This window comes from Pseudoalteromonas sp. NCIMB 1079 (assembly GCF_040567695.1).
In the GTDB taxonomy this organism is placed as follows: Bacteria; Pseudomonadota; Gammaproteobacteria; order Enterobacterales; family Alteromonadaceae; genus Pseudoalteromonas; species Pseudoalteromonas distincta.
Genome location: NZ_JBEWZA010000001.1, coordinates 1,903,159 through 1,960,829, shown reverse-complemented (window position 1 = coordinate 1,960,829; position 57,671 = coordinate 1,903,159). Strand labels below are relative to the sequence as shown.

Below are 57,671 nucleotides of genomic sequence, written 5' to 3'. Positions count from 1 at the left end.
ATAGTGGCTTGCAAACCACGAGGCTGATAGCGGCTGTTATACATAACTGATGGATCAAACCCAGTCGGAAATTGCCCAGCAGATTTAATTGGGTTATCGCGTGTTGAGTCATGCTTTACGTCTAAGTCGGCTGCAATAGTTACTTTAACTTTTTTGCCTTCAAGCTCTTCAACTTGCCAGCTAGCTGGAACAGGTGCAGGTAAGTCGCGAGCACGCGTTTCAAACACAATTGCGTTATCGCTTGATGCGCTCAGTGTCATTTTTTGCTGCCACGGTGTGGCATCGGCATCAAAGTGTTCTTTTTCAATTTTACGAATAAGTGTACCGGCAATAATCTGCTCACCAAAGCGTGCTTCTATGTCGCTTTGCTCAACATTATTACCTTGTGTATCTTGTAATTGGCCGTTTACAACACTTACTAGATTCATCAGTGTGGCGAGGCCTAAAAATGTTTCACTGCGATCTTGAGCATTTAAACTATTTAACACGATACGGCGATAACCTTGATGAAAAGAAGTACGGCCAGCAGCGTTAATGCCACCCATGCCTACTATAACGGGTAATGCAGTCATAATTTACCTTTAAAAAGCGTGTTATTAGAAGAACAGGCAGTTTAAATGGATTACGCACTATATATTGTGCTTTAATAGCCAAATATTCAGCACAAAAGGCCAAAACGTACTGGTCGGAGCATTTATATGACTGAAAAAAACACTAATCCACCATTAAACATTGCTATAGCGGTTTATCCGCACTTATTAGTTACCAGTTTAACGCTGCCTATTGAGATGTTAAGAGCCGGCGAAGCCTTTGCTAGAGGCCATATTGATAAGCAAAGTTTTAGACCGCTTGCTATAAATTTAGTGGCTAAAAATGCTGAATCTGTAGCTACTCGCGTAGGCCTTGCGATAATTCCTGATTGCATAACAACTAATGCGCCCTACAGCGATTTAATTATAGTGCCTGGTATTTGGCGAAACCCACGCCCTGTAGTGCGTACAAATCAAGACGTAGTTGATTGGCTAAGCGAGAGCTTTAGCGCAGGCAGCCATATAATTGGTGTAGGCACTGGCAACTGCTTAGTAGCTGAGGCTGGCTTACTTGATGGGCACCCTGCTACAACCCATTGGCACTACGCCAATCAATTTAGCCACGACTACCCGTTAGTGCGTTTAAAACCCGACTTTTTTATAACCCAGTCAGAACGCATGTACACCGTAGCAAGCCTTAATGCCCTTGCAGATGTGATCGTACATATTATTAGTCAGTATTATGGCAAAGCTGCAGCGCAGCATGTTGAGCGCAATTTTTCCCACGAAATACGTAAACCCTACGAAGATCAACGCTATCTCGAGGGTGCAGTTGACCGCCACCCCGATGAGCTAATTGCGCAAATTCAATTTTGGCTAAAAACGAATTTAGCCACCGAGCTAAACTTGCAAGAAGTCGCTGCCCAATTTAGCTTAAGCTATCGTACTTTTACGCGGCGCTTTAAAGCAGCTACCAACCAAAGCCCTATTGAGTATTGGCAACAGTTACGCGTAGAAGGTGCTAAAGAGTTGCTCGCTTCGTCAAATTTATCAATTCAGGAACTAGCGTTAGAAGTAGGCTATAATGATCAAGGTCATTTAACGCGAATATTTAGAAAAATATTGAACCAAACACCCAGTGAGTATCGTAAAGTAGTGAGAAAAAAATTGTTTGGTTAATACTTTAAAAACAAGCCAAGCTACTGTATTAATATAAACCATTAACTAAAACACAAGGAAGTTGGAAATATGCATGTAAATTTTAGTGAAAATTTACTATTAGATATTGAAGCAGAGACTGATCTCAAAATTAGACTAACTCGCTTGCTAGCACTTATTCGTAAACACCTTGATATGGACGTTGCTTTTATTTCTGAGTTTAAAGACTCTAAACGTATATTTAAATTAGTAGATACCAAACGCCCTAACGAGATTGTAAAAGTAGGTAATTTTGATCCCATAAACGAAACCTACTGTAATAGATTAGCCAATAATGAACTAGATAATATAATACCTGACACCAGTAAAAATAGTATAACCCGCGATATGCCGGTTACTAAAAAGCTTAATATTGGCGCTTATATTGGGGTGCCAATTACCTTATCTAACGGCGATATTTATGGCACATTTTGTTGCTACAACGAGCAAAAAGACGACACATTAAACAAGCGTGATCTGGCGTTTTTAAATTTAATTTCAGATCTGGCTTCACAGCTTATTGATACACAAATACAAGACAATGAAGCAAAACAAATTATTAAATCTAACGTACTTAATATTATAAACACAAACAAGATTGAAATTTACTACCAGCCTATATATAGCTTAAACACAAATAAAGTTTCGGGTTACGAATCCTTGTCTCGCTTTTTTGTTGAGCCCTATAGAACACCTAACATTTGGTTTGATGAAGCAGCACAGTTTGGTTTAGGTGAAGCCCTAGAAATGTTGGCAATAAACAATGTTTTAGGCAATATGAGTCATTTCAATAAAGAGGTGTATGTGTCAATTAACACCTCTCCAGAGCATATACTAAGTGGTGCCGTTGCCAATGCATTAGCTGCTATTTCTGATTGCAGCAATATAGTATTGGAGGTAACCGAACACTCTCCTATTGCCAACTACAATGAAATGTTAACGGCACTCGCGCCACTGCGTAAAAAAGGCATACGCCTAGCTATAGACGATGTTGGTGCAGGGTATTCTTCTTTTCAGCATATTTTGGAGCTACAAGCAGATATTATTAAGCTTGATATTAGCCTTACCCGAAACATTAATAGCGACCGTCGAAAATATTTATTAGCTAAAGCATTATGCGGATTTGCTAAAGACATTGGTTGTAATATTATTGCCGAAGGCATAGAAACACTAGAAGAAATAAACACCCTCCGCAAACTAAATGTCGATAAGGTTCAGGGCTATTATTTAGGCCGCCCACAAGCACTTTGCGATGCTTTAGTGCATCAAAAATTAGTATTAAGTTAGTTATAAACTTAATTATAAAAACGCCACTTTATAAGTGGCGCTCTGTTTCATTTTCGCTCTTGCGATAATAGCGCTTTGAATAAATTTTAACTTTAGTGTGCACACCTTTACTTAAGCTTTTAAACTTAGCTTCAAGCACATCAACACCGTATAAAATACCGACCACCAGCACAGAAAGCTTAATAGCTGCGCCCAAGTTTTCGGTGGCTATCATTACGCCAATAGATGCCAGCACCCAAATAGTTGCTGCCGATGTTACTCCTACCACAGCGCCGTCTTTAGCTAGCATTACGCCTGCGCCCAAAAAGCCAATACCAGTAATTATTTGTCCCACTACGCGAGAGTGGTCAATTACATCGCCTTGTAAATTAAACGCAGTGGATAAAAACAAATACGTGCCCAGCGTTATTAGGGCTGATGTACGAATTCCTACAGGTTTGCCACGCAATTGGCGCTCTATTCCAATAATGGCACCGCAAAAAGCCGCAGTACCAATAGCTGCCCATGAATACGGGGCTACATCAATTAAATCTAAAAAAGTCACTGTTAACCTTATATTTTATTAGCTATAGCCACCGCCGTTCTTAAACGTTGGCTACCAAACGCTGACATTTTACTAAAATCACTTCGCGCAATAGGTACATATTGGCAATCGATTGCGAGCTGTTTATCGTTACCTGGCTCACAAAACGGATCGTGAACATACACGCAGTGCTCATCAAGGTGCGTAACACACACCCAGTGTGGCGATTTTTTACCATCAAAACTGTATGTACTAATTAATAACAGCACACTAAAGCCTTTACTTAACCACTGCTCAATATGCTCAAGCTCTACATCTTTATGCTTAAGCGGTATATTTGCTTGCGCTATACCATCTACAAATTGCTGGTGTACGGTAGCTAACACCACTTTTTTGTTCTCGTTACGTACACCATCTAAAAACAAAGGCTCTGTGGTATTAACCATTACCTCGCTTTTAAAACCCCGCTTGTTAGCGGCAATTGCCAAACCAAACGGGTGGCAACCACCGTGACCCGAGGTCATAAAAATGGTGGTACCTTCACGCCAAAGTGCCAGCTCATGTGATTGAGTAAGCTCAGTTGTTGGCTCAAGTGCACCCATTGCCATTAATAGCGCAGCAGGCCCACAAGTAAACTCGGTAGTTTGCTGATACCACGGCGTTAAACGCGCCACTTTTAACTCACTCGTTTGTCGAATGTTTTTTTGCATTCGTAGTGCGTCACTGTGGTCATCGTAATAATCGCTATATTGACCAAACACTCTGTAACCTAAGCTTTTATAAAGCCCTATCGCACCTTCGTTATTTACAGCCACTTCTAAACGAAGGTAAATACGCCCTCGCTCATACGTTTCTTTTTCAAGGCTAGTAAGCAATGCCTTTGCAACGCCCTTACCTTGCATTGTGGGTTTTACAGCAAGCGAATATAAACGCGCTAAACGCGTCCCTTTATGGCACCACACTAATCCATATCCACATACTTGCTCGCCATTTTGGGCAACGAGTAAAATACCGTGTTTTGCACTAAGCCAGCGTTTTAGACTACGCGGACTTAATTTATCGTTATTAAAGCAAGCATTTTCAACGTCAATCAGCGCATTTAAATCACTGCTAAGCGCCTTTCGAATAACAAGGTTGCTCATGTTATTACCCACGGCCTCGTGCTTCTAAGCGTTGTTTAAACTCATCCATAATGATCATGTATAGCTCGTCGCCTAAATAGCCGTCTTCTACTTTGTGATCAATACTTGGGTTGTCGTTTACTTCAAGTACATATGCTTTGCCTTGATGCTCTTTAACATCTACGCCATATAAACCCCTACCTACCGTTTTACACGCTTTTAATGCTGCATCTAACACCGCTTTTGGTAACTCAAAGGTTGGTAATGTTTCAAAGCCACCTGAGAAAAAACGTTTCGCGTCGTGGTTATAAATTTGCCAATGGTTACGCGCCATTAAATAGCGGCATGCATAAATTGCACGGCCATTTAACACACCCACTCGCCAATCGTATTCGGTATACATGTACTCTTGTGCAAGCACTAATGCGCTATATTCAAACAGCTCTGTAAGCTTAGCGGCAAGCTCATCACGGTTTGATACTTTAAACACACCTTTTGAGAACGACCCTTCAGGCATTTTTAAAACAAGCGGATACGTAAACGCTTCTTCTAATTGCTCAAGCGTTTCATTTGCTTGATCAGCCACTACAACCGTTTTTAAACTTGGCACTTTTTGATAATTAAATGCATCGTGTAAATACACTTTATTACAACAACGTAAAATAGACTCAGCATCGTCAATAACCACTAAACCCAGGCTTTGCGCTTTGCTTGCAAGGCGATACGTTGGGTGGTCAATCGCTGTAGTTTGGCGAATAAATAACGCATCAAACTGGGCAAAGTTATCAATTTCGTCAAAGCTTAATGCTTGTGCATAAATACCGTGTTTAGCCGCAGCTTTAATAAAGCGTGCAATGGCGTCTTTATCACTCGGTGGCACCTTTTCATTGTGATCAACAAGTATTGCCATATCCCAGCGAAAACGACGTCGCTCCGCAGTAATACGCCATTGCGTTTGGGTAAAGTTATTCAACTTAGCTACAAAATCGCTGTACTGTTGCTCATCTAATGACGATAACGACCCTTGTTGTAATAAGCCTTGTTCATCAACAAATAAAATAGGCGCTGGGTATTGTTTAAATACCGACTTTGCCGCTTTTGATTGTAAATCGTTTTGGGCAATACCAAAGTAAAGTGTGCCGTCTATTTGGCCCACATTTAACATAGGAGCTTGGCCACTACGAAGTGCATTAATGGTTTTTACACTGGGTAAAACTTGGTGCTTGCGCGCCTCAGCAAGTAACGAGCAATAGTAACCTTTGCTCAAGTATTGGCTTGAGTCGCACAGATTAATAATGCGTGTTTTTGGTTCGTTATGTTTTGGGTAATCACGTAAGTAGGTATTAAACGTAATTACATTTTCGAACGATTGAGCAAGCGTTTGCTCGTTGTTATCAACCACAATTAAGGTTTTAAACACGACTTTTCCTAGTTAAGTCAAAATATAAAAAGCATGCTTAATAAAATACTAAGCATTATAAATAGAAACACCCATCGTACTAAGTGGGCATTGCGCGAATCACTTAATATGATGGGTGCTTTAACAGGTACCTACTGTACGAGTTAGCGCTTAAATTGCTTAAGCGACATGTGCTTTATATGCCCTTTTTTAAAAACGCACAAACGAGATATTTTTAGCGTGAAGATGAAAAATATTGATTAACTAATAATGCAGATTAAAATACGCAAAACAATATCTTATGAGAGTTAAAAATGTCGCTGCCTGCTTGCCCAAAATGCCAATGTGAATATGTTTACGAAGACCAACAACTGCTTATATGCCCTGAATGCGCTTATGAATGGAACCCAAATACTGCACACGATGAAGACGCAATTTTAGTAAAAGATGCCAACGGCACTTTACTTAATGATGGCGATAAAGTGACCGTAGCCAAAGATTTAAAAATTAAAGGCAGCTCGCAAGTAATTAAAATTGGCACAAAAGCGGTAGTTAGACGTGTACTTGATAAAAAAGATCATGAACTTGATTGTAAAGTAGATGGCATTGGCGAAATGATGGTAACAGCGAAGTTTGTGAAAAAAGCTACCTAAAATTGGATATTTAAAATATAGGATGTTAGATGAGATGTTTGGATGGCTTTTTAATAATTGCTTTTTATAATAATTAGTATGGGGGTCATACTAATTTCACTCAGAGATTACCTACTTGTTAGCTGTATATTGCGTTAACAACAAAAATTTTCGTAAGTCTCGCTCTTTTCTCATTACGTGCAAAATATATACTTTATCGTTATCTTTTTTGTAAAATATACGACAAGGATTCACGACCAGTTCAAGATAATTTAGGTTAGCTAACTCAATTGGTTTTTTACCTGATTCAGGAAAGGGTTCGAGACGTTCAACTTTTTCAAATATTTTGGAAACCAATTTTTTCGCTGATTGCAAATTGCTTAATGCGATATATTCAGCGATATCGTTAAGATCATCCAAAGCTGGATTAGTCCAAATTATTTCAGCCATTTATTCATTTTATCTTTAGCTTCAACATTCGACATGGTTTCACCACGACTTATTGCCTGCTCTCCTTTTGCAAGAGACTCAAGAATTTGCATACGCTTTTGCATAAATTCATAATCATCAACATCTACTAAGTATGCAGATGGTTGTCCATGTTCAGTTATCAACACAGGTTCTTTAGAGGAATGAAGTTCAGATAATATCTTCGTTGCTTGACGCTTCAATGTTGTTACTAGTTCTACTCTCATAATAATCCCCAAACAAATGTATCACTATAGTAGCACCGAGTAGCCAACTTGGGAAATACAACTAACGAGGCTGTATAACCACTAAAATCAATTAAAAAGGAAGCACCTAACGTCAACCCTGCTCATTTTTAAACTATTAGGTACTTCTCATTATATGCCTTTGTACAAATTGAAGTACACACCACGTTACGCTATAAAAGCATTGCTGTAGGTTGGATAAATGGTGAAGCCATGCCATCCGACAATCAATTTATGAATATAAATAAGCGTTTATTTCGTTAGTATAGCTCTGCCAGCAAACGCTTCTCTTAAAAACCAAAGCTTTATAAGATCTCTACCACAACATATTCGTGGGCTTTACCTGCAATTGTTAACGTAATTTCATCATCAATCTGTTTATTTAATAACTGCTTACCCATTGGTGCGCCGGGTGTTACAACAGCAATTGCATGTTGTTTAACATTTACGGTTAAACCACCAGCGGCTGGGCCTAAATAAAACCATTTTTGGGCTGCGTTATCATCTTCTAAACATACCAGCGAACCGATAGCTATTTTGTCGGTTGGCTTTTCGTTAAAGGCAGGTTCGAACAATTCTATGCTTTTATAGCAATCGTTTACGCGCTGGGCTTGGCCTTGAGCTAAATAAGCGGCTTCGAGCCCTAGCGTATCGTATTTATTTTCGGCTATGTTTTCTTCATGTGTGGCGGTGTCGTGCGCAGTTTTTGCCGCTACTTTTGCTGTTGTAAGCTGCGCTTCTAGCGCAAAACGAAGGTGTTCGATAACGTGGGTTTTATTCATGGGGATTAATACAATACTGGCAGTAAAAATAAGGCTGTTAGTTTAACATTTTTGCTAGGCTTAAAACCATTGTTTTAAACCCCCGCAAGTTTGGTGGGAATACTAGCGGGGCTTAAATTAGCATTAAACAAGCAAAGAGCTGTTGGTTGGTGCAGCTCTTTGCTTGTGCTTTATTAAAAACCTTATGGCATATCTAATAATGTTTGCGTGTGGGCATCTACTTTAACTTCGTAGTTTTTAGCGCTTAAGCCCAATAGCTCCGGCAAGGTTGCCGCTATACAAATAGACGAGAACGTACCAACTACAATGCCGGTAAATAATGCAATAGCAAAGCCTTGCAGTGGTGCGCCTGCAAGTAACCAAACGCTCGCAACCGTTGCAAGTGTGGTACCCGACGTTATTAAGGTGCGCGTTAGTGTGCTTTTAATCGCATTATTAATAATAGTCGCTGGGCTAAGTACATTGTTTGATTGAACACGTAAAAGCTCGCGTACTCTATCCCCTACTATTATTGAGTCGTTAAGTGAATAACCAATAATAGCCAGTAAGCTGGCCAGCACGGTCAGGTTAAACTCAATTTGTAATAGTGAAAATAACCCAAGAACGAGTATTAAATCGTGCACTAGCGCAACCACAGAGCCGAGTGCTAAGCGCCATTCAAAACGCACTGCAAGGTAAATCATTACCGCAATCATTGCAGCAAACATGGCTAAACAACCCTGATCAAATAACTCATCGCCCACTTGTGAGCCAATATAGGCCGACGATAAAACCTGTGCGTTTATATCATCGTTTTGTGTAACAGCGCTTTGCCAATCCAGGCTATTAACTGTTGTTGATGCACTTGGTGCTTCTCTTAGTTGAAAATGGCTATTACCTTGCGCAGTTAGCTCAAACTCACCGTTGTGATTTTTAGCAATAAACGATTGAAGCTCTTTTAGTTCAACACTTTGGCTGGTTGTAAACTCAGTTAAATAGCCGCCGGTAAAGTCTAAGCCGAAATTTAAACCTTTTTGCGTAAGCGTAAATACTGATAGCAACACTAATATGGCGCTTAAAAGCATGCCAATAAAACGTAAACGTGTACCCTTTTCACCTTTCAAAAAAGTGTTAAGCATGTGCTTTTACTCCTGCTTTTTTACCCATTTTTAAATACAACGTTTGGCTTAATATTTTTGATACATACACACCTGTAAATACAGACGTTAAAAGCCCCAGTGCCAATGTAATGGCAAAACCTTTAACGGGCCCGTAGCCTATGCCATATAAAATAAGTGCGGTGATCATGGTGGTTATATTGGCATCAAATATTGTATTTGCGGCTTGTTTATAACCCTCTTGAATAGCTTGATATGGTGCACGGCCTTGGCGACGTTCTTCTTTAATGCGTTCAAATATTATTACGTTCGTGTCTACCGCCATACCTATGGTTAACACCAGGCCTGCAATACCCGGAAGCGTTAACACAACCCCTGGTAATAATGACATTAAGCCCACAAGCGACGTTAAATTTAATATAAGTGCCACGTTTGCAATAAGGCCTAAACGACGATACCAAAGCGCCATAAATGCAAGCGTAATACCCATGCCTAACATAAGCGCGGCTAAGCCATTACTAATATTTTCGCTGCCGAGGCTTGGCCCTATTGTTTGTTCGTGCACAATTGTAACGGGCGCTGTAAGCGAGCCTGCACGTAGTAACAATGCCAGATCGGCTGCCGCTTGCTGGCTTTTCATATTGGTAATACTAAAACGCGAACTTAAATGCTGAGCAATATTGGCAACATTAATAACTTCGCTTTTTTTAACGACTTCGCCTTTAGCGTTTTGAGAATACTCAGAGTAAACCGTCGCCATTGGCTTACCAATATTGGCTTTTGAAAATGCCGACATTGCATCCCCGCCTTGGCCGTCTAGGCTTAGCTGTACCAGTGGTTTACCCCAATCGTCGCGGCCTATGTTTGCATTATTAATATGATCGCCTGTAAAAATTGGCACAGGATCGAGCTTTATGGTCCCGCCCGATTGCATATTAAATGTTTGCCCGCCAATTTCTTTTAATTGATAAAAACCAAGCGATGCTGTTGCACCAATAATACGTTTTGCTTCGGTTGGATCTTGCACGCCCGGTAGCTCTATACGAATGCGATGTTTGCCTTGTTGCTGTGTTACCGCTTCGGTAATGCCTAACTCTTCAATACGTGAACGAAGGGTTGTGAGTGTTTGCCCCATTACTTCTTTATCAAAGCTGCTTCGGCCTTGCTCTGAATAACTAAATTTGGCAGTTTTAACGCTGCCGTTATTGCTTGTTACAACGGCTAAATTGGCAAATCGGCTTTGTAGCTCTTCAATAACGGGGGTTAACTTGTCTGTTGCATTAGGCAATGCGTTTATTTCAAACCCGTGCTGAGTTTGCTGCGCTTTTACGCCATGTGCTTTTTGTTTAATAATGATTGATTTAGCTTGTTGATACGCACTGACTAACTGCTCATCAACGGCTTTATCTAAATCTACGTCTAGTACAAATAGCACACCGCCATTTAAATCAAGGCCCAGCTTTATTGGTGATAAACCAAAATCTTGTAACCATGTAGGGCTGGTTGCATGCTCAACAATTTTAACTTGCGTGTTTGGGTATTGCGCTTTTATAGCCGCTTGCGCCTGAGCGCTTTTAGTTGGCTCGTTTAAAAGTACATTAATAGTTGATTGCTTATCTAAGCCCTGCTCAACCTCTAACCCTTGGTTATTTAAAAAAGTAACTAAGGTTTTAGTGCTTGGTAAAGATTGTGTTTCGCTGTGCGGCACGGCACTGATATGCAACCACGATTTATTTGGATATAGGTTTGGTAATGCGCTAATAGCTAATAAAACCAATACTATTAGCATGGCTATATAGCTTAATTTGAACTTAGCCGTAGACGGCTTTTTATCTTTTTTAAAACTTAACATGTTGAATCCTTATTGCCAGCAAAGCTAGCAACGTACTTTTTAAAAGCACAATTAATCTGCAGGCTAAAACTTTAAAAGTTAAAACCTAATAAAATTAAATAAGGAAAATTAAGCGTGGTAGGTAGTTACAGCTCTGTAGAGTAAGTTTACGTCTTTCCAGCCACTCAAGCGCGACTTTTTACTATTAGTTACAAGCGTATACCAAGGCTGTATAGGATTAATCGCTCTTGGTCGTAAGAATATATGCCTAACAAGGTTTTGAGCAAAAAATTCAAAAACCACATCGTATTCTGGCTCACTTTGAACAGTGTGCAAAAACAATGATGAATTATTGGCTGTTAACCTTGGTTGGTGCGCGTCAAAATCGGTTTGATGCGTTTTTTTATGCTGCGAAGTATCTACAGACTTACTAATAGGCTGTATTTTAGTTAAATCGGCAATATCAGTAAGCGAAACCTGCGTACTAATATTGATATTTAAATTTTGTGAGGCGCCCATAGCATTGCTCTGCACACTAAAAAGTGCAGCAAGTAGCAAAAAGGCAGTTAAAAACACTCTAAATTTAAACATTCACGTTTTAAAACTAAAATAAGGGATGCGTAGTATATAAGGGCTAGTATTTGAAATACAATAGCCCTTAGCTATTTACTATCTAATTTAATTTTACTGAGACTTTTAATGCGCCCCAGACAAAGCAGTGAAAAACGACCAGACGCCATGAATTTACGCCAAAGTGTAAAAACACTGTGGCCCTACCTTACAAAATTTAAAGGCCGTGTTTTTATTGCACTTATGGCGCTTATAGGCGCAAAAGGTGCCACGCTTTTAATGCCTTGGGCACTTAAAGAAATAATAGACTCTGTAGATAAGTCAATTAACCCACTGTTAGTTATCCCCGCTTTATTGTTATTGATGTACGGTGCACTGCGTTTTGCTAGCGTATTTTTAGGTGAGATAAGAGATGCTGTATTTTCTCGCGTAACCGAGCACGCTATGCGTGATATTGGTTTAAAAGTATTTAAGCATTTGCACTCACTTGAGCTGGCTTTTCATTTAGATAGGCAAACTGGCGGTATTAGCCGCGATATAGAACGCGGTACTAGTGGGTTAAGTTTTTTAATGCGCTTTTTAATGTTTAACATTGTGCCTACTTTGTTTGAAATACTGACCGTTGCGATTATTTTTGGCACGTTGTTTTCTGTTTGGTTTGCGCTGATTACATTATTGGCAGTCGCCATTTATATTACCTTTACTGTGGTGGTTACTCAGTGGCGAAACCGCTTTATTAGAGAAGCAAATGCTGCCGACAATAAAAGTAATACCCGCGCAATAGACAGCCTGCTTAATTATGAAACTGTAAAATATTTCAATAATGAGCAGTTTGAAGCCAAAACGTACGACACCTTTTTAGCAAACTGGGAAAAAGCCCGTTTAAAAAATAGAATGTCGTTGCTCGCCCTCAACTCAGGCCAAGCACTTATTATTGCTTGTGCTATTACCGCGTTAATGTGGTTGGGCTCAACCGAGGTAGTTGCAGGTACGCTTTCTATTGGTGAACTTGTGATGATTAACGCGTATATGATTCAGTTGTTTTTACCGCTTAACTTTTTAGGTTTTGTGTACCGCGAAATAAGACGCGCGCTAACCGACCTTGAAAACATGCTTGGACTACTTAACAAAAAACCACAAATAACCAATGCACTTAATGCTAAAGAGCTCAATATTAGACAAGGTGAAATAACATTTAATAATGTAAGTTTTAGTTACGATGCGCATCGCCCTATTCTTAATAACCTTAGCTTTAGCGTTAAAGCAGGCAGCAAAGTAGCCATTGTTGGTGCCAGTGGTACAGGTAAAAGTTCATTAGCGCGACTGCTTTATCGTTTTTATGATGTAAGCGGTGGTGAAATTAGTATTGATAATCAAGCAATAAACTCAGTAACACTTAATAGTTTACGAAAAGCCATTGCAATAGTCCCGCAAGACACCGTGCTGTTTAACACCACGATTCGTGAAAATATCGCTTACGGCAGACCATCAGCAAGCGATGCTGAAATTGATGAAGCCATTGCTATGGCGCATTTAAAAGACTTTATAGGCACACTTGATAAAGGCGATAAAACACTGGTTGGCGAGCGTGGTTTAAAAGTATCCGGCGGCGAAAAACAGCGTATTGCCATTGCCCGCGCCATTTTGAAAAAGTCCCCTATTTTAATTTTTGATGAAGCAACATCTGCACTCGACTCTCATTCTGAGCAAGCAATTCTCGCAGCAATGCGTGAAGTTGCCAGTAACCATACGAGTATTGTTATTGCTCATCGGTTATCTACTATTACCGATGCAGACACCATTATTGTGCTCAAAGCCGGACAAATTATTGAGCAAGGTAAGCACGATGAGTTACTTACTATCGCCGGAGAATATGCCCGTATGTGGGAGCTTCAGCATAAAAAGTAAATAGAGTGTAACCCCTCTTAGCTCGGATACTTTCAAGTATTCGAGCTAAATAAAGCGTTTATAGAACCTATTAGCCTTTCTCTTATATTAGTTTTAACGAGCACTGTGGTGATTCACCTCAAAAGATTTGTTTGTCTGATTAATATCAATAACAATCGATAAGTTAAATATTCGTAACAATAAAAATAATTCACTGCAGCTTAAATTCAATCAGTGATACTCAGGAGTAAGTAATGAAAAAGAGTTTAATTGCCGCAGCATTAGCTGCCACATTTATTACCGGTTGTTCAGAGCCGCAAACAACAAAAACAGACGAGCAACAACCTAAAATAGTCACTGCAGCAGTGACAAAAAAAGCAGAGTTAGGTAGTTTTGGTGTTGATTTGACAGCCCGTAACGAAGCCGTTAAACCAGGCGATGATTTTTTTATGTATGCCAGTGGCACGTGGTATGACAACTACGTAATGCCTGCAGATAAAACCCGCTACGGTGCATTTTCAGGATTAGCTGAGCGCAGTGAAGACGATGTTAAAGCTATTATTGAAGAAATAGCCGCACGTAAAGATTTAAACGCAGAAGAAAAACTCGTTGCTGATTTTTACAATGCGTATATGGATACCGAAACACTTAATAAACTAGGTGTAGCGCCTATTAAGCCATTGTTAAGTGAAATTAGTGATATAGCGTCAACTGACGATTTAGCTGAAATGTTTGGTAAGTCTTGGTTAACCGGTAATAAAGCCCCTTTTGGCGGCGGCATGTGGTTTAACCGATTAGACCCTAACAAATATGAAATGTCCCTCGGTGCTGGTGGTTTAGGCTTACCCGATCGCTCTTACTACCTTGAAGACGCTGAGCGCTTTGTTAAAACCCGTACAGCTTATGTTGCTCACATTGCTGATATGCTTGAGTTTGCAGGAGTCGAAAATACCGCTGAGCGCGCTCAAGCTATTTTAGACCTTGAAACCAAAATTGCACAAGGTCATTGGCCCCGTGAAAAGCGCCGTAATCGCGATTTAACGCTAAACCAAATTGAACGCGCCGATTTAAGCACTGCTTATCCTGGTTTTAACTGGGATTTATACTTTGCACAAACAGGTTATAAAGTACCTCAGTTAAATGTCTCTCAGCCTGAGCCTATAAAAGCGATGATTGAGCTAATCAATCAAGAAGATATTGCAGTATGGAAAGACTACCTAACGTATCATGCTATTAGCGGTAACGCAGGTTTACTATCAGAAGACGTATTTAATACTAACTTTGCTTTTTTTGGTAAAGAACTAAACGGACAGCAAGAGCCTCGCCCTCGTTGGAAACGTGCAATAAGTGAAATGTCAGGCACGAGTTCGCTTGGTTTTGCTATTGGTAAAATATACGTAGCACGTTACTTCCCTGAATCATCTAAACAACAAATGTCAGAGCTGGTTGAAAACCTACGTACAGCCCTTGGTGAACGTATTGATAACCTAGAGTGGATGGGCGATGCAACTAAAGTAAATGCGCGCGCTAAGCTTGCTGCCTTTGTACCAAAAATTGGTTACCCCGATGTTTGGCAGTCTTATGATGGTTTAAGCATTACTAAAAACGATTTAATCGGTAATGTGAAAAACATGCGTGAATTTTTTCATGCAGAAAGTGTTGAAAAAGAGCTACAAAAAACAGATCGTAACCGCTGGGGCATGACGCCACAACGCGTAAACGCTTACTACAATAGCTCGTTTAATGAAATTGTATTTCCGGCTGCGATATTACAACCGCCGTTTTTCGATCCAAATGCCGATCCGGCTGTAAACTATGGCGGTATTGGCGCTGTAATTGGTCACGAAATGGGTCATGGATTTGACGATCAAGGTTCAAAATCAGACGAAAACGGTGTGCAACGTAATTGGTGGACAGATGCTGACCGCGCTGCATTTGACAAAAAAGCCGATCAACTGGCTGCGCAGTACAGTAAATACGAACCAATCGAAGGTAACTTTGTTAATGGTCGAAATAGCCTTGGCGAAAACATTGGTGATGTAGGTGGTTTGTCGATGGCTTATCACGCTTACAAGCTAAGTTTAAATGGTAAAGAAGCGCCTGTTATTGATGGCGTTACAGGCGATCAGCGCTTCTTCCTCGCGTGGGCACAAGTATGGAAAGAAAAACGTACTGAACAAAGCATGCTTAACCAACTTCGTGGTGGCACACATGCTCCAGGTCGCTTTAGAGCACAAGCGCCACGTAACCACGATGCATGGTACAAAGCGTTTGATGTAAAACCAGGCGATGAGTTATACCTTCCTGAAGATGAACGTGTACGTATTTGGTAAGTAATACTTACTTTTTATTACTTAGTAAGGCAAGCTGTTATACAGGTTGCCTTTTTTATTGAGTTAAATTTACAAGAATAGATATAATTCCAACGTCTAAGTCCCTCGATAATCCCCTCACTAAAATACATTTGAGATAGTTTTTAAACGCGACTGTTTTAATCAGCTTTAATACTTACTAGCCCTTGAATGCATTTACCTTTAGAATACGCACTATAATTTTATTCTATTATTTACATATATTAAGGCGAAACGCAGATGGGAAGAGCTTACCAAAACAAAAAAGATTCAATGGCTAAGACTGCGGGTGCTAAAACTAAAGTTTATTCTAAGTACGGCAAAGAAATTTATATTTGTGCAAAAAACGGCGGTGTAGATCCAGATGGTAACTTATCATTACGTCGTTTAATTGAACGCGCTAAAAAAGACCAAGTACCAGCACACGTTATTGACCGCGCAATAGACAAAGCAAAAGGCGGCGGCGGTGAAGACTACGCAGCAACACGTTACGAAGGTTACGGCCCTGGTAACTGTATGATTATTGTTGACTGTTTAACAGACAACAACAAGCGTACCTTTGCTGATGTCCGTGTTTGTTTTACCAAAGCAAATGCTAAAATTGGCGCTCAAAACTCTGTTTCACATTTATTTGATCACCTTGCTATTTTTGTATTTGACGGTGATGACGACGAAGCAGTACTTGAAGCTCTTATGATGGCTGATGTTGATGTAACTGACGTAGAAGTAGATGACGGTAAAGTTACTGTTTTTGCTCCTCATACAGAGTACAACAATACACGTACAGCGCTTGAAGAAATGGGCATTACTGAATTTGACGAAGACCTAATTAGCTTTGTGCCACAAATTGAAACGCCAATTGAAGGCGAAGACGTTGAAGTTATGGAACGCTTTTTAGCAATGTTAGAAGATTGCGACGACGTACAAAACGTTTACCATAACGCGCAATTCTAAAGAGCGATTTAGTAAGTTAGAACGACTTTAAGCCAACAGCTATGTTGGCTTTTTCATTTTTAGAACATGGTATTAATATGAACTCCCTTAAAGAGCTTAAAAGTGGCAAACTTGTTGGTGCTACTCGCCTGCAATTGGTAGAAGAGCTAACGACATTTCCTGAAGAAATCTTTAGCTTAGCTGACACGCTTGAAGTTCTCGATTTATCAAATAATAACTTATCAACACTACCTGATGAATTTGCCTGTTTAACAAACCTGAAGCGTGTGTTTTTATCGTTTAATCAGTTTAAGCATATTCCTAAAGTGCTCGCTAAATGCCCTGCTTTAATTATGGTCGCGTTTAAAGGTAACCAAATTTCTGAATTTGCATTAAACAGCCTGCCAAAAAATATTGAGTGGCTAATACTCACCGATAATACGTTAAGCGAATTGCCTGAAGATTTTGGTAATTATACCCAGCTTAAAAAGCTTGCGCTTGCAGGCAATCAACTTAAGCAACTGCCAAGTAGCATGGCGCAGTGTAAAAACCTTGAGCTTGTTAGGCTCTCTGCTAATAACTTAACACACGTAGACGACTGGCTGTTTGAATTGCCTAAACTTACTTGGCTTGCGTTTGCCGGTAACGATTTTAATAAAGCTCAGTGCCTTACAAAAAGCTGCTTAGAAAATAAGTCTCTTAACGATTACACACTTAGTCATGTTATTGGCCAAGGTGCATCGGGCGTTATTCATTTAGCACAAGCTATTGAAAGTGCTGTAGCGATTAAATTATTTAAAGGCGCAATTACCAGCGACGGCTACCCGCTTGATGAAGTAAATTGCTGCTTACAAGCAGGCGATCACGCTAATTTAATTAAAGTACTTGCCTACATTGAGCAAAGTGATCAGCTAGGTTTAGTAATGGAGCTAATAGATAAAAGCTTTGCTAATTTAGGCCTGCCTCCAAGCCTCGAAACCTGCACACGTGATATCTTTAATGATGATTGCCATTACTCAACTCACACTATTTTAAAAATTGCACAACAAATGGTAAGTACGCTACATCACTTGCATGTTTGTAAAGTAAGCCATGGCGACGTGTATGCGCATAACACCATGATAAACAAAGATGCTGATGTATTATTTAGTGATTTTGGTGCAGCCACAAACTTAGCCATGCTAAATGATTATCAACAAAAGCAAATCGAGTTAATTGAAGTACGTGCATTAGGGTGTTTAATTGAAGACTTATTAGGCACGGTAACTGGTGATGATAGACAAAGTGAGCCCTTTGTTAAAATGTCCGATATGGCAAAACGTGCGATGCAACCTACATTAAATCAAAGGCCAACATTTACTGAGTTATTAGCTGAGCTAAAATAAGTTTAATATTAGTAATATAAGCGAGCAAAATGTAACACCTTGCTCGCTTTTATTTTATGTTTATTCGGATTTTCCAAACTTATTTAGTGCGCTTAAACGGGTAAACCTGTTGTTTAAGCATACCTACGGGCATGTAATCCCCGACTACGCCATACGCTTGTGGCCACTCTTTTTGGCCTTTAACAGCAGTACCAAACACATAATCTAAAAACGAAAAATGTGCAGCGTAATTTCGGTCAATCGCGGCTTTATCTGACGCATGATGCCAATGATGAAACTGCGGTGTAACCATAAAATACTTTAACCAGCCAAATTTCACACGTACATTTGCATGGTTAAACACAGCCTGTAAACCCACAATTATTACGTACAAACTAATTATTTGCTGTGAAAAACCAAGCACAAATATAGGCGTGAGCACTAAGCTGCGGGTAACGAGTATTTCAAGAATATGCTGGCGAGAGCCCGCTAACCAATCCATTTCTTTAGCACTGTGATGTACGCCATGAAAGCGCCATAATAAAGGGACTTCGTGATAGGCACGATGCACCCAATACTGCATTAAATCGGCCACGAGTATTATTAAAAACAACTGCACTACAAAGGGAGTTTGCTCTATATAACCTTGTACTGTAGATGATACAGCCCAGCCAAAGCCATAATGCACAAAGTGGTTAGTGACGAGTAATACAAAACCAATAATTAAATGGTTTACAAAAAAGTGATTTAAATCGCCTCGCCATTCGCTACGTAATATTTTTTGCTCTTTTCGATGGGGTAGCAGCTTTTCAATAACAATAAATATGAGTGTTGAGCCGAGTAAATCTAAAATAAACCAATCGAGCCCTATGTAAGGTGTGTTGGTGGCAAACTCATTTACCTCAACGTTTGGTCCGCCAAACATAATTGCCAGAATAATAAAAAACCACGCTGTAGCCCCTAAACGCTTATTGGTATTGCGTACAAAGTTAAGTAATCCTAAACTGCCCGAGACCAATAATGATGCAAACATAAGCTGACGTAAAAAGTCGACACTGTAGCTTTTTCTCAGTTCTGGTGTGGTTAAGTATTCAGGAAAGTGAAACGCTAATACGCCTAAGCAACTCAGTATTGCTAAAAAGCAGGCTATGTAGCCACTTATGTTGCCCTCACCTATCTGAAGATGATTTGTGCGAAATACTTTTCGCGATAAAGCTCTGATCATTTTTATTATCCCTTGCTTCGTTGAGTTGATTACATACAACGAAATTCCATTGATTTACACACCCACATATTAACAAAATTTAGTGTGTAAAAAATACAAATAGTACCCTCCTAATTTTGAATTGCAAATATACAGATAAACCAAACGCAAAAAAGCCACGCAATGCGTGGCTTGGTTGGATAAAGCTAAACTTTTACAAGGTCAATTATAAGTACTGACCTAATGCTTTAACTTGGTCTAACATGCGGTTTGAGAAACCCCACTCGTTGTCGTACCAAGCCATTACTTTAACTAGTTTGCCATTGGCTTTAGTTTGCGTTGCATCAAAGATAGACGACGCTGGGTTATGGTTAAAGTCGATAGAAACAAGCGGAAGCTCGTTGTATTGTAAAATATCTTTCATCGAACCCGTTGATGCTTCTTTCATGATTGCATTGATTTCTTCTGCAGTCGTATCACGCTTAGTGATAAACGTAAAATCAACTAAAGAAACATTGATTGTAGGTACACGTACCGACATACCATCTAATTTACCAGCAAGTTCTGGTAATACTAAACCAACAGCTGCCGCAGCACCTGTTTTAGTTGGGATCATAGATTGAGTTGCACTACGCGCACGGTATAAATCTGGGTGGTATACGTCAGATAAGTTTTGATCGTTGGTGTAAGCGTGAATAGTTGTCATGCTACCTTGTTCAATACCTACAGTGTCGTTAATTGCTTTTGCAATTGGCGCTAAACAGTTAGTAGTACAAGAAGCGTTAGAAATGATATTGCTATCAGCATTAATTACGTCGCTGTTTACACCATGTACTACTGTTGCATCTAAACCAGTACCTGGAGCAGATACGATTACTTTTTTAGCGCCTGCAGTAATGTGCTTAGCAGCGTCATCACGTTTAGTGAAAAAACCAGTACATTCTAAAACGATATCTACATTTAGCTCTTTCCACGGTAAGTTTGCAGGGTCACGCTCTTGCGTTAACGTAATTACGTCATCCCCAATTAGCATAGTGTTGTTTTCAAGTGTTACTTTTTTAGAAAATTGACCATGAACTGAGTCATACTGCGTTAAATGTGCATTTACGTTAGCTGGTGCTAAATCGTTAATTGCTACAATTTTAATTTCGCTGTTTTGAGCTGACTCATAAAGTGCACGTAAAACATTTCTACCGATACGGCCGTAACCGTTAATTGCTACATTAATCATTTTAGACTCCTATTTAAGTTCACTTGCTTGGCGAGCAAGCGCTTCAATTGCTTGCCAGTCTTTATTTTCAATTAGTTGTTTATCTAGCATCCACGTACCACCAACACAAATAACGTTGTTAAGCGCTAAATAGTTCGGTGCAGTTGCTAGGCTAATGCCGCCAGTTGGGCAAAAAGTAATATGTGGTAATGGGCCACCGATTGATTTAAGCATGGCTGTTCCGCCTGCAGCTTCTGCAGGGAAGAATTTTAAATACTTAAAACCATGCGACGCAAGTTGCATAACTTCACTTGCAGTTGCAGCGCCTGGTAAAAATGGTATATCTGATGTTTTAGCCAAAGCAATAAGCTCATCGCTAACACCTGGACTCACCATAAAATCTGCACCTGCGGCAACCGAAAGATCAAAGCTTGCTTTATCTACTACCGTACCAGTACCTACATAGGCTTCAGGTACTTCTGCTTTCATCAGCTTTACAGCTTCTGCAGCAATAGGTGTACGTAGTGTTATTTCTAAGGCTTTTAAGCCACCGTTATATAACGCTCTTGCAAGTGGTGCTGCATCTTCTAATTTTTCGATTACAACCACTGGCACTACGGGTGCCGATGCTAAGATTTTTTCAATACTCATTACTTGTTCCTCATTACCCAGTATGGCTAATATTTATTCAAGTCCAAAAGCACTCGCGCCTAAATCGGCACTGCTTACGATATTTCTAAATCCAGTAAATAATTCACGTCCTGTACCAAATGTTGCACTTGGCAGGCTAAGTTCTGCTTCACGCTTAGCAAGTTCTTCGTCGCTAACGTGTACTTTTAATATTCCGTTTGGCGCATCAAGCGTCACTAAATCGCCTTCTCGGATTTTAGCAATAATGCCGCCTTCTACTGCCTCTGGTGCTAAGTGAATAGCAGCAGGTACTTTACCTGATGCACCCGACATACGACCGTCAGTAACAATAGCTACTTTAAAGCCTTCATCTTGAAGCGTTGCCATTACTGGCGTTAACTTGTGTAGCTCTGGCATACCTTTCGCTTTAGGGCCTTGCTCTTTTAGCACGGCAATAAAGTCTTGGTTTAATTCGCCACGCGTGTATGCGTCTTGCAGAGCACTTTGTGAGCTAAATACTTTTGCAGGAGCAGTAACAACTTGATGTTCAATAGCAACAGCTGACACTTTAATAACAGCTTTACCTAGGTTACCCGTTAGGAGTTGCAGACCACCTTGCTTACTAAAAGGGTTACTCACTGGGCGAAGTACTTCTTCATCGTGTGAATTTGCTGGGCAATCTACCCATTTTACTTTAGTTGGGCCGGTTGAGTTGCTCATGATCAGGCTATCGTCTTTATCTAAACGAGGCTCTGTCATGTAAGGTGCTAAACCATCGCCTAGCATTGTTTTAACGTCTGTGTGTAAATAACCAGCGCTTGCTAGCTCTCGCATTAAGAAACCCATACCGCCAGCTGCTTGGAAGTGGTTTACATCAGCTGAGCCGTTAGGGTAAATACGTGTAAGTAGTGGTACAACTTCTGATAAATCAGACATGTCTTTCCACGTAACCTGAATGCCCGCCGCTTTTGCTATCGCAACAATATGAATAGCATGGTTCGTAGAACCACCTGTAGAAAGCAAGCCGACTAAACCGTTTATAATCGTTTTTTCGCTGATCACATCGGCTAAACACGGGCTTTCTTTATCATCTGTAAGCTGCTTGAGCATTGTTTCTACAGCATTACCTGTAAGGCCATCGCGAAGCTCAGTGTAAGGATTAATAAACGAGCTACCTGGAAGGTGTAAGCCCATTATTTCCATTAACATTTGATTTGAGTTTGCAGTACCGTAGAACGTACAAGTACCTGCGCTGTGATAAGACGCGCTTTCAGCCTCTAATAAGTCTTCGCGACTTACTAAACCTTGTGCAAATTTTTGACGAATACGTGCTTTTTCTTTATTAGGAATACCTGATTGCATTGGACCTGCTGGTAAAAAGAACACAGGTAAATGACCAAACGACAATGCACCAATTAATAAACCCGGGACAATTTTATCGCAAACGCCTAAACAAAAAACGCCATCAAACACATCGTGTGAAAGCGATATTGCCGTAGACATAGCAATTACATCACGAGAAAAAAGCGAAAGTTCCATGCCGTCACGCCCTTGCGTAACACCATCACACATTGCAGGAACACCACCAGCAACTTGTGCTGTAGCATCGTATTTAGTAGCAATGTCTTTAATTAAATCTGGGTAATCTTTGTATGGCACATGAGCCGAAAGCATGTCGTTATATGAGTTGATAATAGCAAGATTTGGCTGTTCATCAGATTTTAAGCGCGCTTTGTCATCACTGCTACAAGCAGCCATAACATGGGCTATATTTCCGCAACCTAAACCGGCACGAACTCTTGTTTGTTTTTTTGCGTGCGAAATACGTTCTAAATAATCTTGACGGGTATTTTTACTGCGCTCGATAACGCGCTGGGTAACTTCTTGAATACGAGGATGTAACATAATTTAACTCATCTCTATTAGTTAGAGGATAAAGGCTCAGTAGCAACTACAGACTCCACGTAAATAACTGTACTGAGCATCTTTGATTTACCCGTTCAAAGGTACGCTACCAGGGAGCCTCTCACAACAACCCTGACACCGGTGTCACTGTATTAACGCATAGCAATGACACCGGTGTCAACCCCGGGTAACAAAAATAGTTTAATATTTTAACATGACCAAATAATGACCTAATTGATTTTTAGGCACAAACCATGTTTTAGCAAGTTCAGAGTAAAAAAAAGCCCGAATAAGCGTCACTCATATTCGGGCTACTGTGAAAGTGTTTTAAACTCACTATTTTATTGCTGAGGTAGACTCACGTGTAATCAAGCGCGACTCAAGCGTTACCTGATACGGCTGCTCTTGTGGTTGAGCTATGTGTGAAATAAGTTGTGTTACGGCTTGTTTAGTCATTTCTTCAACGGGCTGTGCAATCGTTGTTAACCCAGGCCAAATATGACGTGCAATGGGTGCATTATCAAACCCAGCTATTGAAATGTCATCAGGCACCTTTAATTGGCGCTGAGTTGCTAATTTAAGTACGGCTGCCGCCATGTAATCGTTTGATGCAAATACAGCGGTTGGCCTAGGGGATAAATCTAATATGCTACGTGCACTATCTACACCTGAGTGATAACTAAAGTTACCCTCCTCTACTAAGCGCTCATCAAATTCTATACCATGGCTTGCAAGTGAACGCCTGTAACCTTTAAAACGTTGTTGCGTGGCACTGTGATCTGGGTGCCCTTTAATAAAGGCTATAGATTTATGACCGAGGTTAATTAAATGCTCGGTAATTTCAAATGCGCCTTGCTCGTCGTTACTACGCACTGAAATTGAATCATCTTGTAGTAAAGCTGATGCAACTCTTGCATAAGGAATTTTTTTAGATTTTAAAAAAGAAGCAAGCTCAGCAAAATCACCAAAAGGAGGTGTTAGCACAATACCATCTAATCGAGAAGTTTGTAGTAATTGCTCAATATTATTTATAAGTGCTTCACCACGAAACTCACAAGGGTGTATCAATAAATTATAGTTGTTTTCTTTACACGCTTCTAAGGCGCCCGTTTGCACTCGGGTAATATAACTTTTACTTGGGTTATCGTATAAACAGCCAATAATAAAGCTACGATTTTGAGCAAGACCTCGTGCAATTGGATTTGGGGTGTAATCAAGCTCTTTAAATACCGCAAGCACCTTTTCTCGGGTGGCGGCACTTACATTAGGCTCATTGTTTAACACGCGTGAGACGGTTTTTTTAGAAACCCCTGCATGGCTTGCTACACTATTTATGGTTACTTTTTTCATCTATCCATTATCCAAATACAACCTGTAAGACCAAAGCCCTATTTGCTATTGTGTAAACACGCAGCAGCGCCAATAAGCGGTATGTTGTCTTGTGTTACGAGTGTTACAGGGATTTGTCCTGCGTACTGCGACATAATACCCTTTTGCGAAAATCGTTCAACAAAACGACTCTCAAGAAGTCTTGCTTGCATACGAGGTAGTATTCCACCGCCAATAAATAATCCACCTAAGGCGCCATAAACAACCGCTAAATCACCAGCAACACTGCCAATCCAATCACAAAACTGGTTTAAGGTTGCATCACACACATCACATTCACCACTATTTGCAAGGCTGCTAATTTGTGCGGCATCTAAATTTTTAGCTGTTACACCCTTAACCGCAGACATTGCTTTGTATAAATGCGTTATGCCAGGACCTGAGAAAACAGTTTCGATAGAAACATGGGGATGATCTTTTCTTAATTCATTCAATAATAAAGTATCGAGTTCATTAACAGGTGCAAGTGATATATGCCCCCCTTCTGAACTCAACACTGCGGTAGATTGGGACGTTCTAACTAAGCACGCGGCACCAAAACCAGTACCTGGACCTATAACACCAATGTTTGCGTTATCATCAGCTTGACCTGATTTAACAATTACATTTTGTGTAGGATCTAAGTAAGGTGCAGCGTAAGCAAAGGCAGCAAAATCATTAATGACTTCAAGTTGTTGTAAATCAAAATGAGTTTTAAATTCACTGACGCTAAAATGCCAACCTAAATTGGTTAAATGCACTTGCCCGGCTTTTATTGGCCCTGCAACGGCTAAACATGCGCGTTTGGGTGCAATATGTGGGACTGTTTGTAAATATTGTTCTAGCGCACTTTCAAGTGAACCAAAATTAGCACTAGGGAATATATTAATGTGCTCTATTATAAATTGGTTAGTCTGTTCATTAAAACCAGTTATTAAAGCAAAGCGGGCATTAGTGCCGCCAACATCAGCAACTAAGATTGGATCAAATTGGGCAGAAGCGTTTGGGCTCATAGTATTATCTCTTTTGTTAAGCGACTCATGCTTATTATTTTACAATGGTGTACCATTGTTATTTATACTTTGAGCTATCACCTCAAAGTAGCTATCACAGTAAAAAATGCTGCCTATAAAGATATAGACAGCGAATACGTTTTGACAACAAAATGATAAAACACTGACATTATGACACCGGTGTCAGGAATTTATCAATAAAAATATACGTTAATTCACAAAAAGCTTGAAATTATTCATCAATAAACGAAAATGACACAATTATTTATCAATTTAATTAAGTTGTAACAATGAAAGGTAAAGCTACCTCATTTGATATTGCCCACTATGCAGGGGTATCTCAATCGACTGTATCTCGCGCTTTACGTAACAGCCACCTTGTTAATGAAGAAACACGCAAGCGTGTTTTCGATATAGCCAAAAAGCTTAATTATAAAGTTGATAAAAATGCGAGTAACCTTCGCACTCAACAAAGTAGTACGCTTGCATTATTGTTGTTTGAAGATCCCACTTCTGACGAGTCCCAAATAAATCCTTTCTTTTTAGCCATGCTTGGCAGCATTACCCGTGCTTGCGCTAAAGAAGGTTACGATTTATTAGTATCATTTCAATCGGCCAGTGCTGATTGGCAAGCAGACTATGAAGACAGCCACAGAGCCGATGGCATTATTTTACTCGGGTATGGCGATTACATTGATTACCAACCAAAATTTAACACCTTACTTGAACAAAATACTAAGTTTGTTTGCTGGGGTGCAACGGTAGATAACCGTCCCGATTTAACTGTTTGTTGTGATAACTACGGTGGCGGTAAGCTCGCCGCTGAGCACTTTATTGCGCATAGCAGAACTGATTGCGCTTTTATTGGTGATGCATCTGATCACAGTCCTGAATTTTTTAGTCGATTTCAGGGCTTTAAAGATGAGCTACTGGCTAACAACGTAAAAATAAACGAACGTAAGATGGCTAATGCTATATCGACTGAAGAATCTGGGTATCACGCCACTCGTTCGCTTATCGCTAATAATATTAAATTTAACGCCTTATTTGCTGCAAGCGACTTAATTGCTATTGGGGCTATACGTGCACTTAAAGAAGCAAATATTAACGTGCCAAAAGATGTTGCGGTAGTCGGCTTTGATAACATAGCCATTGCTAGTTATGTAAACCCACCGCTGACGACGATAGAGCAAAACACTACTGTTGCTGGGCAAATGCTAGTAGAGAATTTATTAAAACTGATACGTGGTGAAGAAGTGCAAAGTACCTTACTTCCACCTGTATTAATTTCTCGAAAAAGTAGCAGTTAAAAATCAAATATCCTAATAAGACTTCAACATAATAAAAAGGCTTCTAAATTTATTTAGAAGCCTTTTTTAATAACTACAGCATGCTTTATATTAGTCTTTAAGAGACTCGGCAACTACAGGATAATAATCCCAAACTTGTTTATCACTGAGTGAGCGTACAAGCTTGATATATTCTGCGTGTGTCCAAGCTAGAGGTGTTGCTGAGTTTGTACCCTCGCCTAACTCATAACCTGCTTTATTTACGCCTACGCCATCCCATACTTGCTCCGGTAGCATCATGCCGCTATTGGCAAACTGCTCTAATCCTTTAACATAGCTGTTTTTGATCTCGCTTTGTTTTTTATCATCAAGCGCATTATTTGCATTTGCAGCTGCTATTTCATAATGCCCGCGCTCACCTGTAAAAAATGGCCATACCCGACCACGTTGGCCTGGCGTGTTACTCCCGCTTTCGGCGTAATTAGTACCTGTGGTTTCATCTTCGCCGTAACCGTCGTTACCATAACGGCGATAGCCTGCAAATGTGCCGCTACCATCGGTAAAGTTAAAGCTGTATTTAACTTGTAAGTTATCTTCAAGCGTTTCGTCGTCATATTCAGGTAAGGTTTTAACTATACTTGAATCGTTGGCACTTCTTACTCCGTAGCGGACTAATTCTAAAAACCCACCGTCTAAAATCTGCTTTTTGTTAAAACCTTCACGGCCATTGTTGGCGTTAATTTTAGTATTAGAGTTAGCGTCGGTGTCTTGACCTATACGAATAAAATACTCGCCATCGGTGCTATCACCTTTTAAATTACCTTGGGTGGTAAACATTTGCGATTCTATATTACTGTTGTACTTTTTAGCCGTTGCTAAATAACGATCAGCATTTTGAGTATCACCACTGAGTGTTGCTATGTCACTGGCTGTTATAAGACCAGCAACAACGGCAGCCGTTGTAGAAGGAGAATAACCACTTTGCTCTTCCCAGCGCTCTTGCTGTGTTGCAGGTGGAGTGATTTGCATGTCGTTCCATAAAATTTTAGCTCTTCCGCCATCAACTAAAAAGTCAGCTGCCGGTTTTAGCATGCGTGCGTACCAATCTTTAAGTTCGTTATCACTTAGTACGTTTGCTTGATGTAACTTCCACGCGAGCATAATTGGCATAGCCGTTTGATCTAGCTGTACCCCTACCCATTCAAGTTCACCGTCAACATGTGTTTTTTGTAAAAACCAGCCTGTATCGCCTTTATTACCTGGTGTTTTTCTGTTTACTTGTACTTTTTCAAGGTATTCGAAGGCCGTTTTTGCAGTGGCTGTATCGCCTAAGGCCATAAACGCCATAGCTACTTGATAAAAGTCACGAACCCATACCGCTTTGTAACCTGTAGAACCCTCTTTGGCTGAAACAGTTTCACCCCAAGGATTAGAAAGCGAGGCAATGAGCGCACCCGCATTGGTTTTGTCCTCTTGCGCTTTTAGCACCATTGCACTGGTATAAAGTAGCTTACCGTCATCGGCTGTTTGATTAACCATGGCGTTTAATGGCTCAAGGCTTTGTAAATAATCTTCCCAGCCTAGCGCTTCACCTTTACCGTTGTAGGCATCAAGCACATTTTGATAACCTTTAGATAAGCTCTGTGCACCTTGTTGATGGCTTTGCTGCTGGGTTTTACCAAAGCTTAGTGCTAAATCAAATGTGGTATTACTATCGATATTACCAAGCTCTGCCAGCAGAGTGACGTTACCTGCCTTATCGCCAGTGTTTGAATATTTTTTGCTTAGTGTGTGTTGTTTTTTAAGTGAGGTGATGCCATCGCTCACACCTGTAAAGCCTACACTTTGCATTTTGAATGGCGTAGATGATTGCAACGTTAAAAAATTATCATCTTCCCATGCTACTAAGCCTTGCTCAGAGGTTTTTGCAAAATCACCTAAGCCGTTGTTGTTTATATAAGGGTTAACAGCAACATACGCTTTCACGCCTTTAAGTGATGTATTAAAAATACTGCGTACAAACAATGTTTGTCCGTCAGGGTCGGTGAATATGTGTTTTTCGAGGGTAAAACGCCCTTTCTTATCTGTACTTGTTACTTTGTAAGCAAGCGATAGTGGTCTGCCTTTATCGTCTTTATGTAAGTAATCAATTGTAACGTCTAAGTCGTCAGCTTCAGTGACTGTAAAATCTTTACCGGTTACTACAAACTGCATATCTTTAATTTGAGCTTGGTGAATGAGTCCAAACATAGTTTCGGTGATCATACCTTTGGCAATTGAAAACCATACTTTTGATACTTCACCTGTCGCAGCGTTGTTATTATATTGGCCGTTTTGGTATTGCTCAAAAGAAGTACCAATTCCGGTTTTACCCGCGTAAGCCCAATATGCTTCAGCACCTGGTGCGCCAGGAGCTGCTGAAACTGCAGCGCCAATATTTTTGTTATTCGTATTTTGTGCACCACAGGCTGTTAAACCCAAAGTTAAAAGAGCGGTGGTAATAAGGTTATATTTTTTCATTGTGTGACCCTTAGTTTGAATTTTTAACGCGCATTACAGCAATTGCAGCAACAACGAATGATGCAGCACCAATTAATAATGCGTAAATAGGCTGATTAGAAAATACGTGGCGTAAAATAAGCCCTAAAATACTAGCGGCAAGCAATTGCGGTATAACAATAAAGAAGTTAAAAATACCCATATACACGCCCATTTTGTTACTCGGTAGTGCATTACTTAACATTGCATAAGGAAGCGATAAAATAGAAGCCCATGCAAAGCCAACGCCTATCATTGGAATAAGGAGCATTTTTGGATCTGTTATAAACATAAAGCTCGCAAGGCCCAATGCGCCTAGTAATAAGTTAAAGCAATGCGCGCCTTTTAAGCCCATCTTTTTAACTAAGAATGGAATACACATAGCGGCAATAGCCGCAAAGCCATTGTAAGCTGCAAATAAAATACCGACCCAATCAGCCCCATCGTTAAAGGCTTTACTTGTTGCATCACTGCTGCCGTAATGAAAGCTTGTTACTGCGGCTGTGGTGTATATCCACATAGCAAACAACGTAAACCAGCTAAAAAACTGCACCCAAGCAAGCTGCTTCATTGCCTCTGGCATGGTAAATACATCTTGTACTACTTGGTAAAAACCGCCTTGTATTTTGTTAGCAGCCTTTAATGCGCTTGCTATCCACTGCACAATACCAAACGCTAGTAAGCCACCAGCAAGTAGGTATAACTCTTTTTCAAGCGATAAACCCATTACTAATGCAAGGGTTGCTAAACCTAGCACCACAAAAATAATGGCACCTTTATTGAAGTTGATATCTACTAATGCGGTGTTAGTCGGCTTGGCAGTGTGGTTTTCAAAAGCAGCTAATTGCTCAGGGCTATATTCTTTGGTTCGCATAACTGTCCAAAGAACTGCGACTAGCAATACGACCCCACCCCAATAAAATGAATATTTAACAGATTCAGGGATTTGCCCTGGCGCAGCGGTATTACTTACGTCAAACCAATTGGTCATCATCCATGGTAGCGCTGAGGCTAATACCGCACCAATACCAATAAAAAAGCTTTGCAAGCCATAGCCCGTAGCACGTTGTTTTTCTGGCAGGTTATCGCCTACAAGTGCTCTAAAAGGTTCCATAGTGACATTGATTGAGGCATCCATAATCCATAACATACCTGCAGCAATCCAAAGAGTTGGTGAATGCGGCATGATAAAGAGTGAGATAGTAGTAAGTACCGCCCCTATGAAAAAGAATGGACGACGACGACCAAAACGCCCCCATGTTTTATCACTCCAATAACCAATTATTGGTTGCACTATTAAGCCCGTTAGCGGTGCTGCAACCCATAAAATTGGAATATCATCAACTTGTGCGCCTAGGGTTTGAAAAATACGGCTCACATTGCCGTTTTGTAGTGCAAAACCAAATTGAATACCTAAAAAGCCAAAGCACATATTCCATATTTGCCAAAAACTTAGATTTGGTTTGTTGCTGTCATAATTATTATTTTGATTATTCATGATTAGCCTTATTAGTTAAAACTGCGCTACTAAATGCATCTAGCGAAAGCATAAGCTTTGTAACTTCTTTGTCAGTGATGATCTTTACCGTATTTTGTTCAAGTAAGTCGTGTAGCGGTTTATTTCGCTCAAAGGTATTTGCTTGCTCTGGTGTTAAATTAATTAATACCGTTTGTGGCTCCTCACTAAAATTACTAAAAACATAAATAGATTGCTGTCCCAGCGAGCGTACAAAACCAACAACGCGTTCGCTATTGCTAAGTGAAAGCTCTGACATGGTTCCACCTACAACAGCGGGCAAACTATTGAGAGCCATTATTGATTTATAATAATCACGAAGTGATGCTTGCTCGCTCGATAAGTTAGCGCCGTCGAATTTGCCGTTGTTCATCCATGCTTGATGCGCTGGTACACCAATGTAATCAAAAATGCTGGTGCGAGTAGATGTGCCAAAACCTGCGTTTTCAGATCCGTCCTCCCCCACATCTTGGGCAAAATATAATAAAGTAGGTGCGCGACTCATTAAGCTAGAAACGACCATTGCTGGTTTCCCCCAGCGTGCATCACCTGCAAAATCAGGACTAGCAATGCGTTGTTCGTCGTGATTTTCTAAAAAGTGCAGCATGTGCGCTTCAATATCAGCCACTTGGCTTTGGGCTGCAAAAATAGTATTAGCCGCTTGCTTACCCTGCATAATGGCTTTTAATGTGTCGTAAAAGCCGACTTTGTCATACAAGTAATCCATTTTTCCTTGCTGAATATACGCTCTGTACATTTGTGGGTTGTAAACTTCAGCCAATAAAAACGCATCGGGCTTTTGCATTTTTATTGATGAATTTAAAAAGCTCCAAAATTCAACCGGCACCATTTCGGCCATATCGTACCTAAAACCATCAACGCCTTTATCAAGCCAGTAAAGAGTGATATCTCTAAATTTATACCAGCTATTAGGCAGTTCCTTATTTTGCCAAAACGCATAATGAGCGCGATAATCTTGGTTTTCTAACTCTTTAGGTAATACAGGAAAGTCATAGCTGCCATCAGGCTTAACGCCATAATTCACTCTTACGGTTTCGTACCAATCGTTAATATCTGGCTTGGGTGCACGCGCGCCATTCCCCGTCCATTTCGCTGGCGTTTCATCAAAAAAACCGTCAGCTAAAGGGTGAGTATTACCCCCTAAAACTGTATAGCTTTGTGATGTTGGAACCTGAAAAGACTGACCTGGTACATAATAAAAGTTATTATTTTTATCGTACTCTTTGCTGGTGTCGTCTTGCTCACCAAAGTCTTTTATTCCTTTGGGTTTTGCTACTGATTTATAATTACGAGCCACATGGTTAGGTACAATATCTATAACCACTTTCATGCCATGCTCATGAGTGCGCTCAATCAGATCACTAAACTCACCCATTCTATTAGTCACATTTATGGCTAAATCTGGGTTTACGTCGTAGTAATCTTTTATTGCATAAGGTGAACCTGCACGGCCTTTAACTACATCAGGGTCGTCTTGCGTAATTCTATACTCGGTATAATCGCCCACTAGCGCATGATGTAAAACACCGGTATACCAAACATGGGTCGTACCCAATTCTTTAATACCTTTAAGTGCAGCATCGTTAAAGTCGGCAAATTTACCTACGCCATTTTGCTCTTTTGTACCCCAGGGCACATTCGCGGTCTGTGTGTTACCAAATAAGCGTGTAAATACTTGGTATACAACAGGCTTTGTTAACTCATTTTGTGCCTGTTTAGGCGCTTGCTGTTGTTCGGTTTCATTATTGTCTGAGCACGCACTTGTTATAAGTGCGCTACACAGTAATGCGGGTACATAAACTGATTTTTTCATTGTGTGTCTTTTTGTCAGTAGTGTTATAGCTTTATACTAAAGATATCTGCAGCAACCATACAGTTGCTGCATACGTATTCACTTAAACATTCACGGCGTATTAATCACTAATACCGTAGCAGTCATTGGCTCTAAGTTAATACTGTTAGTTAGTTTAAAAGTGTGTTGTGTGAATAATGCCTGCACATTGGCATTTTTTGGTATAACTTCTTGCATGTAATCAAGATTATGCTTTTGTGTTACTTTGTTTTTATTCATAAAAACTAATACTGTTTGCGTATCACTAACGCGAGCATAACTATAAACACCATTGTTCGGACTGAAATGAACGAGCTTACCCTTTGCAAGCGCCGGGCTTTGCTTTCTAAAGTTAAGTAGCGTGCTTATAGTTTCGTGCATATCGCGCTGATTTTTACTTAACCCGACTCCAGTAAACGCATTAGCGTTTTGATTTTTGAACCCACCTGGAAAATCAATGCGTATATCACCATGATCTTTACTCGGCGTATTATCCAATAATATTTCGGTTCCATAATATATTTGAGCAATGCCGCGCGTTGTTAAAAACAAAGTCATCGCCATTTTAGTTTTAGCTAAGTCTTGCCCAAATTCCGTATATAAACGGCTCATATCGTGGTTATCAGCAAACACCATAATGTTATTGGTGTCTGGGTATAAAAAATCGTTAGCTAATGACTGATATACTTTAACCCAGCCTGTGCTCCAACTTTCATCTTCATTTAAAGCTCGAATTACCGCCTCTTGCAACGAAAAGTCCATCACACTGGGTAAGCTTGACACATACCCATCTTGATTTACTTTACCGCGCTGCCAATACGACGCTATTGCAGGGTTTGAAGTCCACTCTTCGCCAACAATATTAAAGTGTGGGTATTCATCCATAATGGCCTTGGTCCAATCACTTAAAAATGCTTTATCTGAGTAAGAGTAAGTATCAACGCGAATACCGCTTAAATCGGCGTATTCAATCCACCAAATCGCATTTTGAGTTAAATATTCGCTCAAGAGTGGTTGGCGCTGGTTTAAATCCGGCATGCTGGCTACAAACCAGCCATCGTTAAACTGGCGTTTATCGTAATCGCTTGCGTGTGGGTCTTGAATTGTTTGGCGGGCATGGCTTGTCGCATTTTTACCATTTTCAAATTCGCCATTAAAGTTGATCCAATCTTTGCTCGGTTTATCCTTCATCCATGTATGCTCTGCACCAAAGTGATTAAGCACCATATCCATTACCAAGCCTATACCCTGCTCTTTGGCCTTTACTGAGAGCGATTTATAAAGTGAATTAGAACCCATGCGTGGGTCTACGTTATAAAAATCAGTAATAGCATAACCGTGATAAGAGTAATCGGGCATGTTGTTTTCAAGCACCGGCGTTAACCACAACTGCGTTACACCTAAATCTTTTAAATATGGCAATGCATTAATAACACCTTGTATATCACCACCGTGTCGCCCTCCTTTAAATGTTGGATTTACTTCCTCCAACATACCGCTCACGGTGTCATTTTGTTTATCGCCATTTACAAAACGGTCAGGATTAATTAAATACACAGTATCTTTACTGCTAAAACCTTCTCGCACAGCACTATTTTTTGTTCTCTCAAGTAAAGAGAAAATGAAATTATTCTTACCATTGCTATTAAATTTTAATGTGCCTGCTTGGGCTGTATCGCTAATGGCTATATGTAAAAATACGTAATTAGGGTTTTCGGTGCGCGTAATATTGGCCAGCTCAACTCCTTGATAAGGTAAAAGCTTAAATTGGGTGTTTGCAATGTTTTGTTCATGCAACATTAGCGTAATTGTATTTTTTTTCATGCCCACCCACCAATTAGCTGGTTCAACGCTAAGAGCATAAGACATGCTTGGTATAGTATATAAACAGAGTAAGAGTATTTGCTGTATAAATCGCATTATGACGCCCTTTTAATACTGGCTAAAAATTCTTTGTGGGTAGGAAGTTTTTCAACTGTCGAATTTACTAATGTTTTTAAACTAATAAACAAATCACTTAACTGCTCGTCCGTAAACGAATTAGCAATAGTGCAATAGTCATCAGATATTAAGCCTTGTCCAATCATCACTTGCTGCCATGCTATTTCGGCAAATAACTCATCGTCTTCGCGCATAACCTTACCTGTTTGTTTAAATAGATTAAGTTTATGGATCAGTGAATCCGGTATATCCATTTGCATGCATTGACGCCAAAATGCGGAGTCTTCGCGCACAGTAAGTTTGTAATGCAGAATAATAAAATCACGAATATGCTCTATTTCAGTCACGCTTTGTTTATTAAACTCGCTTGCTAACGCATCGCTGATACCATGGTGTGGAAATAATTTGATCAGCCGTGTAACTGCGCTTTGAATTAGGTGAATGCTTGTAGATTCCAATGGCTCTAAAAAGCCACTTGATAAACCAACCGCGACTACATTTTTATGCCATTGTTTTACACGTCTACCTGTTTTGAATTTAATAAATCTAGGTTCTGTTATTGGATCTGCCGGTAAGTTATTAAGCAACAACGCCTTTGCGTCTTCATCCGATAAATAACGACTACAATAAACCAAGCCATTGCCTATTCGGCTTTGTAACGGAATTTGCCACTGCCAACCGGCACTGTGCGCAATTGATTGCGTATAAGGTTTTAATTCATCGTTTGATTTTGTTTGTACTGCGATGGCACTATCGCATGGTAAATAATGAGACCAATCTACAAATCCGGTATTGAGTGTTTTCTCAATAAGCAACGCACGCAACCCTGTGCAATCTATAAATAAATCACCGTTGATTTGCTTATTATCATCGAGTATGAGTGTTTCTACATTACCCGTTGCTAAACATTGTGTAACTTCACTAATTTTGGCATCAATGTGTTTTACACCGCGCGATATTGCCAGCTTTTTTAAATATTCAGCGTAAAGTGTGGCGTCAAAATGATAAGCGTAACTTAGCCCAGGTAATTGGGTATTGGGTATTGTGTTTAAGGGAGCAAATTTATGCTGTTTAGCGGCTTGGTAATTTAACGAAAAATCCCATAAATCGTCTTCGCAACCCGTGATTCGACCTTTTAACCAAAAGTTATAAAAGTCGCAAAACGGGAAGTCTTTTCCAATCGGGCCAAACGCATGCATATAACTGTGCGTTGGTTTTTTCCAGTTTTCGAATTCAATACCGAGTTTAATTGTTGCGTTAGTTTCGTTTATAAACTCTTTTTCGTTAATGCCCAGCGCGTTATTAAGTTGAATAATAGGCGGTATTGTTGCTTCACCCACTCCTACCGTACCAATAGCTGATGATTCTATTAGTGTGATATTAATTACTTTACCTAACACTTTATTAAGCAGTGCTGCTGTTATCCAGCCTGCGGTACCACCGCCTGCAATTACCACGTGTTTTATTGGTTTCATATTATTATCCACGTTTTATTAAATCAAAGTATGATTAACAAGTTAGGTAAAGTAGCTATAAAAAAGCCCTTGTAAAACAAATTACAAGGGCTCCTACACACAACCTTTATTATAGCTTGTAGCTAAAGCCTAACAAGTAAGTACGACCGTAATCTTGGTAGTCACGAACTTGTAGCGCGTTATCGCCAGAAAGCGATGTAAACGGCTCTTCTGTTAAGTTTTGAACTTGGAACTGAATTGATAACCCTTCAAGGCTTTCAACACCGCCCTCACTAAAGTCGTAACCCGCTTGAACATCCCAAATAGTTTCACCTAAAATATCAACTTGTTCCGTATCAAAGCCTAAACCATATACATCGCCTTTAAAGGCACTGCGTTTGCGCATACTAGTACGTAACTGCATACCATGCATTTCGTAGTAAACCGTTAAGCTTTGAATTTTATCTGAAAGACCAGGTAGTTCGTATTCGTTACCGTTTTGGTCCTCAATATCAGACTCAATACCAGTATGGCTGGCAATTAAACCAAAACCTTCAAGAGACGGATGGAAAATTTTAAATGGTAATGCCAGTGACAGCTCATAACCATATAAATCGCCACCGCCGCCATTTATTTTACCACTGCCAGTACCCGATGATGTTGCTGGTAATTCTCCGGTAGATGGATCTGCGACACCCGACATATCAATTGCGTAAGTACCGTCAAAAATCCACTGAGTTAAATCTTTATAGAAAAACGCTGCAGAGAAGTAACCCTCATCACTAAAGTAATTCTCGTAAGTAAAATCGTAGCCTGTTGCTTCTTTAGGCTCTAGACTAGGATTACCACCCGATACAGACCAATAGTTTCCATTTTCATCTGGTGTTTGATTATATGATGCATTAACTGATGAATTCATTTCATCTAAGCGTGCACGAGAAATTGTTTTAGCAGCACCAAAACGTATCGTTTGTTGCTCATCAATCGCAAGTGATAAGTTTAAGCTTGGTAGTACATGTGAATAATCGTGACTAATATCTGTAGGAGTTACAAATATATTACCATCGTCATCCATATTAAAAGCGTTACTTTGTGAAGACTGATCGGTATTAACGTAACGTACCCCCACATTACCTGTTAATGCTAAGCCATTTATTTCTGCATTAATATTAGCTTGCACAAACGCTGAGGTAATTTCTTCTTTTACTGTCCACGATTTAGTTAAGTGACTTGTATCAGCTAAACTTTGGTCTACTAAAGCATAATAACCATCATTCACTAACCCATTAACATCGTAGGCAATCATGTCACCCATTCCAATAAAGCCTAGGTCAACACTTCCCATCCGGTATTGCTCTGGAACAGTTAGCATGCCTGGGTTAGCAAGCGAAAATCCTGATAATGTCATATAAAAGCCTTGCGAATCTTTTGTTTTTTCGCGCTCTTTATAAGACATACCAAATTCAATTGAGCTGAAGTATTCGTTTTCTAATACTTTAGATGCCGCCAGCTTTAATGTAGATAGTTCATCTTCAATGGTTGGTGCATTAATGAAACCATCTTGTGCCTGATCTTTATAACCAGAAATATCATTTCCATCTGCATCAATTAAGCCATACTTATTATTCAACGCCTTGTTTGAGCCCCAAGAAAGAGGTCCACCTAACTGAATTAAGCTGTAATCACTGTAATCTAAATCGTGAGTAAACGTAGCACCAGTATTACCACCATCAAAAGTATAACCTAGGTTATCTGCATCACCACGCGTATCACCGCGACCTGTGCCCGAATAACTTTCAAGGCTCCAAATTTTACGGTCTACTTGCGAGTAACTTGCATCAAACTCAACTGACCATGAATCGTCAATATCGTATTTAGTATTAAAACCAAATGCGGTTAATTCTGCTTCACGTTCTTCGTAATCGTTACGCACAATTACGCGCTGGCCATTTGTTACCGCACTGGTAACAAAGCCGCTTGCGCCATCTACAACTACGCTTGCAGGGTCAATTGAGCCTTGGCCCCATGCAAATGGAACTTCAATACCACGTAAGATTTTTTCATCTGTAAAATCTACATATAACGCATCAAACGTCATGTTTAATTTATCTGTGGGCGCCGCTTCTAAAACAAGCATTGCTGAGTCACGTTCAAGTGTAGATGAACGTACAAATGGTTTAGCACCACCTAAAATTGAATATGTTTGGCCATCTACTTCTCTTTCTGGGTAACCCCACGAGTTCCAACGTTTTTCTTGGTTTGGTGAACTCATGGTGTTTAGTGCAAATGCAACACCAATGGTATCGTCTGCAAATTGGTCAATGTATGAAATAGTGCCTCGGTAACCGTCGTCGTTGCCGTCAGGGTTTAATTTACCAAAGCTGGTTTGCTCATACTGCCCATTTACTTGCACAACACGTTCGCCTTTACTTAGTGGACGAACTGTTTGCATATTAATAACACCAGCAATACCCTCAGCATCAATACTTGCATTTGGCGTTTTATAAACAGTTACACCGCTCATTATTTCTGATGGGTAAAGGTCAAACTCTACACCACGGTTATCACCAATCGATACTTGTTCACGACCATTAAACGTTGTGCCACTTTCATTCTCGCCAAAACCACGAATAGAGACACGACTTGCTCGGCCGTCTAAGCGCTGAGCTGTTAAACCGGGTAAACGCGCAATCGATTCAGCAATTGAAGAATCTGGCAATTTGCCAATATCTTCAGCCGATATAGATTCTACAACCTGTGTAGAGAAGCGTTTTGTGTTAATTGACTCAACCACACTGCCACGAAAGCCTTTAACTTCGATAACTTCTACATCATCTTTTTTTATTGTATCTTCTTGAGCAGCCTGTGTAGCAAAGCTCGATAAGCCTGCAGCTGTTAATGCCAAAGTTAATATACTTGGTTTGAACATAGACATAATGTTTTCCCGTTACCCATATTGTGATACCCGCGTTCAATGTTTAAGTGATAGTTAAACAAGGCGAGCTAATTTTGTTGTCAGGATGAATATTAACGCCAGATTTATTTTATTAACAACTTTATGCATACGTATTCAACAATTTCAATGTAGCCTAACATTAACACATATTACACACGTTTATTTTTAACCAATTGATTTTATTGGTAATAAAGTAGATAAAAAACACAAGACAAACATCAATAGTCAAATCAATTCTATTGAAACTTAATGGCACTTTTACTTAAATGTAAACAAGGTGAAGTTAATTATCACTGTCAAATAACGTTTAAATTATTCCACATTTACCAAGCGTTAAATTGGTCAGACCATTTAATATAGATCCTGGGATATATTTCCCTTACAGTACAATCTGTTAGATTCAATTTAACTAATAAATCAATGACTGACGTAATTGGTAAACAATAGATACGCAAAATGAACGCTACTAAAGCCACTCTAACCACTTATTTTTAATAAATTTATTGCATTATTTTTAGTGCATACGTATGCAGACTTTTTACAGGATTAAAGGCTTCACGTATGCTTTTTGCAAATAACGTGATTAATCGTAATCACAATAAAGAATAGTCTAAATAATGTGTGGAATGACGGAGAAAAGCATGACCCAAAAGCAGTGGTATAAAGGTGCGGTGATTTATCAAGTTTATCCGCGTAGCTTTCAAGATAGCAACAACGATGGCATTGGTGATTTAAGAGGGATTATTAATCGTATTGATTACATTAAAAGCTTAGGCGTTGATGCAATTTGGATTTCACCTTTTTTCAAATCGCCAATGAAAGACTTTGGCTACGATATTAGTGACTACCGTGACATTGACCCGCTTTTTGGTGATTTAAACGATTTTGATGAACTTATTAGCCAAGCCCATGATCGCAATATTAAAATTATAATTGACCAAGTACTAAGCCATACATCAGATCAACACCAATGGTTTACAGATAGCCGCGAAAATCAAAATAACGATAAAGCGGATTGGTATGTTTGGGCTGAAGCCAAAGATGACGGCACAGCACCTAATAATTGGCTGTCTATTTTTGGTGGTGGTGCTTGGCAGTGGGAGCCTCGTCGCGGGCAATACTACCTACATAATTTTTTAACCGAACAACCGGATCTTAACTTTCATAACCCAGATGTTCGAAAAGCTGTGCTTGATAATGTTGAGTTTTGGCTTAAAAAAGGCGTTGATGGGTTTAGGCTTGATGCAATTAATTTTTGCTATCACGACGCGCAATTACGTGATAATCCGGCTAAACCAAAAGATAAGCGCCAGGGTCGTGGTTTTAGTGAAGATAATCCGTATGCATTTCAGTACCATTACTACAATAATACTCAGCCTGAAAATATTGAGTTTATGCAAGATATTCGCACATTACTTAATAAATACCCAGGTACTGTATCGCTTGGCGAAATCTCATCAGAAGATTCATTAGCTACAATGGCGCAGTACACCCAAGGTGGCGACAAACTGCACATGGGTTATAGCTTTGAGCTATTAACAAATGATTACTCAAGTGAATATATTAGAACTACGGTTCAAACTCTAGAACAACGTATGACTGAAGGCTGGCCATGCTGGGCATTCAGTAATCATGATGTAGAGCGCGTAGCGAGCCGCTGGAGCGAAAATGGCGAAGTAAACCCTCAACAATGTAAAATGCTAACCGCCCTATTAGCTTCTCTTCGTGGCAGCGTGTGTATGTATCAAGGTGAAGAGCTAGGTCTAGGTGAAGCAAGTGTGGCATTTGAAGATTTACAAGACCCTTACGGCATTACGTTTTGGCCTAATTTTAAAGGGCGTGATGGCTGTAGAACACCAATGCCTTGGGATCTAGCTGATTCATCTCATGCAGGTTTTAGTGAAGTAAAACCTTGGCTACCCGTTGATAATGCACATAAGCAGCAATCAGTAGCTATACAAACAGATGATAACAACTCAATTTTAAACGCCTACCGTGAGTTTATGGCATGGCGAAAAGGCCAAACAGTTTTACTTGAAGGTGATATTGAATTTATAGAAACGCCAGAGCCTGTGCTTGCTTTTTATAGAACGCTTGGAAAGCAAAGAATGCTTTGTATGTTCAATCTCAGCGCTAAGCAAACAAGTATTGATATGCCAACATCAATCGTTAAAGAATACACCGAGCTTAGCCACCACAGCGCAAAGTTAGACCGAGGCACCACAATACTTGAGCCTTACGCATGTTTTTACGCTCAGTGTTAATGACTCAAAAGTTACGTTTAGTGTATACGTAAGCGCGTTACATACGAAAAGCCCAAGCTATTCACTTGGGCTTTTTTGTATTTAACGCATTCTAATGACTTTTAGGTTCACCATTTAGACATTCAGTTAAAGCAAATAATACGGCTGATATTACAAACTTAAAATATCCTCATAGCAGAAATAAACAATGACGCTTATCCATTTCATTTTTGAACCTAAGAAATCAATTTTCCCTAAAACGATCTCAAGGTTATTAATATAAAGCGCAGAATCAAGTTTTCTTAGCTACTAAATATATTACTCCAGCTAATAATGCTGTACTTACTAAAGTTAAAAAACTGACAAGTAAATTACTCATCCTCACGATAAAAAAATTTCGTTATCTTTTATTTCAATTTCGATTAAAAATCAACATACCAACAGAGTTGTTCTGGATTGGGCACTACTGATTTATACCTAACTTTAAACTGGATAAATCAGTCATCACACCATTTTTTTAGGAATAAACGAATGAAAAAAGCATTGCTAGCATTAATCGTAGCACCACTATTTGCAGTATCTGCGACTTACGCGGTTGCAGACGATGCGCCAACAGCTTCAGCCGAAATGATAAAAGAATACACAGAAATGTGCGTTAACTGGGCTAAAGATGATGACGTAAGCAATGAAGAGCTAAATGCCTACGTATTAAAATGCGTAAATGATGAGCTTGAATCTGAAGGCTATAAAAAAGTATCTTCTGTTAAGATTTAATTATACCAATTACATTTAATTAGTGATCAATTATAGCGCTAAGAATATAGCTCAATAGCTAAGCGAAAAAGCATGACATATATTTGTTCTCGGCAGCTGCTCCCTGCAATGCCTACTTTCTGCATCTACGCAGTCATATATGAATAGTGTTTAACGCAGTAACTGAGTTATTTAATACGCTAAAATGACCATGTTTTTAATCAAATTGGTAACACGCTTAGGTGAATGTACTGCTAATAAAGCCGTTGCTAAAGCATTCAACTAGGCACAAAAAAACCGGAATAGACACAAGCTGTGCATTCCGGTTTTTTTATGACTTTTTAAATCTACAAAAGCTATGAATAAGCAATAACGAGCTTATTCATCTTCTTTTTTAGCTTTCGCTTTAGGCTTAGCTTTAGCTGGTGCCTTTTTTGCAGCTGCTTTCTTTTTAGGCGCTGCTTTTTTCTTCGCTTCTTCTGTCCATTTACCTGCCTCATAATGAGCAGTCCAGCCGGTAGCTTTACCGTCAACTTCAGTCATAACATACTGAGATTTATTTTTACGGCTATAGCGTACAACAGCAAGATTACCATCAGGATCTTTAGCTGGTGCATCTGCTAAATAATAAAACTTAGGCGAAATGCGGTCTCTAAAGCGTTTTAGTTCTTCAACCTTAGGTGCACGTGTTTCACGTGACTTAGGAAAAGTATTTGCGGCTAAAAATATACCCGCAGCGCCATCACGTAAAACAAAATACGCATCTGACTTTTCACACTCTAATTCAGTAATGTGAACAGGATCTTCTTTTGGTGGAGCAGCCTCGCCATTTTTAAGTAACTTACGTGTGTTCTTACACTCGTCGTTATTACAACCAAAGTACTTACCAAAGCGACCCGATTTAAGCTCCATGTCAGAACCGCACTTATCACATTCGATAATTGGTCCGTCGTAGCCTTTAATTTTAAAGGTACCTTCTTCAACTATATGCCCTTTACATGCTGGGTTATTACCACACACATGTAGTTTACGGGTTTCGTCAATTAGGTATGAGTCCATTGCAGTTTCACAAATAGGACAACGCTTCATCTGCATTAATTTTTCGGTTTCTACGTCTTCGACATCAGCAGCAACCGCTTCATCGCCCGACACTAAGTTCATTGTTGTTGTACAACGCTCTTTTGGCGGAAGGCTGTAACCAGTACACCCTAAGAAAACACCGGTTGAAGCCGTACGTATGCCCATTTTGCGGCTACATGTAGGACATTCTATATCGGTTTCAACCATCTCATTAAGACGCATGCCGCCATTCTCTGGCTCGTCTTTAGCGACAGTTAGTTGCGTTGAAAAATCAGCATAAAACTTATCTAAAACTTGAGTCCATACACGCTTGCCTTCAGCAATGTCATCTAAACGACCTTCCATTTTAGCTGTAAAATCAAAGTTCATTAAATCAGTGAAGTTTTCAACTAAGCGGTCAGTAACAATTTCACCCATTTTTTCAGCAAAGAAACGGCGATTTTCTATACGTACATAACCACGATCTTGAATTGTTGATATAATCGACGCATAAGTAGATGGACGACCAATACCACGCTTTTCAAGCTCTTTTACTAAACTAGCTTCACTAAAGCGAGCTGGCGGCTTAGTAAAATGCTGCTTAGGATCAAGTTCTATTAAAGTAAGTATTTCACCTTCTTTAACAGCTGGCAGTGATTGATCTTCTTCGTTCTTTTTACGCACCGCAGGTTGTACTTTTGTCCAACCATCAAAGCGAAGCACGCGGCCTTTTGCTTTGAGCTGGAAATCGTTAGCTGCAACAGTCAGTGTTGTTAAGTCGTATTCAGCAGGTACCATTTGACACGCTACAAACTGACGCCAAATTAGCTCATACAGCTTTTTAGCATCGGCATCTACACCTTCGATATGACCAGACAACACAGTAACGCTTGAAGGACGAATTGCCTCATGAGCTTCTTGTGCATTGCCTTTAGAGCTATAGTTAATTGGATCTTTTGGTAAATATTTAGCACCAAACTCGTTTGTTACATACTCACGACACATTTCAACGGCATCTTTTGAAAGATTAGTTGAATCAGTACGCATGTACGTAATATAACCGCCTTCATACAAACGCTGAGCAAGCATCATGGTCTTTTTAACGCCATAACCTAAACGTGTGCTTGCCGCTTGCTGCATAGTTGAAGTAATTAATGGCGCACTTGGGCGACTTTTACTTGGTTTTTCTTCAACGCTAATTACTTTGTATTCTGCATTCTCAAGGCTTTTAACAGCTGCGCTAGCCTGAGCTTCATTTACAGGCTTAAATGCCTTTCCTGCTTGTTTGGTTACTTCTAAGCGTAACTCAGACTCAGTATTCTTAACATCAGCGTGAATATCCCAAAACTCTTCAGGGATAAATGCCTTAATTTCACGTTCACGCTCAACTAATAAGCGTACCGCAACAGACTGAACTCGTCCTGCAGATAGACCACGTGCAACTTTTGCCCACAACAAAGGAGAAACCATAAAGCCTACAACACGGTCTAAAAAGCGTCGTGTTTGCTGAGCGTAAACCATGTCAGTATTAAGCTCACCTGGTGTTTCGAAGGCTTGTTGTATTGCGTTTTTGGTAATCTCGTTAAAAACTACGCGCTTATACTTTTCAGGTTCACCGCCAATGATTTCTTGAAGGTGCCAAGCAATTGCTTCCCCTTCTCTATCCAAATCCGTTGCGAGGTATATTTGATCTGCATTTTCAGCCAGCTTTTGTAATTCTTGAACAACTTTCTCTTTACCTGGCAGGATTTCATAATGCGGCTCCCAACCTTGCTCAGGATCAATACCCATACGCGCGACCAGGTTAGTATAATCTCGTTGCTTTTTATACGCTGCTTTCTCTTCAGGCTCCATTTTGCGAACTTCTGCTGGCGTTTTAGTTGCCGGCACTTTAGCTTTGCTCGAACCTGAAGTAGGTAAATCACGTACATGCCCAATACTGGACTTTACGATGAAGTCATTACCTAAATATTTATTAATTGTTTTAGCCTTAGCAGGTGACTCTACAATTACTAGCGATTTGCCCATAGTTGCCTATTTCTAACCAAATATTAAAAATGTGTTTTGCCGACATAAGCGGCGCGAATATTTATAGGTATATCTACAAACACTAGTTGTTACAAGCTTTTAATACAAACTTTTCAGTATTTACTGAATAAACGAACAATTTTTGTCGTTAAATTAAACAAACAGGTGTTTTTAGATTAATTGATGTGGAATATATAGAACAGAAACAAAAATGCCAACCTAAAGGTTGGCATTTTTTATTTTAAACGATTATAAATCATCTTTTACTGTAACTGAAAATGGAGATACTAAACCAGACGGAGCCTTAACTGAAATATTTAAGCTACCCGATGGACTATCATTACCACCTGTCAAAGGTTCCCGTTTAATACCAAAAGAAACACCTACTGGAACAAAGCTCGTAGTATTAGGAAATACATAACTAGTTTCGCCAGTAATTTCACCGTTATCAGTACTAATAGATACCTCAGTCCCTGCAGGCAGAGGATTGTTATATATATCTGCAATATACAAAATCAAACTGACACTACTAGTCCCTGTTGGACTCTGGGTTAAATCTATTTCACTGACTTCACACATCTGCTGACTTGCGAGGTCGCTTTGTGAACGACGTACTAATGGACTATTAGGATCACTATTTACATGCACATCAGATGCTTTTACGCCTACAGCAGTTGCACAGTTATCATCATACGCTACTAACCTAAAGAATGCTGCATCACCTGACATAACAATCTCTTGATTTTGAAATACATTAACCATCTGGCGGCTACATAGTCCTGCGGTTTCATCTTCTTCACGACACAATAAGCCATTGTATAAACTGTTTTGTTCAGTCCAAGAGCCATTACCATCAAAATCTACGAACTCTTCAAACTCATCACCTGTTGAATTGTCACGAGAACATAGATCTTTTCCATCACTACAATCTTTACCGCCAAAAGTGCCATCTTCATTGTTATCAATAAAAGCTTCTGTGATATCAAATAAATCGCCAAAAAAGTCTGTGCTATCAAAGTAGCCATTACCATTAAGATCTGAGAATGTTTCTTCGCCAATAGCATAAGCAAGCACTGTTGCTCGACCACCTAGAGGTAAATCCACAGTTAAATTATTCTTTAAAATACCTAATGGACAAGGTAAACCACCATCACATTTTTGTGCAATTGTATTCTCGTACATTGAATCAGTAAAAGGCCGAGGATTGGTGCTTGTCCATGTGACACTACAAGCGCCATTGGTAGTTGTACAGCTCGGTTCGATAACACCTCCTTCAGTAATAAAAGTGACGGCCGTACCATCTGGAACAGGATTGTTAAAATGATCCGCTAGTCGAGCGTTAACTAACACCTCCGTACCATCAATATTTAAAGCATGTGGATTGAAAATAGAACGCGATAATGAAAAGCTATTTTGATCAGCAATACCTGTACTGACAACAAGAATATCTGAAGGAGCCGTTACAATAACTGAAGGGTTATCTTCATCAACACTAGATGCAATAACACGCACAGGTGTAGGCACAGAGCCCGATAACACAGATGTACTTACTTCGCCGCTCGCACTTGTAATAGCAGAAGAAGTACCTAAAGTAATTCCACCTACGCTAGTTGATAGTTCAAAATTAACCGTTCTTGAGGCTAAATCGTTACCATTTGAATCGACAAGTTTGAATGTTACGTCTGAAATTTCGGTTCTGTCTGCACCGCCAGTACCCTTTAAGGCAATTACAGGCTCTGTAACTTTAATAAACTGTAAAAATCCGATATTTGCAGGTGATACATTAATTGTTGTATTTGCAGAGACCGTATCGCCACCAGTAATAACCGTGGCAGTAATTATATCGCCACCAACACAGCTGAGAGGTCGGTATGTTGAGCGAGCAAAACCACCAATACTAGTCACCGTTTTATCAATTATTGCCTGCCCTGAACTTACACAACCAGATGAGAACTCAACAGTTAATGGATTTGTGTATAATTCACCATCTTTAGAGATTTCAATAGAGACTAAAGCAGTAGCTCCTGCCGCTAATAACTCATCATCGGTAATAGAGCTTGAAATAGAAATTTCAATATCTACAGCAGCAATTTGAAACGCCTTAGTTAAGTTACTCTCAAGTACAGACACTGTGATTTCACCTGCCCCTACGTCTTGTCCAGGAACTATATCGAGTAGTGCTATACCATTAGCATCTGTAATTGCAGTTCCTGTGGTCGGTGAAATTGAACCAATAGTTGTAGTTGCAGTAACTAGTGTTTGAGTAAGTGGTGTTGTAGAGTTTTTATTGGCAACTTTAATATATATTATAGCAGATGAGTCACCAGAAATACTGGTGACTTCATCACATTTAGAAGGGTCTCTTGCTGTTTTAAAAGTTGTTGGGCAATTTTCTAAAATAGAAAAGCTAATATCAGCAGTACTTTGTTCTGGGTTTACAGCATCACCTCTAGTATAAAAGCCTAAAGTTTGCTCCACACCTTCATATTTCGCAGTTATTATACCGGCTCCTTCGACAGTACCTGACGTTAAATTAAGTGAAGCAATACCATTTTCGCCTGTTAAAGCAGTTCCAATGCTTGGGATCAAGTTACCCAGGGTAGAAGAAAAATTAACAACTGCGCCCTTTACTTTAATACCATCACCATCAAGAATAGTTGCTTTAAGCACACCGCTATCCGCTGCACTTATAGTACTGGTTTCGGTCAATGTCGTCGAAGACGTAAGGCTCAGACCTATAGAAAAGTCTAGGGACTCACCTTGAATAGGTGCATCCCCTTCAGTAGTAAAAGTATAACCATCTGAGCTATAAACAGTATTATCATTATCAGTGTAAGTAGCAACTACAGAACCCGCCCCTGCTTCAGTACCTGCTAGAAGGCTTATTGTTGCAATGCCTTTATCATTTGTTAATGCAGTTCCGTTAGTTGGATTGATTGTTCCTAGCCCGGTTAGTTCGAATTCAACTAATTTAAATGCTGCAGGCTCCCCATTAATTATGAGTTCTACTTGAGCTGTGAGAGGGTTTGAGTATTCAACATTTCGAGAAGTATCACCTGAAGTGTTTATTACTGTGATATTTAACTGAGGATCTGTTGACTGAGTACCATCCGATTCAAAAGCAAATGTATCAGTGTAGCTCACACTATCAATAGTAAAAGTTGCTGTAACTACACCTGCTCCTATATTCGAGCCTGCTATCAGTTCAATTGTGGCTACACCATCTGATCCAGTAAGAGCAGTTCCTGATGTAGGATTTAGCTCGCCAATAGTATCTGCTAATGCAAATGTAATTCGCTCTCCTGAAACAGCGTCACCATCCTCATTAACTAAGCTAGCTCTTAATTCTAATGGTGCGTTAGCAGTCACATTATTAGATTCAGTATCACTTGCTTTCAAATAGCCTTTTAGGCTTAAAGTATATGTTGATGTTTCCGTCGTAGAGTCACTATCACCAATAGAACCATCTTTTTCAAGTGACCCACCGCCACCACAGGCTGTGAGTAAAAAACTTAGCAATGAAATGCCGAGCAGTCGCATTAAAGGCATGAACCTCTCCCTAGCGTTGTTATTATAATCAAAATTAATTTACACTTAATATTAACCTATAACTTAGTCTAAAATCACAGTTTTTTATTAATTTTTTGTGCAAAATATTTTTAAATAAATACTAACTTTTTCTGTAGTAAATATTTCCTTGCTGGTAGTCTATGGCAAATTTATAAAAATGTAGATCAGGAAATATGTCAAAAATCCGTTCAATGAGTTTAACCACTCGCATCATGATTGGTATGGCGCTTGGGGTTACAGTAGGTTTTATATTTCAGGCTATATTAGCTGGTGAAGACGATTATCTAATACCACTTGGGTTATTCTCTTTGCCAATTAAAGCCTTTTTTGTTGATGGTATTTTCCATGTTGGTGGTCAAATATTCATTGCCAGCTTGAAAATGTTAGTGGTGCCTCTTGTTTTTGTATCGCTTGTTTGTGGTACCTGTAGCTTAAGTGACCCTAAAAAATTAGGTCGCCTAGGTGGTAAATCTATTGGTTTATACTTATTAACGACGGCTATTGCTATAACAGTCGCAATTACACTTGCCTTATTATTTAGCCCAGGTGAAGGTATAAGCTTGCCATCTAATGCAACTTACGACGCGAAAGAAGCGCCTACCCTAGCGCGTGTAATTATAGATATGTTTCCTACAAATCCATTTGAAGCAATGGCTAAAGGTAATATGCTTCAAGTTATTGTGTTTGCACTTTTATTTGGTGTAGCAATGGCATTAAGTGGTAAAGCAGGAAAGCGTGTTGCTACCGTATTTGAAGATTTAAACACTGTGATTTTAAAACTAGTTACGCTTTTAATGAATATTGCCCCTTATGGCGTGTTCTTTTTAATGGCAAAACTGTTTACAACAATTGAGCTTAACTTAATTGTGAGCTTAGCTAAGTACTTTGGCGTTGTAGTGCTTGCACTGTTATTACATGCTTTTGTAAACTACACATTGCTTTTAAAAATATTAACGGGCTTAAACCCACTTATTTTCTTAGCAAAAATGAAGCACACATGCTTATTTGCATTTAGTACTTCAAGCTCAAGCGCAACTATGCCTATTACACTTGAAACAGCAACTAAAAAGCTAGGCGCTAACAACTCCGTTGCCTCATTCACTATCCCTCTAGGCGCGACCATTAACATGGATGGCACCGCTATCATGCAAGGTGTGGCTACCGTGTTTATTGCACAAGTGTTTAGTGTTGATTTAACAATATCTGATTACCTAATGGTTATATTAACAGCAACACTTGCCTCTGTAGGTACAGCAGGTGTACCTGGTGTTGGTTTAATAATGCTCGCAATGGTACTTAACCAAGTTGGCTTACCTGTAGAAGGGATTGCAATTATTATCGGTGTAGATAGATTACTTGATATGACACGTACAGCAGTTAACGTAACCGGTGATTGTATGGTTACCTGTGTTGTTGCCAAGTCTGAAGGTGAGCTTGATGAAAGCATCTTCAACGACCCTAATGCAGCTAAAGATTTAGAGGATTATCATAAATCTATTGATTCATAAGCTACATTTATACAGCTATAAAAAAACCTTGATGGAATCCATCAAGGTTTTTTTTCGAGTAAAAATAATTAAACTGAATCCTGAAAAGATTCTAATCTAAGGATTTAACGACTTAAACTTAGAAAGTAAGTTTATTCCCACTTTATTTACACCACTACTCAAACCAAGAGCTAGTTTATCGCTCAACCCTTTTTTAACTTTGTATTTAATCTTATAAATTTGGCGCTCATGTTGCTGCTCTAGCAATGCATCATCACTTGTTTTTATCACGTCTACCAAGCCTTTATCAATCGCTTGAGTTGCAAACCAATGCTCACCTGTCGCAACTAAGTTTATATCTAAGCTTGGACGTTGAGTGCTTACAAACGTTTTAAATAAATCATGTGTTTGTTCAATTTCTTCACGAAATTTTTCACGGGCCTTATCTTTGTTTTCACCAAATAAAGTAAGTGTGCGTTTAAATTCACCTGCTGTTATTTGCTCAAATTCAACATCATTTTTCTTTAATATTTTATTAAAGTTAGGTATTTGAGCTATCACACCAATAGATCCAACTATTGCAAAAGGCGCTGCAAGTATCTCATCCGCGACACACGCCATCATGTAACCACCACTTGCTGCCACTTTATCAATTGCAACACTCAGAGGAATACCCGCACTTTTAATACGCTGTAACTGAGATGCAGCAAGTCCGTAGCCATGTACAACACCGCCACCACTTTCTAAACGAATAAGTACTTTGTCTTTACTTGGATCGGCAATAGAGATAATGGCTGTAATTTCTTCTCGCAGGCTTTCTACTTCGTGAGCGTCCATACTACCCACAAAGTCAATTACATATAAACGAGGTTTAGGCTCATCTTTATCTGCTTTTTTACTTTTTGATTTAAGCTGTTTTTGATGCGCTTTAAGCTCTTTTTTACCCAACGTATTTTGTAAAAAACTTTCTTTAAGTTCAACTAGCTGCTCTGATATATCGTCAATTTGTATTTCACCTTTTTTGGCCTTTGGCTTAACTGCAGCGCCAACTATTAGCATTAAAATAACTGCTATAGCGATAACAAAAGTGACTGTCTTAGCAAAAAACAAACCGTACTCGTATAAAAATTCCAACAGGTTTCTCCATTTATAAATTTCAGCTAATTTAGCATGCTTTAAAGCAAAAAAAAGCCACTTTTCAGTGGCTTTTAAAGGTTAATTATTTTACTGGTTATTAATCAGTCACAATCTCAGGATTTGACACTAATAACATCCGTCCGCGAGCAGCTAAGTAAGTTGCTACTTGTAACTGCATTTCTGCATTAGCAGCTGCACTGCCTTCAACAGTCGAAGCCTCTGCAGCATCTTGAGCTGGCGTTAAAATAGAACCATGATGGCCAGTCGTAAATTTAACTAAATAGCTCGAAGGTGTTTCACTCAATGCTTGCGAAGAGCTTACTGTTTCAAGACCCATCAAGTTAGCTAATGGAATTGTGCCAGAAATAGGATTATTAGCTGCCATTGGTGGTATCACTTGGTCAGGCTTGTTATCAACACCATCACCCACAACAACATTAGTATAAACAGGAGTACCTAATGCTTTCACAGTGGCTGCGTAGTTCGTTGGGTCGCCACTATCTAATGCTGTTTGCGCCGCAAAAGCAAACTGTGTAAATACACCTTGAATGTTAGTAAGTTTAGTCGTTTCACCCGCAGTGGTAAGTGATGCAATATATTCGCTGTAACCACACGTTAAATAAGCTTCCATATCCTCCGATGCCAATGAACCACAGTTAGAAAGCGCAGCGCCCTGTAAGTAAACGTTAAGTTCATCAGCTTCTGTTGTACCCGCTTGTGAAAGTACTGAACCTTGAATAAATGGACCAAACGCAGCAGATTCAAGTAAGAAACTTGCTATACCGCCACCACCACTTGCAAGCGCTACCGTGTTTACATTAAATAGCGGATCAAGCGTTTCTGCCATTGGCGTATTAGCTTGAGCAATAAATGCTGGAGCAACAATAGAACCTAGCGAATGCCCAATGTAGGTAACGTCTTTACTATTAATAGTTGTATCGTTGATAAAGTTTAGGCCTAAACGAAGGCCTAATAAATCAGCAGCCGATTGACGTAAGCTATCACGTGCAACAAGCAATGAACTTAAGTTCATGTAACTAAGTACAGAGCCCGTTGTTGCATTAAAGTCGTCTGTTCCATCATCATCAACATCTATTCCACGCTCACCATGTCTTGGATGGTCAATAGCAACCGTTGCAAAGCCTTGAATAGAAAGCTGCGCAGTTAAAGCAAGCATACTTTCTTTTTTTGTTGTAATGCCGTGCTGCATAATCACAACAGGCCAACCACCTTCTGGGATACTTTCAAGCTCAGGTAAACCATAAGCTGAACGATAAACATTTATATCAGCTAAAATTGGCTTTGTAATTTGTACAGGTATAGTCTCATTGCTTTGAGCTAATGGAACTGGGTTATATTTAGTTAAATGCCGAGTAATATCTATTTTTGGATAGTCATGTAGACGGGTATTTATTTGCTGACAAACGTCTTCATAAGGCCCTTCGTCAAACATAGTTGCATCAATATCTTCTTCTTTACCCTCATCTCGTAACTTTTGATCCGCGGCTAACTGATTTAATACTGCAACAGGGCTTGAACACATTGCTTTCCAGTATGTGTCATTCAAAGCGCTTATATCGGTACCTGTAGGTGTGCCTAGATACATTGGTAAAGTAATTTCACCTTTAATGTATTCAACAGCATCAAATGGTGCAAAAGTAGCTATGTCTGGAAAACCTAAAAAATCTTTAACCGTTTCTTCAGACTCTGTGATAGTTATTTTTGGTATGGTTGCAGGGTTTCTCAAACTACCAGCTAATAATTGCTTAATAGTACCAAGTACTGGCCCTGCTGATTGAATAGTCATTGCGCTAGAAAAAATAATATCGTCTTTTGAAATATCGCCTGAACTAACTACTACATTTTCGTAGCTATTTACAGCACCTTGCAAACCAAGTTGGGCTTCTGTAATTAACGGCGCTTCTTCACTCACAGAGGCATAAGTAGATGAAGGCTCAATAGAACGACCTAAAGAATCCTTAAGCGCTGTAGTTAATACATTGATGTATGAGCTACCGGCCGTAAAAGGTTTTAAAGGTATAATAGCAACGCCATCACCTGAAGCTTGAGTAACAAAGTCAACACCAAAAGTAAGCTCACCGACCAATTTACAAGCAGTACCGGCAGCTACAACTGAACATTCTGCATCAGTTAAACTTGCACCCATTACAACTTCAAAAATTCTTACTGTACCAGGGGTCCCAGCAGACGCTTCATCTAAACTCACATTTGGTGGGAATGTTAAATCGATTTTATAAGGAACCTGCGAAGACCAACCATCAAGTGCACCTAGTGCAAGTTGAGGGTTTGCATAAGCTGCGCGCGAAATAGAGACATTGTTGTCATCTAATTCACCAGGAATATTAAGTGTACCGTCTTGAGTTCCACTCATTAATAAATCATTGGGTACCGATAAGATACCTGCTGCTGGATCAAATGTAACTGTTGCTGTTGGGATAACTGCTGCTGTGTCGTTTTTGACATCTGTTAACGTTTCTCCACCGCCACAACCTGCTAAAGCAGCTGTAACCGAGAGTGAAAGTAGCATTTTTTTCATATTGTTGGCTCCGCACGTATTTTATTTTTATAGTGTGTTTAATCAGTGTATTAAGTTAAAACAATGTAATCAGGTTATTAATGAGACATTAGACCAGTTAAACTTAACGTAAAGTTTCTATTTTCGCCACCTAATTTTACAATAAATTCGATTACTTCACGTTTCGCTATGTTAAAATCAAAAAAATTATATGAATTGGTACTTTTATGCACACATATCAAGCAGCTGAAAACGCACTTAAAGATAAAGTTATTTTAATAACAGGCGCCGGTGATGGTATTGGCCGAGTTGCAGCAATTACGTATGCAAAATACGGCGCTACAGTTATCTTATTAGGAAAAACAACTAATAAACTTGAATGTGTTTACGATGAAATTGTTAATGCTGGCTACCCTAAACCTGCAATAGTCCCTATGGATTTAAAAGGCGCAACGAAGCAAAACTACCGTGACCTTGCTGCAACAATCGAATATCAGTTTGGACGCCTTGATGGGTTGCTTAATAATGCAGGTATTTTAGGGTCACTCGGTCCGCTTGAACATTTTTGCTCATCTACGTTCGAAAACATAATGAAAGTAAACGTGACTGCACAAGCAATGATCACTAAAGCACTTTTTCCTGTTCTTCGTAAGTCTAATAATGCATCGATAGTATTTACGTCATCAGGTGTAGGCCGCAAAGGTCGTGAATTTTGGGGGCCTTATGCCATCTCAAAATTTGCAGTAGAAGGTATGATGCAAACATGGGCATGTGAAGTAGGTAAAACGAATATTCGTGTAAACTGTATTAACCCAGGCGCTACTCGCACTTCAATGCGAGCTGCTGCATATCCAGGTGAAGATAGAGACGCACTTGCTACACCAGAGGATTTAATGCCTACATATTTATATCTAATGAGTGACGATTCTAGTGAAGTGAATGGCGAATCGTTAGATGCTCAAGTAAAAAAGTAATTTAGAGTTTAAATAGTTTAAACAACACACATTAAAAAAGCCGCAATTAGCTGTCTCTTGATCACAAGTCTGACTCAAGAGATTTTGCTAAATCGTAGCCTTCCAGGATGGCTTGTAACTTAAGCCATCCTTGCCATAACACTTTCACAGATGCACGCCCTGTGCGCTTGGTATCTTTCCAGCCTCCTAACTTTGCCAGTTCCTGATACGCCCATGACATATTTGGAGCAGTTTCAGGCAATGGTGTTTTTATTCTCTTTAACCATAATAACTTCCATGCTTTGGGAGATAACAGTTGTTCACAACTTGGAGAATCAGGCTGCTCATTGGTGAACTTTAGTTGCAATATTCGCGTCGCAATAAAGCCATTAATCGTCACCAATCTTTCCATGTTATCTTGGCTTTGAAGGCGTAAACTTTCGATATCCGTGCCATCACTTTTCCAGACTTTATGGTATTCCTCTACAAGCCAACGGTGCTCATAGTAGGTGATGATAGCTAAGGCGTCTTCTTTGTTGGTGACTGGTTCACTGGTTAATAGGTGCCAGCTTAAGCCGTTCTCAGCGTTTCCTCGCTCTGCACAGCCGACATAGTAAACTGGGAGGGAGTGTCCTTTCTTATTGTAAGGCGCTTTGAGTGTCACTGGCGCATAGGTGATATCCAGTGTTGCGCTTCGGGCTTTTCTTCCTCCTTTTTGTGCAATGTGGATGTGTTTGGTGCCTGCACTCATCAGCTCGCTTGCAAACGCATAGAGCTTATCCTCACCTTCTTCAATATGACGACTTTGCATCGAGCGTACGACGAATCGTTGCTGCTCGGTCAGTTTATACTGCAAGTATTCGTAGATGTCCGCTTCGCGGTCACACACCGATATCACGTTCGCCATTTGTCCTTGCAGCCGCTCTGCCATCGCTCGTGACGCTGACTCCCACTTGTAACTTTCTTTTTCTTCGTAAGAAGTCGTCGCGTGTTTTTCTCTTTTTCCAATCGTGTTGATATCACGACTCCAGCGAGACTGTTCAATTAATCCCACAACTTGCTTTGTGTCTGGTGCAAACAGTAATACGCTATGAGCTAACAAGCCTCGTTGTTTTGCTCCTCGTCCGACATGACCCAAATCATCTCGAATGGAGGAATGTTTATAAATTAGTGTGGTCGTGTCTTCTAATGCGAGCAATAAGTTATGACTTTTTGCTTGTTCAACCGTGGCTTTAAAGCCTGACTCTGCTATAGCCGTTGCGTCAATATTCTCGTTGCGTATAAAGCGGTAGGCACCTTCCATATCGGCGGGGGATTGAGTGATGTTTACAAGTGGTTTTCCTGGTTCATTTGCAAGCGTTGATGCTAACTTTACCAGACGCGCTGTTCTTCTTGGATCACCTAAGTCCGATTTACCGAATTGTTGTTTTGCCCAATGAGTATGTTCGTTAATCATAATGTGCCCTCAAACAAGATTTGAAGATCTGATCATGACATTGAGATTTAGTTCAAAAAAATCCCCGCTAATTTCTTAGCAGGGATTTGTGTATAAGAGACAGCAATTAGCGGCTTTTTTGTGTTCAATAAATAACTAATTGATTATTTACGTTTAGTCGGCTTAACACGCTGATTGTGTTTTTTAACTGCTTTACGAATTTGGTTGATTTTAGCGCGTTTATCTTTGCGTTTTTCAGGCATAACAGAAAGCTTAGTTTGTGTTTCGCGGCCTAATTTAACGGTTTTACGCAAGTAGTTTACTGTTTCTAAATCATACTCCATCCAACCACCTTGTGGCACGCGCTTATCAAGCTCTAGTTTACCGTAACGAATACGAATAAGACGAGATACTTCTGCATCTTGAGACTGCCATAAACGACGAACTTCACGGTTACGCCCTTCATTTAACGTTACGTTAAACCAACGGTTAACGCCTTCGCCACCCATAGGGGTTACAGTCGTGAATTTGGCTGGACCATCTTCAAGCTCAACACCACGTAGTAAGTTTTTAACCGTCTCGTTGGTTACTTCACCAAATACACGTGCAGAGTATTCACGCTCTACTTCATAGCTTGGGTGCATTAAACGGTTTGCCAGTTCACCATCGTTTGTAAAAAGCATTAAACCCGATGTATTAACGTCTAATCGACCAACCGCAATCCAGCGATCGCCATCAATACGAGGAAGTCGGTCAAATACAGTACGACGCCCTTCAGGATCTTTACGTGTGCTTAACTCACCTTCTGGTTTGTTATACATAATCACACGACAGATTCGGTCTGCTTTTTCTTCGATTTTTACACTGTGTCCGTCAACACGAATCAAATCGGTTTCTTCAACCCGGTCACCTAACTTTGCCACTTTACCGTTTACACTAACGCGGTTTGCGTCAATGTATTTTTCCATTTCACGGCGTGAGCCTACGCCTGCACGGGCTAAGACTTTTTGTAACTTTTCACCTTGTATAATACTCATTCGGATGGTTCTCTCACAGAAGGATCGCTCAATAACTGGTTAATTTTACTTTGCTGCTCTGTTGGCAACGCAGGTAAATTTTCAAGTCCAGTTAACGAAAAATAATCTAAAAATTGCTTAGTAGTTGCATATAAAGCCGGCTTTCCCGGAACCTCTTTATGCCCTACCACTTTAACCCACTCTCTTTCGAGTAAGGTTTTAATAATATTCGAACCCGTAGTAACACCTCTTACTTGCTCAATTTCGCCGCGTGTAATGGGCTGCCTGTATGCAATAAGTGATAATGTTTCCAGTAAAGCACGCGAGTATTTTGGTGCGCGTTCTTGCCACAAGTTATTTA

The 57,671-nt window shown here is 39.7% G+C and carries 41 protein-coding genes (2 of these 41 only partly in view); 12 read left to right on the top strand and 29 right to left on the bottom strand.

The features are described 5' to 3' along the window. Positions 1-572, bottom strand: the beginning of a protein-coding gene (locus tag ABX891_RS09100; protein WP_354629339.1) for a beta-ketoacyl synthase. It extends 1,336 nt beyond the left edge of the window; only the first 572 of its 1,908 coding nucleotides appear in the window; the start codon lies at positions 570-572; its stop codon lies off the left edge, out of view. A gap of 126 nt (positions 573-698) precedes the next feature. Here ABX891_RS09100 and ABX891_RS09095 point away from each other — a divergent pair, with 126 nt between their 5' ends. Both ABX891_RS09095 and ABX891_RS09090 read left to right on the top strand, forming a co-directional pair. Further along, positions 699-1,709: a GlxA family transcriptional regulator gene (locus ABX891_RS09095; RefSeq protein ID WP_354629338.1), complete on the top strand. Its 1,011-nt coding sequence runs from the start codon at positions 699-701 to the stop codon at positions 1,707-1,709. A gap of 69 nt (positions 1,710-1,778) precedes the next feature. Beyond that, positions 1,779-3,014 carry a sensor domain-containing phosphodiesterase gene (locus ABX891_RS09090; RefSeq protein WP_309168734.1) on the top strand — a complete coding sequence of 412 codons (1,236 nt, stop codon included), beginning with the start codon at positions 1,779-1,781 and terminating at the stop codon, positions 3,012-3,014. Between the two features lie 28 nt (positions 3,015-3,042). Here ABX891_RS09090 and ABX891_RS09085 read toward each other — a convergent pair whose 3' ends face one another. The 3 genes from ABX891_RS09085 to ABX891_RS09075 are packed head-to-tail and all read right to left on the bottom strand — an operon-like array spanning position 3,043 to position 6,078. Then, complete coding sequence (locus ABX891_RS09085) at positions 3,043-3,558, bottom strand: MgtC/SapB family protein (RefSeq protein ID WP_024605988.1); 516 nt, start codon at positions 3,556-3,558, stop codon at positions 3,043-3,045. An 8-nt stretch (positions 3,559-3,566) separates the two neighbouring features. Further along, entirely contained in the window at positions 3,567-4,679 is a 1,113-nt protein-coding gene (locus ABX891_RS09080; protein WP_354629337.1) for a peptidase C39 family protein, read from the bottom strand. Positions 4,680-4,683: 4 nt separating this feature from the next. Then, positions 4,684-6,078, bottom strand: a complete 1,395-nt coding sequence (locus tag ABX891_RS09075) for a RimK family ATP-grasp domain-containing protein (protein ID WP_354629336.1) — start codon at positions 6,076-6,078, stop codon at positions 4,684-4,686. A 293-nt stretch (positions 6,079-6,371) separates the two neighbouring features. Here ABX891_RS09075 and ABX891_RS09070 point away from each other — a divergent pair, with 293 nt between their 5' ends. Continuing rightward, the gene (locus ABX891_RS09070; protein WP_309168731.1) at positions 6,372-6,710 is read left to right on the top strand and encodes a zinc ribbon domain-containing protein YjdM; all 339 of its coding nucleotides are present in this window, start codon (positions 6,372-6,374) and stop codon (positions 6,708-6,710) included. Positions 6,711-6,821: 111 nt separating this feature from the next. On the opposite strand, the gene ABX891_RS09065 is transcribed toward ABX891_RS09070, so the two are convergent. The 6 genes from ABX891_RS09065 to ABX891_RS09040 form a co-directional block, all read right to left on the bottom strand. Continuing rightward, on the bottom strand, positions 6,822-7,139 hold the full coding sequence (locus ABX891_RS09065) for a type II toxin-antitoxin system RelE/ParE family toxin (protein WP_354629335.1): 318 nt from the start codon (positions 7,137-7,139) through the stop codon (positions 6,822-6,824). Further along, on the bottom strand, positions 7,127-7,384 hold the full coding sequence (locus tag ABX891_RS09060) for a type II toxin-antitoxin system Phd/YefM family antitoxin (RefSeq protein WP_010555056.1): 258 nt from the start codon (positions 7,382-7,384) through the stop codon (positions 7,127-7,129). The genes ABX891_RS09065 and ABX891_RS09060 overlap by 13 nt, the downstream gene beginning before the upstream one ends. 323 nt (positions 7,385-7,707) lie before the next feature. Further along, the gene (locus tag ABX891_RS09055; RefSeq protein ID WP_007582643.1) at positions 7,708-8,184 is read right to left on the bottom strand and encodes a GreA/GreB family elongation factor; all 477 of its coding nucleotides are present in this window, start codon (positions 8,182-8,184) and stop codon (positions 7,708-7,710) included. Between the two features lie 182 nt (positions 8,185-8,366). After that, complete coding sequence (gene secF / locus ABX891_RS09050) at positions 8,367-9,302, bottom strand: protein translocase subunit SecF (RefSeq protein ID WP_354629334.1); 936 nt, start codon at positions 9,300-9,302, stop codon at positions 8,367-8,369. Continuing rightward, the gene (secD, locus tag ABX891_RS09045) at positions 9,295-11,133 is read right to left on the bottom strand and encodes a protein translocase subunit SecD (RefSeq protein WP_165742960.1); all 1,839 of its coding nucleotides are present in this window, start codon (positions 11,131-11,133) and stop codon (positions 9,295-9,297) included. The genes secF and secD overlap by 8 nt, the downstream gene beginning before the upstream one ends. A gap of 108 nt (positions 11,134-11,241) precedes the next feature. Continuing rightward, on the bottom strand, positions 11,242-11,703 hold the full coding sequence (locus ABX891_RS09040; RefSeq protein WP_165721524.1) for a hypothetical protein: 462 nt from the start codon (positions 11,701-11,703) through the stop codon (positions 11,242-11,244). A gap of 108 nt (positions 11,704-11,811) precedes the next feature. Here ABX891_RS09040 and ABX891_RS09035 point away from each other — a divergent pair, with 108 nt between their 5' ends. The 4 genes from ABX891_RS09035 (at position 11,812) to ABX891_RS09020 (ending at position 18,238) form a co-directional block, all read left to right on the top strand. Next, positions 11,812-13,590, top strand: coding sequence for an ABCB family ABC transporter ATP-binding protein/permease (locus ABX891_RS09035; RefSeq protein ID WP_165742959.1), 1,779 nt, complete (start codon positions 11,812-11,814; stop codon positions 13,588-13,590). Positions 13,591-13,823: 233 nt separating this feature from the next. After that, the gene (locus tag ABX891_RS09030; protein WP_165742958.1) at positions 13,824-15,902 is read left to right on the top strand and encodes a M13 family metallopeptidase; all 2,079 of its coding nucleotides are present in this window, start codon (positions 13,824-13,826) and stop codon (positions 15,900-15,902) included. A gap of 258 nt (positions 15,903-16,160) precedes the next feature. Next, the gene (locus ABX891_RS09025; protein ID WP_165742957.1) at positions 16,161-16,874 is read left to right on the top strand and encodes a YebC/PmpR family DNA-binding transcriptional regulator; all 714 of its coding nucleotides are present in this window, start codon (positions 16,161-16,163) and stop codon (positions 16,872-16,874) included. A 41-nt stretch (positions 16,875-16,915) separates the two neighbouring features. Then, the gene (locus ABX891_RS09020) at positions 16,916-18,238 is read left to right on the top strand and encodes a leucine-rich repeat-containing protein kinase family protein (RefSeq protein WP_354629333.1); all 1,323 of its coding nucleotides are present in this window, start codon (positions 16,916-16,918) and stop codon (positions 18,236-18,238) included. Positions 18,239-18,317: 79 nt separating this feature from the next. Here the strand turns inward: ABX891_RS09020 and ABX891_RS09015 are convergent, their stop codons facing one another. The 6 genes from ABX891_RS09015 to glk all read right to left on the bottom strand — a co-directional run bounded on the left by ABX891_RS09015 (position 18,318) and on the right by glk (position 25,547). Then, positions 18,318-19,442 (bottom strand): sterol desaturase family protein, encoded by a 1,125-nt coding sequence (locus tag ABX891_RS09015; protein ID WP_165724108.1) that lies wholly within the window; start codon positions 19,440-19,442, stop codon positions 18,318-18,320. A gap of 205 nt (positions 19,443-19,647) precedes the next feature. Continuing rightward, positions 19,648-20,652, bottom strand: coding sequence for a type I glyceraldehyde-3-phosphate dehydrogenase (gene gap / locus ABX891_RS09010; RefSeq protein ID WP_165742956.1), 1,005 nt, complete (start codon positions 20,650-20,652; stop codon positions 19,648-19,650). Positions 20,653-20,661: 9 nt separating this feature from the next. Further along, positions 20,662-21,282 carry a bifunctional 4-hydroxy-2-oxoglutarate aldolase/2-dehydro-3-deoxy-phosphogluconate aldolase gene (eda, locus tag ABX891_RS09005; protein ID WP_002959756.1) on the bottom strand — a complete coding sequence of 207 codons (621 nt, stop codon included), beginning with the start codon at positions 21,280-21,282 and terminating at the stop codon, positions 20,662-20,664. A 33-nt stretch (positions 21,283-21,315) separates the two neighbouring features. After that, positions 21,316-23,166 (bottom strand): phosphogluconate dehydratase, encoded by a 1,851-nt coding sequence (edd, locus tag ABX891_RS09000; RefSeq protein ID WP_165742955.1) that lies wholly within the window; start codon positions 23,164-23,166, stop codon positions 21,316-21,318. Between the two features lie 336 nt (positions 23,167-23,502). Continuing rightward, a complete protein-coding gene (locus ABX891_RS08995; protein ID WP_002959752.1) occupies positions 23,503-24,516 on the bottom strand; it encodes a LacI family DNA-binding transcriptional regulator in 1,014 nt (337 codons plus the stop codon). A 38-nt stretch (positions 24,517-24,554) separates the two neighbouring features. Then, positions 24,555-25,547: a glucokinase gene (gene glk / locus ABX891_RS08990; RefSeq protein WP_354629332.1), complete on the bottom strand. Its 993-nt coding sequence runs from the start codon at positions 25,545-25,547 to the stop codon at positions 24,555-24,557. Positions 25,548-25,837: 290 nt separating this feature from the next. On the opposite strand from glk, the gene ABX891_RS08985 reads away from it, so the two are divergent. Then, positions 25,838-26,857 (top strand): LacI family DNA-binding transcriptional regulator, encoded by a 1,020-nt coding sequence (locus ABX891_RS08985; protein WP_165735095.1) that lies wholly within the window; start codon positions 25,838-25,840, stop codon positions 26,855-26,857. Positions 26,858-26,947: 90 nt separating this feature from the next. Here ABX891_RS08985 and ABX891_RS08980 read toward each other — a convergent pair whose 3' ends face one another. The 6 genes from ABX891_RS08980 to ABX891_RS08955 all read right to left on the bottom strand — a co-directional run bounded on the left by ABX891_RS08980 (position 26,948) and on the right by ABX891_RS08955 (position 39,072). Then, positions 26,948-29,356 carry a glucan 1,4-alpha-glucosidase gene (locus ABX891_RS08980; protein WP_354629331.1) on the bottom strand — a complete coding sequence of 803 codons (2,409 nt, stop codon included), beginning with the start codon at positions 29,354-29,356 and terminating at the stop codon, positions 26,948-26,950. A gap of 10 nt (positions 29,357-29,366) precedes the next feature. Then, the gene (locus tag ABX891_RS08975; RefSeq protein ID WP_010555040.1) at positions 29,367-30,872 is read right to left on the bottom strand and encodes an MFS transporter; all 1,506 of its coding nucleotides are present in this window, start codon (positions 30,870-30,872) and stop codon (positions 29,367-29,369) included. Continuing rightward, positions 30,865-32,724: an alpha-amylase family glycosyl hydrolase gene (locus ABX891_RS08970; RefSeq protein ID WP_354629330.1), complete on the bottom strand. Its 1,860-nt coding sequence runs from the start codon at positions 32,722-32,724 to the stop codon at positions 30,865-30,867. The genes ABX891_RS08975 and ABX891_RS08970 overlap by 8 nt, the downstream gene beginning before the upstream one ends. A 90-nt stretch (positions 32,725-32,814) precedes the next feature. Continuing rightward, positions 32,815-34,662, bottom strand: coding sequence for a glycoside hydrolase family 13 protein (locus tag ABX891_RS08965; RefSeq protein ID WP_354629329.1), 1,848 nt, complete (start codon positions 34,660-34,662; stop codon positions 32,815-32,817). Further along, a complete protein-coding gene (locus tag ABX891_RS08960) occupies positions 34,662-36,158 on the bottom strand; it encodes a tryptophan halogenase family protein (RefSeq protein WP_354629328.1) in 1,497 nt (498 codons plus the stop codon). Before ABX891_RS08960 ends, ABX891_RS08965 begins: the two co-directional genes overlap by 1 nt. Before the next feature lie 109 nt (positions 36,159-36,267). Beyond that, positions 36,268-39,072, bottom strand: coding sequence for a TonB-dependent receptor (locus ABX891_RS08955; RefSeq protein ID WP_354629327.1), 2,805 nt, complete (start codon positions 39,070-39,072; stop codon positions 36,268-36,270). A gap of 662 nt (positions 39,073-39,734) precedes the next feature. Here ABX891_RS08955 and ABX891_RS08950 point away from each other — a divergent pair. Together ABX891_RS08950 and ABX891_RS08945 are read left to right on the top strand one after the other, a co-directional pair. After that, on the top strand, positions 39,735-41,357 hold the full coding sequence (locus ABX891_RS08950; RefSeq protein WP_024603975.1) for an alpha-glucosidase family protein: 1,623 nt from the start codon (positions 39,735-39,737) through the stop codon (positions 41,355-41,357). A gap of 510 nt (positions 41,358-41,867) precedes the next feature. Then, positions 41,868-42,110 (top strand): hypothetical protein, encoded by a 243-nt coding sequence (locus ABX891_RS08945; RefSeq protein ID WP_002959734.1) that lies wholly within the window; start codon positions 41,868-41,870, stop codon positions 42,108-42,110. A 357-nt stretch (positions 42,111-42,467) separates the two neighbouring features. On the opposite strand, the gene topA is transcribed toward ABX891_RS08945, so the two are convergent. Both topA and ABX891_RS08935 read right to left on the bottom strand, forming a co-directional pair. Beyond that, positions 42,468-45,176 carry a type I DNA topoisomerase gene (gene topA, locus ABX891_RS08940; protein ID WP_354629326.1) on the bottom strand — a complete coding sequence of 903 codons (2,709 nt, stop codon included), beginning with the start codon at positions 45,174-45,176 and terminating at the stop codon, positions 42,468-42,470. A 249-nt stretch (positions 45,177-45,425) separates the two neighbouring features. Then, entirely contained in the window at positions 45,426-48,725 is a 3,300-nt protein-coding gene (locus ABX891_RS08935) for an Ig domain-containing protein (protein ID WP_354629325.1), read from the bottom strand. Positions 48,726-48,919: 194 nt separating this feature from the next. Between ABX891_RS08935 and ABX891_RS08930 the strand changes: the two genes are divergently transcribed. Next, positions 48,920-50,254, top strand: a complete 1,335-nt coding sequence (locus ABX891_RS08930) for a dicarboxylate/amino acid:cation symporter (protein WP_007582590.1) — start codon at positions 48,920-48,922, stop codon at positions 50,252-50,254. 96 nt (positions 50,255-50,350) lie between these two features. Here the strand turns inward: ABX891_RS08930 and sohB are convergent, their stop codons facing one another. Together sohB and ABX891_RS08920 are read right to left on the bottom strand one after the other, a co-directional pair. Continuing rightward, positions 50,351-51,367 carry a protease SohB gene (gene sohB, locus ABX891_RS08925; RefSeq protein WP_354629324.1) on the bottom strand — a complete coding sequence of 339 codons (1,017 nt, stop codon included), beginning with the start codon at positions 51,365-51,367 and terminating at the stop codon, positions 50,351-50,353. Between the two features lie 100 nt (positions 51,368-51,467). Continuing rightward, positions 51,468-53,927 (bottom strand): VolA/Pla-1 family phospholipase, encoded by a 2,460-nt coding sequence (locus ABX891_RS08920; RefSeq protein ID WP_354629323.1) that lies wholly within the window; start codon positions 53,925-53,927, stop codon positions 51,468-51,470. 206 nt (positions 53,928-54,133) lie between these two features. Here ABX891_RS08920 and ABX891_RS08915 point away from each other — a divergent pair, with 206 nt between their 5' ends. After that, complete coding sequence (locus ABX891_RS08915; RefSeq protein WP_166376245.1) at positions 54,134-54,880, top strand: YciK family oxidoreductase; 747 nt, start codon at positions 54,134-54,136, stop codon at positions 54,878-54,880. 61 nt (positions 54,881-54,941) lie between these two features. Here ABX891_RS08915 and ABX891_RS08910 read toward each other — a convergent pair whose 3' ends face one another. The 3 genes from ABX891_RS08910 to scpB form a co-directional block, all read right to left on the bottom strand. After that, positions 54,942-56,315 (bottom strand): IS4 family transposase, encoded by a 1,374-nt coding sequence (locus ABX891_RS08910; RefSeq protein WP_354629322.1) that lies wholly within the window; start codon positions 56,313-56,315, stop codon positions 54,942-54,944. A 143-nt stretch (positions 56,316-56,458) separates the two neighbouring features. Next, entirely contained in the window at positions 56,459-57,331 is an 873-nt protein-coding gene (gene rluB, locus ABX891_RS08905) for a 23S rRNA pseudouridine(2605) synthase RluB (protein WP_007582584.1), read from the bottom strand. Beyond that, a protein-coding gene (scpB, locus tag ABX891_RS08900; RefSeq protein WP_024592539.1) for an SMC-Scp complex subunit ScpB crosses the window boundary here: on the bottom strand, positions 57,328-57,671 show its 3' portion. The gene runs 247 nt beyond the window's last position; only the last 344 of its 591 coding nucleotides appear in the window; its start codon lies off the right edge, out of view; the stop codon is at positions 57,328-57,330. The genes rluB and scpB overlap by 4 nt, the downstream gene beginning before the upstream one ends.

Excerpts from the sequence above, each read along its gene's own strand:
- ABX891_RS09035 (WP_165742959.1), top strand. The coding sequence starts at position 11,812 with ATGCGCCCCAGACAAAGCAGTGAAAAACGACCAGACGCCATGAATTTA.
- ABX891_RS08950 (WP_024603975.1), top strand. The coding sequence starts at position 39,735 with ATGACCCAAAAGCAGTGGTATAAAGGTGCGGTGATTTATCAAGTTTAT.
- ABX891_RS09090 (WP_309168734.1), top strand. The coding sequence starts at position 1,779 with ATGCATGTAAATTTTAGTGAAAATTTACTATTAGATATTGAAGCAGAG.
- ABX891_RS09030 (WP_165742958.1), top strand. The coding sequence starts at position 13,824 with ATGAAAAAGAGTTTAATTGCCGCAGCATTAGCTGCCACATTTATTACC.
- ABX891_RS09055 (WP_007582643.1), bottom strand. The coding sequence starts at position 8,184 with ATGAATAAAACCCACGTTATCGAACACCTTCGTTTTGCGCTAGAAGCG.
- ABX891_RS08930 (WP_007582590.1), top strand. The coding sequence starts at position 48,920 with ATGTCAAAAATCCGTTCAATGAGTTTAACCACTCGCATCATGATTGGT.
- ABX891_RS08975 (WP_010555040.1), bottom strand. The coding sequence starts at position 30,872 with ATGAATAATCAAAATAATAATTATGACAGCAACAAACCAAATCTAAGT.
- ABX891_RS08980 (WP_354629331.1), bottom strand. The coding sequence starts at position 29,356 with ATGAAAAAATATAACCTTATTACCACCGCTCTTTTAACTTTGGGTTTA.
- secD (WP_165742960.1), bottom strand. The coding sequence starts at position 11,133 with ATGTTAAGTTTTAAAAAAGATAAAAAGCCGTCTACGGCTAAGTTCAAA.
- ABX891_RS09080 (WP_354629337.1), bottom strand. The coding sequence starts at position 4,679 with ATGAGCAACCTTGTTATTCGAAAGGCGCTTAGCAGTGATTTAAATGCG.
- ABX891_RS09020 (WP_354629333.1), top strand. The coding sequence starts at position 16,916 with ATGTTGGCTTTTTCATTTTTAGAACATGGTATTAATATGAACTCCCTT.
- ABX891_RS08945 (WP_002959734.1), top strand. The coding sequence starts at position 41,868 with ATGAAAAAAGCATTGCTAGCATTAATCGTAGCACCACTATTTGCAGTA.
- ABX891_RS09095 (WP_354629338.1), top strand. The coding sequence starts at position 699 with ATGACTGAAAAAAACACTAATCCACCATTAAACATTGCTATAGCGGTT.
- ABX891_RS08920 (WP_354629323.1), bottom strand. The coding sequence starts at position 53,927 with ATGAAAAAAATGCTACTTTCACTCTCGGTTACAGCTGCTTTAGCAGGT.
- ABX891_RS08935 (WP_354629325.1), bottom strand. The coding sequence starts at position 48,725 with ATGCCTTTAATGCGACTGCTCGGCATTTCATTGCTAAGTTTTTTACTC.
- ABX891_RS08960 (WP_354629328.1), bottom strand. The coding sequence starts at position 36,158 with ATGAAACCAATAAAACACGTGGTAATTGCAGGCGGTGGTACCGCAGGC.
- glk (WP_354629332.1), bottom strand. The coding sequence starts at position 25,547 with ATGAGCCCAAACGCTTCTGCCCAATTTGATCCAATCTTAGTTGCTGAT.
- ABX891_RS09025 (WP_165742957.1), top strand. The coding sequence starts at position 16,161 with ATGGGAAGAGCTTACCAAAACAAAAAAGATTCAATGGCTAAGACTGCG.
- ABX891_RS08955 (WP_354629327.1), bottom strand. The coding sequence starts at position 39,072 with ATGTCTATGTTCAAACCAAGTATATTAACTTTGGCATTAACAGCTGCA.
- ABX891_RS08965 (WP_354629329.1), bottom strand. The coding sequence starts at position 34,662 with ATGCGATTTATACAGCAAATACTCTTACTCTGTTTATATACTATACCA.
- ABX891_RS08985 (WP_165735095.1), top strand. The coding sequence starts at position 25,838 with ATGAAAGGTAAAGCTACCTCATTTGATATTGCCCACTATGCAGGGGTA.
- ABX891_RS09040 (WP_165721524.1), bottom strand. The coding sequence starts at position 11,703 with ATGTTTAAATTTAGAGTGTTTTTAACTGCCTTTTTGCTACTTGCTGCA.
- ABX891_RS09070 (WP_309168731.1), top strand. The coding sequence starts at position 6,372 with ATGTCGCTGCCTGCTTGCCCAAAATGCCAATGTGAATATGTTTACGAA.
- rluB (WP_007582584.1), bottom strand. The coding sequence starts at position 57,331 with ATGAGTATTATACAAGGTGAAAAGTTACAAAAAGTCTTAGCCCGTGCA.
- ABX891_RS08970 (WP_354629330.1), bottom strand. The coding sequence starts at position 32,724 with ATGAAAAAATCAGTTTATGTACCCGCATTACTGTGTAGCGCACTTATA.
- gap (WP_165742956.1), bottom strand. The coding sequence starts at position 20,652 with ATGATTAATGTAGCAATTAACGGTTACGGCCGTATCGGTAGAAATGTT.
- ABX891_RS08995 (WP_002959752.1), bottom strand. The coding sequence starts at position 24,516 with ATGAAAAAAGTAACCATAAATAGTGTAGCAAGCCATGCAGGGGTTTCT.
- topA (WP_354629326.1), bottom strand. The coding sequence starts at position 45,176 with ATGGGCAAATCGCTAGTAATTGTAGAGTCACCTGCTAAGGCTAAAACA.
- ABX891_RS09060 (WP_010555056.1), bottom strand. The coding sequence starts at position 7,384 with ATGAGAGTAGAACTAGTAACAACATTGAAGCGTCAAGCAACGAAGATA.
- edd (WP_165742955.1), bottom strand. The coding sequence starts at position 23,166 with ATGTTACATCCTCGTATTCAAGAAGTTACCCAGCGCGTTATCGAGCGC.
- ABX891_RS09015 (WP_165724108.1), bottom strand. The coding sequence starts at position 19,442 with ATGATCAGAGCTTTATCGCGAAAAGTATTTCGCACAAATCATCTTCAG.
- eda (WP_002959756.1), bottom strand. The coding sequence starts at position 21,282 with ATGAGTATTGAAAAAATCTTAGCATCGGCACCCGTAGTGCCAGTGGTT.
- ABX891_RS08915 (WP_166376245.1), top strand. The coding sequence starts at position 54,134 with ATGCACACATATCAAGCAGCTGAAAACGCACTTAAAGATAAAGTTATT.
- secF (WP_354629334.1), bottom strand. The coding sequence starts at position 9,302 with ATGCTTAACACTTTTTTGAAAGGTGAAAAGGGTACACGTTTACGTTTT.
- ABX891_RS08910 (WP_354629322.1), bottom strand. The coding sequence starts at position 56,315 with ATGATTAACGAACATACTCATTGGGCAAAACAACAATTCGGTAAATCG.
- ABX891_RS09065 (WP_354629335.1), bottom strand. The coding sequence starts at position 7,139 with ATGGCTGAAATAATTTGGACTAATCCAGCTTTGGATGATCTTAACGAT.